This window comes from Pseudomonas sp. TE6283, assembly GCF_054060555.1.
In genome coordinates this window covers 1-54,964 of record NZ_JBSSDH010000027.1, presented here as the reverse complement: position 1 = coordinate 54,964, position 54,964 = coordinate 1, and the positions used below count along the sequence as shown (strand labels likewise).

At 67.7% G+C, this 54,964-nt stretch carries 37 protein-coding genes; 13 read left to right on the top strand and 24 right to left on the bottom strand.

What is annotated here, in order from left to right; genetic code table 11:
* Window positions 1-289: 289 nt before the first annotated feature.
* The 7 genes from ACVWZ5_RS23990 to ACVWZ5_RS23960 all read right to left on the bottom strand — a co-directional run bounded on the left by ACVWZ5_RS23990 (window position 290) and on the right by ACVWZ5_RS23960 (window position 8,889).
* A complete protein-coding gene (locus ACVWZ5_RS23990; RefSeq protein ID WP_457340909.1) occupies window positions 290-1,009 on the bottom strand; it encodes a thioesterase II family protein in 720 nt (239 codons plus the stop codon).
* 4 nt (window positions 1,010-1,013) lie between these two features.
* Window positions 1,014-1,235 carry an MbtH family protein gene (locus ACVWZ5_RS23985; protein ID WP_003256222.1) on the bottom strand — a complete coding sequence of 74 codons (222 nt, stop codon included), beginning with the start codon at window positions 1,233-1,235 and terminating at the stop codon, window positions 1,014-1,016.
* A gap of 145 nt (window positions 1,236-1,380) precedes the next feature.
* Window positions 1,381-2,775 carry an efflux transporter outer membrane subunit gene (locus ACVWZ5_RS23980; RefSeq protein ID WP_186600377.1) on the bottom strand — a complete coding sequence of 465 codons (1,395 nt, stop codon included), beginning with the start codon at window positions 2,773-2,775 and terminating at the stop codon, window positions 1,381-1,383.
* The gene (locus ACVWZ5_RS23975; RefSeq protein ID WP_028688759.1) at window positions 2,772-5,855 is read right to left on the bottom strand and encodes a MexW/MexI family multidrug efflux RND transporter permease subunit; all 3,084 of its coding nucleotides are present in this window, start codon (window positions 5,853-5,855) and stop codon (window positions 2,772-2,774) included. The genes ACVWZ5_RS23980 and ACVWZ5_RS23975 overlap by 4 nt, the downstream gene beginning before the upstream one ends.
* Before the next feature lie 18 nt (window positions 5,856-5,873).
* Complete coding sequence (locus ACVWZ5_RS23970; protein WP_062574350.1) at window positions 5,874-6,968, bottom strand: efflux RND transporter periplasmic adaptor subunit; 1,095 nt, start codon at window positions 6,966-6,968, stop codon at window positions 5,874-5,876.
* Window positions 6,969-6,982: 14 nt separating this feature from the next.
* The gene (locus tag ACVWZ5_RS23965; protein WP_028688757.1) at window positions 6,983-7,468 is read right to left on the bottom strand and encodes a DUF2165 family protein; all 486 of its coding nucleotides are present in this window, start codon (window positions 7,466-7,468) and stop codon (window positions 6,983-6,985) included.
* Between the two features lie 206 nt (window positions 7,469-7,674).
* Complete coding sequence (locus ACVWZ5_RS23960) at window positions 7,675-8,889, bottom strand: sugar transporter (RefSeq protein ID WP_301143920.1); 1,215 nt, start codon at window positions 8,887-8,889, stop codon at window positions 7,675-7,677.
* Between the two features lie 210 nt (window positions 8,890-9,099).
* Here ACVWZ5_RS23960 and ACVWZ5_RS23955 point away from each other — a divergent pair, with 210 nt between their 5' ends.
* Both ACVWZ5_RS23955 and ACVWZ5_RS23950 read left to right on the top strand, forming a co-directional pair.
* Window positions 9,100-10,416: a hypothetical protein gene (locus tag ACVWZ5_RS23955; protein ID WP_084943219.1), complete on the top strand. Its 1,317-nt coding sequence runs from the start codon at window positions 9,100-9,102 to the stop codon at window positions 10,414-10,416.
* Window positions 10,417-10,665: 249 nt separating this feature from the next.
* On the top strand, window positions 10,666-11,676 hold the full coding sequence (locus tag ACVWZ5_RS23950; RefSeq protein WP_062574353.1) for a TerC family protein: 1,011 nt from the start codon (window positions 10,666-10,668) through the stop codon (window positions 11,674-11,676).
* A gap of 62 nt (window positions 11,677-11,738) precedes the next feature.
* On the opposite strand, the gene ACVWZ5_RS23945 is transcribed toward ACVWZ5_RS23950, so the two are convergent.
* The 3 genes from ACVWZ5_RS23945 to mqo all read right to left on the bottom strand — a co-directional run bounded on the left by ACVWZ5_RS23945 (window position 11,739) and on the right by mqo (window position 27,510).
* A complete protein-coding gene (locus ACVWZ5_RS23945) occupies window positions 11,739-24,230 on the bottom strand; it encodes a filamentous haemagglutinin family protein (protein WP_457340908.1) in 12,492 nt (4,163 codons plus the stop codon).
* A 206-nt stretch (window positions 24,231-24,436) separates the two neighbouring features.
* The gene (locus ACVWZ5_RS23940) at window positions 24,437-25,585 is read right to left on the bottom strand and encodes a substrate-binding domain-containing protein (RefSeq protein ID WP_062574355.1); all 1,149 of its coding nucleotides are present in this window, start codon (window positions 25,583-25,585) and stop codon (window positions 24,437-24,439) included.
* A 350-nt stretch (window positions 25,586-25,935) separates the two neighbouring features.
* Complete coding sequence (gene mqo, locus ACVWZ5_RS23935) at window positions 25,936-27,510, bottom strand: malate dehydrogenase (quinone) (RefSeq protein WP_457340907.1); 1,575 nt, start codon at window positions 27,508-27,510, stop codon at window positions 25,936-25,938.
* 215 nt (window positions 27,511-27,725) lie between these two features.
* Between mqo and aroQ the strand changes: the two genes are divergently transcribed.
* A complete protein-coding gene (gene aroQ / locus ACVWZ5_RS23930) occupies window positions 27,726-28,175 on the top strand; it encodes a type II 3-dehydroquinate dehydratase (protein ID WP_084943214.1) in 450 nt (149 codons plus the stop codon).
* On the top strand, window positions 28,172-29,017 hold the full coding sequence (locus tag ACVWZ5_RS23925; RefSeq protein ID WP_062574357.1) for a shikimate dehydrogenase: 846 nt from the start codon (window positions 28,172-28,174) through the stop codon (window positions 29,015-29,017). Before aroQ ends, ACVWZ5_RS23925 begins: the two co-directional genes overlap by 4 nt.
* Window positions 29,018-29,069: 52 nt before the next feature.
* On the opposite strand, the gene ACVWZ5_RS23920 is transcribed toward ACVWZ5_RS23925, so the two are convergent.
* Genes ACVWZ5_RS23920 through ACVWZ5_RS23905 form a run of 4 tightly spaced genes read right to left on the bottom strand, consistent with a single transcriptional unit; the run spans window position 29,070 to window position 31,901 of the window.
* Entirely contained in the window at window positions 29,070-29,804 is a 735-nt protein-coding gene (locus tag ACVWZ5_RS23920; protein WP_457340906.1) for an amino acid ABC transporter ATP-binding protein, read from the bottom strand.
* Window positions 29,791-30,438 carry an amino acid ABC transporter permease gene (locus ACVWZ5_RS23915; RefSeq protein ID WP_457340905.1) on the bottom strand — a complete coding sequence of 216 codons (648 nt, stop codon included), beginning with the start codon at window positions 30,436-30,438 and terminating at the stop codon, window positions 29,791-29,793. Before ACVWZ5_RS23915 ends, ACVWZ5_RS23920 begins: the two co-directional genes overlap by 14 nt.
* Window positions 30,439-31,104, bottom strand: coding sequence for an amino acid ABC transporter permease (locus ACVWZ5_RS23910; protein WP_062574359.1), 666 nt, complete (start codon window positions 31,102-31,104; stop codon window positions 30,439-30,441).
* A gap of 11 nt (window positions 31,105-31,115) precedes the next feature.
* Window positions 31,116-31,901, bottom strand: coding sequence for a transporter substrate-binding domain-containing protein (locus ACVWZ5_RS23905; RefSeq protein ID WP_028688746.1), 786 nt, complete (start codon window positions 31,899-31,901; stop codon window positions 31,116-31,118).
* Window positions 31,902-32,162: 261 nt separating this feature from the next.
* Between ACVWZ5_RS23905 and ACVWZ5_RS23900 the strand changes: the two genes are divergently transcribed.
* Window positions 32,163-32,861, top strand: a complete 699-nt coding sequence (locus tag ACVWZ5_RS23900) for a FadR/GntR family transcriptional regulator (RefSeq protein ID WP_062574360.1) — start codon at window positions 32,163-32,165, stop codon at window positions 32,859-32,861.
* A gap of 6 nt (window positions 32,862-32,867) precedes the next feature.
* Here ACVWZ5_RS23900 and ACVWZ5_RS23895 read toward each other — a convergent pair whose 3' ends face one another.
* Window positions 32,868-33,530, bottom strand: coding sequence for a TetR/AcrR family transcriptional regulator (locus ACVWZ5_RS23895; protein ID WP_062574361.1), 663 nt, complete (start codon window positions 33,528-33,530; stop codon window positions 32,868-32,870).
* 107 nt (window positions 33,531-33,637) lie between these two features.
* Window positions 33,638-35,545, bottom strand: a complete 1,908-nt coding sequence (gene quiC, locus ACVWZ5_RS23890; RefSeq protein ID WP_084943206.1) for a 3-dehydroshikimate dehydratase QuiC — start codon at window positions 35,543-35,545, stop codon at window positions 33,638-33,640.
* Between the two features lie 409 nt (window positions 35,546-35,954).
* Between quiC and ACVWZ5_RS23885 the strand changes: the two genes are divergently transcribed.
* A complete protein-coding gene (locus ACVWZ5_RS23885; protein ID WP_062574363.1) occupies window positions 35,955-37,328 on the top strand; it encodes an MFS transporter in 1,374 nt (457 codons plus the stop codon).
* 119 nt (window positions 37,329-37,447) lie between these two features.
* Here ACVWZ5_RS23885 and ACVWZ5_RS23880 read toward each other — a convergent pair whose 3' ends face one another.
* On the bottom strand, window positions 37,448-38,791 hold the full coding sequence (locus tag ACVWZ5_RS23880) for an OprD family porin (RefSeq protein WP_457340904.1): 1,344 nt from the start codon (window positions 38,789-38,791) through the stop codon (window positions 37,448-37,450).
* A 278-nt stretch (window positions 38,792-39,069) separates the two neighbouring features.
* Between ACVWZ5_RS23880 and ACVWZ5_RS23875 the strand changes: the two genes are divergently transcribed.
* A complete protein-coding gene (locus ACVWZ5_RS23875) occupies window positions 39,070-39,393 on the top strand; it encodes a DUF2790 domain-containing protein (RefSeq protein WP_062574365.1) in 324 nt (107 codons plus the stop codon).
* A gap of 1 nt (window position 39,394) precedes the next feature.
* Here ACVWZ5_RS23875 and ACVWZ5_RS23870 read toward each other — a convergent pair whose 3' ends face one another.
* Complete coding sequence (locus tag ACVWZ5_RS23870) at window positions 39,395-40,549, bottom strand: GGDEF domain-containing protein (protein ID WP_213883788.1); 1,155 nt, start codon at window positions 40,547-40,549, stop codon at window positions 39,395-39,397.
* A 120-nt stretch (window positions 40,550-40,669) separates the two neighbouring features.
* A complete protein-coding gene (locus tag ACVWZ5_RS23865; protein WP_301143943.1) occupies window positions 40,670-41,554 on the bottom strand; it encodes a LysR substrate-binding domain-containing protein in 885 nt (294 codons plus the stop codon).
* Between the two features lie 104 nt (window positions 41,555-41,658).
* Here ACVWZ5_RS23865 and ACVWZ5_RS23860 point away from each other — a divergent pair, with 104 nt between their 5' ends.
* The 5 genes from ACVWZ5_RS23860 (at window position 41,659) to ACVWZ5_RS23840 (ending at window position 47,243) form a co-directional block, all read left to right on the top strand.
* Window positions 41,659-42,615 (top strand): DMT family transporter, encoded by a 957-nt coding sequence (locus ACVWZ5_RS23860; RefSeq protein WP_457340903.1) that lies wholly within the window; start codon window positions 41,659-41,661, stop codon window positions 42,613-42,615.
* Window positions 42,616-42,732: 117 nt separating this feature from the next.
* On the top strand, window positions 42,733-43,569 hold the full coding sequence (gene yghU, locus ACVWZ5_RS23855) for a glutathione-dependent disulfide-bond oxidoreductase (RefSeq protein ID WP_062574368.1): 837 nt from the start codon (window positions 42,733-42,735) through the stop codon (window positions 43,567-43,569).
* A gap of 203 nt (window positions 43,570-43,772) precedes the next feature.
* Window positions 43,773-45,476: an amidase gene (locus tag ACVWZ5_RS23850; RefSeq protein WP_062574369.1), complete on the top strand. Its 1,704-nt coding sequence runs from the start codon at window positions 43,773-43,775 to the stop codon at window positions 45,474-45,476.
* Window positions 45,477-45,617: 141 nt separating this feature from the next.
* Complete coding sequence (locus ACVWZ5_RS23845) at window positions 45,618-46,313, top strand: helix-turn-helix transcriptional regulator (RefSeq protein WP_062574370.1); 696 nt, start codon at window positions 45,618-45,620, stop codon at window positions 46,311-46,313.
* Between the two features lie 15 nt (window positions 46,314-46,328).
* Complete coding sequence (locus ACVWZ5_RS23840) at window positions 46,329-47,243, top strand: pyridoxal-phosphate dependent enzyme (protein ID WP_062574371.1); 915 nt, start codon at window positions 46,329-46,331, stop codon at window positions 47,241-47,243.
* A 223-nt stretch (window positions 47,244-47,466) separates the two neighbouring features.
* Here the strand turns inward: ACVWZ5_RS23840 and ACVWZ5_RS23835 are convergent, their stop codons facing one another.
* The 5 genes from ACVWZ5_RS23835 to ACVWZ5_RS23815 all read right to left on the bottom strand — a co-directional run bounded on the left by ACVWZ5_RS23835 (window position 47,467) and on the right by ACVWZ5_RS23815 (window position 53,531).
* Window positions 47,467-48,879: a DOPA decarboxylase gene (locus tag ACVWZ5_RS23835; protein ID WP_457340902.1), complete on the bottom strand. Its 1,413-nt coding sequence runs from the start codon at window positions 48,877-48,879 to the stop codon at window positions 47,467-47,469.
* A gap of 81 nt (window positions 48,880-48,960) precedes the next feature.
* A complete protein-coding gene (locus ACVWZ5_RS23830; protein ID WP_062574373.1) occupies window positions 48,961-49,905 on the bottom strand; it encodes a LysR family transcriptional regulator in 945 nt (314 codons plus the stop codon).
* Between the two features lie 87 nt (window positions 49,906-49,992).
* On the bottom strand, window positions 49,993-50,703 hold the full coding sequence (locus ACVWZ5_RS23825) for a YebC/PmpR family DNA-binding transcriptional regulator (RefSeq protein WP_084943191.1): 711 nt from the start codon (window positions 50,701-50,703) through the stop codon (window positions 49,993-49,995).
* Between the two features lie 105 nt (window positions 50,704-50,808).
* Window positions 50,809-52,200, bottom strand: coding sequence for an FAD-dependent oxidoreductase (locus tag ACVWZ5_RS23820; RefSeq protein ID WP_186600384.1), 1,392 nt, complete (start codon window positions 52,198-52,200; stop codon window positions 50,809-50,811).
* A 14-nt stretch (window positions 52,201-52,214) separates the two neighbouring features.
* Window positions 52,215-53,531: an MFS transporter gene (locus ACVWZ5_RS23815; protein WP_028688728.1), complete on the bottom strand. Its 1,317-nt coding sequence runs from the start codon at window positions 53,529-53,531 to the stop codon at window positions 52,215-52,217.
* A 245-nt stretch (window positions 53,532-53,776) separates the two neighbouring features.
* Here ACVWZ5_RS23815 and ACVWZ5_RS23810 point away from each other — a divergent pair, with 245 nt between their 5' ends.
* Complete coding sequence (locus tag ACVWZ5_RS23810; protein ID WP_028688727.1) at window positions 53,777-54,646, top strand: LysR substrate-binding domain-containing protein; 870 nt, start codon at window positions 53,777-53,779, stop codon at window positions 54,644-54,646.
* Window positions 54,647-54,964: the final 318 nt, after the last annotated feature.

Below are 54,964 nucleotides of genomic sequence, written 5' to 3'. Positions count from 1 at the left end.
TGGGGCCCAGGATGGGCCCTGCAGCGCGGTCCTCCCGGGAGCAAGGCCGGAGTGAGGGGACCCGGAGCGAAGCGGAGGGCCGGATGAATGGAGCGCCACGGCTTTGGTTACTTTGGCCACGACCAAAGTAACCCGCCGTAAGGGCGGAAAGGTGAATAAGCGTCGACATCACAAATGAATGCGCATACAACTTCCAAAACCACCCAACACCAACAACAACACCAACAACAACAACAACAACAACAACAACAACAACAAATCAAATATCAGCTAAAGCAAAACACCCCCATCAAGCACAAAGCCTCAAAGGCTCCAACGTCCGGCAAAGCAAATCAAGCACCCGCTCTTCATGCTCATGAATAAAGAAATGCCCACCCGGAAACTTCGTCAGCGAATACCCCCCGCCAGTCTCCCGCCCCCAGGCCTGCAACTGTTCATCACTGGCCCGATCCTCTTCACCGCCCAGCACATGCAACGGACATTGCAACAGCTGACGCGGCTCATACACATACCGCCCACAAAGCAAAAAGTCCGCCTGCACGATCGGCAAGGTCAGGCTCATCAGCTCCTGGTTGGCCAGCACCTCTTCAGGTGTCCCCCCAAGCTTGCGCAGTTCACCGATCAGTTCGGCCTCCCCACGAGGCTCGGTCCATTTACCACCGGCATAGTCCTCCCGCCGGGTCGGCGCCGCCGTCCCACTGGCGAACAACGCCACCGGCGCCGGACACCCCAGCGCCCGCAGCTCGTGGGCCAGCTCGAAGGCGACCAGCGCCCCCAGGCTGTGCCCGAGCAGCGCGTAGGGCGCCTGGGTGGCGCCCCGCTGCTCATGGGCCAGCTGCCGGGCCAGCCCCCGCAGGTCGGTGTGCAGCGGATCGCCCATGCGCGCGCCACGCCCGGGCAACTCCACCGGACGCACCTGCAGCCAGGCCGGCAGCTTGCGCCGCCAGCGGCTGTAGACCATGGCGCTGGCACCGGAGTAAGGCAGGCACAGCAGGTTCAAGCTCGACACCGCCTTACTGCGCCGCGGCTTCGGCCATCTTCTGGCGCAGGCTCAGTGGGCGCATGTCGGTCCAGACCTCATCGATGTAGGCCAGGCAGTCCTTCTTCAGGCCGCTCTTGCCCACCGCGCGCCAGCCGTTGGGGATCGCCTTGTAGTCGGGCCAGATGGAATACTGCTCTTCGTGGTTGACCACTACCTGGAACTGGATATCGTCGCGGTCGAAAACGGAAGTCATTGCCTGTCTCCTTGAATGATGAGTGCCGAACGCGCCGGGCGCAGGGCGGCTTCCATGAAAACGAAGACCGCACCGGGAAAATTAGGCCCATCCTGGAACTCTTGCTCGCCGCCCATGGCGCCCACAGGGTAACAACCAATGAGGGCTACTGTGCCGCACTCCCCCACCCCAACGCCTTGTACAGCGCAATCGCATCCAGGTACGACGCGGTCTCCGCCTCCGCCACCTCGCGCTTGATCGAGAACAGCGCACGCTGGTTCTCCAGCACCGCCAGGTAGGTCCCCGCTCCACGCCGATAGCGCTTGTTGGCAATGTCGATCGCTTCGCTGCCGTGGCCGGCAGAGGCCACCAGGCTCTGCAGCCGCGCCTGGTTGCGCACCAGTTGTGTCACTGCATTTTCCACTTCCTCGCGGGCCAGCAGCACGGCCTGCTGGTAGCGTGCCTGGCTGCCCTCGGCCAGCGCCTCGCGCACCCGCAAGCGGGCACGGGCGTTGCCCAGGCGCAGTGCAGGCCAAGTCACCACCGGCGCCAGCTCGTAGGCACGGGCGGCACTGCCCAGGTCGCCGCTGCGAAGGGCGAAGAAACCGATGAAGCCGCCCAGGTCCAGGCGCGGGTACAGCTCGGCGGTGGCCGCGCCAACGTCCTCGGTGCTGGCCGCCAGCTCACGCTCGGCGCTGACCACATCGGGGCGCTGGCCGATCAGCGCGTCGACATCGCCCAACGGCAACTGGCGCGCCAGCGGCGGCAGGAACGGCGCGGCGCCCTGTTCCTGGCTGCCCGGCACCTGCCCGGTCAGCACGTCGAGGCGGTAGCTGGCCTGCTGGATTGCCGCCTGCAACGGCGGCACCGCCGCCTCGCTGAGCAGCAAGTTGGCATGGGCGTTCTGCTGGTCCTCGTACTGGCCGCTGCCGGCACGCACCTGGGCGCTGGTCAGCTGCAGCGTCTCGCGCCAGGCCTCGACCTGATCCTCGGCCACGGCCAGGCTGCGTTTGAGCCCAAGCTGGAGGTAGTAGTTGCGGGCGACTTCCGCGGCGATACTCAAGCGCGCCTGGCGCAGGTCCGCCGCCGCCGCGTCGGCGCGGGCCTCGGCGGCGTCGGTCAGGCGCTGCAGGCGACCGAACAGGTCGATTTCCCACTGCACGTCGAAGCCGGCGCGGTACTGCTCGGTGCGCATGCGCCGCGGGTCGCTGCCATCGGCCGGTTGCTGCTGCTCCAGGCTCTGGTTGTAGCCGGCGCGGGCGGTGACCCAGGGATAGCGGTCGAGGCTGCGGTCGTCGAACAGCGCCCGCGCCGCCAGCAGGTTGGCATGGGCCTGGCGGATATCGTGGTTGTTGGCCAGGGCCTGGTCGACCAGGCGCACCAGCTGCGGGTCGTCGAAGAACCGCCACCACTGCGCCGGCAACTCGCCACGGGCGGCGAAGGCGGCGCGCTGCGGGCTGTGCACGCCACTGGCCGGTACCTCGGCCTTCTGGTAATCGGGGCCGACGCTGCACGCAGACAAGGCCAGGGCCATCAGGGAGACGACGAATACAGGCTTCATGGCTGGCCCTCCAGGGTTTCGGCCAACGACCGCGCCCGCGCCGAACGCGCGGTGCTGGCATGGTCACGGGCCAGCAGGCTGTAGATGGTCGGCAGCACGAACAGGGTGAACAAGGTCCCCACCAGCATCCCGGTGACGATCACCACGCCCAGCCCGAAACGGCTGGCAGCGCCGGCGCCCGAGGCGAACAGCAGCGGGATCAGCCCCACCACCATGGCTGCCGTGGTCATCAGGATCGGCCGCAGACGGATCTGCGCCGCCTTGCCGATCGCCGTGCGCCGGTCCAGGTGCTGCTCGGCCTGCAGGGTGTTGGCAAACTCCACCATGAGGATGCCGTGCTTGCTGATCAGCCCGATCAGCGTCACCAGCCCGATCTGCGTGTAGATGTTCACCGTGGCCACCCCCAGTGCCAGTGGCAGCAGCGCGCCGCTGATCGACAGTGGCACGGTGATCAGGATGATCAGCGGATCGACCAGGCTCTCGTACTGCGCGGCCAGCACCAGGTAGATCACCACCACGGCGGCGAGGAAGGCCAGCATCAGGGCGTTGCCCTCCTGCTGGTACTGACGGGCGTCGGACTGCCAGTCAATGCTGAAACCAACGGGCAATTCAGCCGCGACCTGCTCGAGGAACGCCACCGTGTCGCCCAGTGTGACCCCGGCCGCCGGGATGCCCTGGAAAGTCGCGGCGTTCTGCTGGTTGAACTGGGTCAGGCGGTTGGGCTCGACCTGCTCGCTGACCTGCACCACGGTCGACAACGGCACCAGCCGGCCCTCCTCGCTGCGCACGTACTGCCGGGTCAGGGCCTGCGGGGTCAGGCGCTGGTCGCGCGGGCTCTGGGCGATGACGTCGTAGGAGCGGCCGTCGAGGCCGAAGCGGTTGAGATAGTTCTCCCCCACCAGCACCGCCAGCGACTCGCCGATGTCCTGCATGCGGATGCCCATGCTGTTGGCCTTGGCGCGGTCGACCCGCACCTGCACCACCGGGTTGTTGTAGTCCAGGTCGCTGTCGACCACGGCGAACAGGCCGCTCTGCCGGGCCTTGGCCTTGACCTGCTCCATGGTGTCGAACAGCACTCGGTAATCCTGGGAGCTGCGCAGCACCATCTGCACCGGCAGGCCGCCCGTCGAACCCGGCAGCGCCGGCAGCTGGAAGGCAAAGATGCTGGTGCCTTCGACATCGTTCACCGCCGCCTGCAGGTCGAGCTGGATCTGCGAGGCGTTGCGCGCACGCTCGTCCCACGGTTGCAGGTTGATGCCGCCGATGCCCGAGGCGATGCCATCGCTGCCGTTGATGATCCAGGTGCTGACGGTCTCCGGCAGGGTGCGGTAGACCGCGTCGAGCTTGTCGGCGAATCGTTCGACATAGGCCAGGTTGGCATGCTGCGGCGCCTTGATCGCGGTAAGCAGCCCGGCCTGGTCCTCGGTCGGCGCCAGCTCGCGCTGCGGCAGGCTGTACAGCAGCGGCAGGCTGACCAGCACCAGCAAGGCGAAGCCGACACTGATCCAGCGATGTTTCAGCGAGAACCCCAGTACATGGGCGTAGCGCTCGGCCAGCCAGTCGAAGAAGCGGTTGGCGGCATGGGCCATGCGCCCCTCGGATTGGCGCGCATCGAGCAGGAACGAGCTCATCACCGGCGACAGGGTCAGCGCCACCACGCCGGAGACCACCACCGCGCCGGCCAGGGTCAGGGCGAACTCGCGGAACAACGCGCCGGTCAGCCCGCCCATCATGCCGATCGGCGCGTACACTGCGGCCAGGGTGATGGTCATCGCGATCACCGGCCCGGCCACCTCGCGGGCGCCGATCAATGCCGCCGCAACCGGTGTGCGCCCCTCCTCGATATGGCGGTGGACGTTCTCCACCACGACGATGGCATCGTCCACCACCAGCCCCACCGCCAGCACCATGGCCAGCAAGGTGAGCAGGTTGATGCTGAAACCGAACGCCAGCATCAGCGCCGCCGCCCCAAGCATCGACAGCGGGATGGTCACCACCGGGATCAGTACCGTGCGCAACGAACCCAGGCACAGGTAGATCACCACCACCACGATCGCCAGGGCTTCGAGCAGGGTCTTGGTGACCTCGTCGATGGAGGCCTGGATGAACCGCGCCGTCTCGAAGGCCAGCTCGGCCTTGACGTCCGGCGGCAGGGTCTGGCGAATCTGCGGCAGCAGCTGGCGGATGCCCTCGACGATCACCAGCGGGTTGCCGCCCGGGGTGGCGAACAGGCCCAGGTGCACCGCCGGCACGCCGTCCATGCTGGCGCTGGTTTCGGCCGAGGCGGCGCCGAGCTCGACGGTGCCGATGTCGCGGATGCGCACCAGGCCGTTGCCATCGTTGCGGATCACCAGCTCGCGGAAGTCGCCGACCGAGGTCAGGTCGGTGTCGACGCGAATATTGGCGATCACGTACTGCCCCTTCACCTTGCCGGGTGCCGCCTGGTAGTTGTTGCGCCGCACCGCCTCGGCCACATCGGCGGCGGTCAGGCCCCGGGCGGCCAGGCGCGCCGGGTCGATCCACAGGCGCATCGACAAGGTCTGGCCACCGAACACCTGGACCTTGGCCACGCCTTCGATGGTACTGAGCAGCGGCTCGACCACCCGCGTGAGGTAGTCGGTCATGGCCGGAATCGGCAGGCTCGGGCTGGCGAAACCGATATAGGCCACCGCCGTCGACTCCCCGGCCGAGCGCTCGATTACCGGGTCGTAGGCGCGCTCCGGCAGGCGGAAGCGCACCTGGTTGACCTTGGCCATCACCTCGGTCAGCGCCTGGGTCGAGTCGCGGTTGAGCTCCATGCGCACGGTCACCAGGCTGCGGCCCTGCACGGAGGAGGACGACAGGTAGTCGATGCCTTCCACCGACGACACCGCCTGGGCGATCGGCTGGGTGACGAAGCCCTGCATCAGCTCGGCCGGGGCGCCGGGGTATTCGGTGGTCACGGTGATGGTCGAGCTTTCCAGCAATGGGTACTGGCGGATCGGCAACTGCAGCAGCGACAGCAGCCCCAGCAGCAGGATCAGGGTGCTGACCACCAGCGCCAGCACAGGCCGGCGCACGAACAGGTCGGTGAATGTCATGGCGTGTTCTCGCTGGGGTCAGGCGCCGCTGGCCGGGGCCTGCAGGGTGTCTTCGGTGGCTTGCACGGCGGTGCCGTCGCTCAGGCGCAACTGCCCCGACACCACCACTTGGTCGTCCTCGTTCAAGCCCTGTTCGATCACCACCCGACCGGCCTGGCGCTCGCCGGTGCGCACCGCCACCCGCTGCACCACCAATGCACCGGCGGCGTCATCGTGGCGGGCGACGAACACCGTGTCGCCATAGGCGGTATAGGCCACCGCGGTTTCCGGCACGGTCAGCACCTGGCCGTCATCGGGGCTGGCCACCTGCACGCTGGCGTACATGCCGGCCGTCAGGCGCGCATCGGGCTTGGCCAGGGTGGCCTGGACCTGCACGGTGCGCGAGCGGCCGATCAACGGGTCGATGGCCGTGATATGGGCGGTGAACGGCGTGTCGGGGAAGGCATCCAGACGCACCTCGACCGGCTGGCCGGGGCGCAGCTGGGCACTCAACTGCTCTTCGAGGGAGAAGTTGACGTACAGGCTGCGGGTGTCGATCAGGCTGACCACCGGATCACCGACATTGAGGTACTGGCCCTGGTTCACCCGGCGGATGCCCAGGCGCCCGTCGAATGGCGCGCGCACCGCCTTCTGGGCGATCACCGCCTCGGTGCGGGCCAGTTCGCCCTGGGCCATGTCGCGGGCCGCCAGGGCGTTGTCCAGCTGTTCCTGGGTGGCGGCGTTCTCGCGCAGCAGGTCCTTGACCCGCCGGTGGTTGGTCCGCGCATTGTCCAGCTGGGCCTTCAGGCGCAGGCGCTCGGCCTGCTCGGGGGCATCGTTGAGGGTGACCAGCACATCGCCCTTGCGCACCTGCTGGCCGGATGTGAAGTTGATCGCCGTCACCCGCCCGCCGATCTCGGCCGACACCAGCACCTGGTGCACCGCCTCCAGCTCGCCGACGCCGGCGAAGGCACGTTTCTGCGGTGCTTTCTGCACCGTGGCCAGGGCCACCTTGACCAGGTGCCGCGCCGGTGTCGCCGTGGCCTGGGCCTGGCCGGCGTGGCGCCAGGCCAGACCGCCGGCAGTCACAAGCGCCAGTACCAGGGCGCTGCCGAGTATCGCCTTGCTCTTCATCGCGCGTCCTCGCCTCAGGCCCAATTCAGGTTGAACAGGAAGAACGCCAGGATCGCCCACAGCACCAGCACCAGATGGGTGAGCTGCAGGCCTTCCTGGCGAATCCAGTAGCCGAACCACAGGCCACCGAGCAGCATGGCGAAGGTGAAGGCGAGGAAGGCGGCAAGCGCCAGGTTCAGCCAGGCGCGGGCCATGAGCGGGTCCTGGGCAACGATCAGCCCGTAGCAACCGATCCAGGCCGCCACGCTGGCGACCACCTGCAGCAGCAGGATCACCAGCAGCGCGGCGCGGGCCAGGCCGGTCGACTGGCAGGCCCGGCGCAGCAGGGGGAAGTCGATGGCCGGTGGCTGGCGCAGCGGCGCCATGGCCAGGGTGGCGCCGATGGCGCCGACGGAGCTGGCGAAAGCCTGCAGGTTGTTCAACACCGCGATGCTCAGCCACAAGGCCAGGCCCACGGCCTGGATGGCCTGGAACAGCCACAGGGAGGTGTGCAAATCCATATCAACGTCCGTATTGATGGCCTGGCCAGGGGGAACAGGCAATTACACAAGAAAACGCTTGGATATTAGTGGCAGCCTTGCCGATACACAAGCGCCCCTATTACAGGGGCGCATATTGTCTGAGGGATTGATGCGGATCAGTCGATGGGCATTCGCGTGCCGGGGCTGCGCTTCGATGCTCGGGCAGCCCCTACAGAGGTCGCGGTTCAGACCTGGCCGGGAACGCGCGCCAAGGCCTCACGAAAGCGCTGGGTGCTGGCCAGCGCCAGCACCAGGCCGACAACCGCCACGCCGCCACCGACCAGGCCGATATGCGCCACGCCCAGCTGGCTGCTGACGATGCTGCCCAACAGCGCGCCGCCGCCGATGCCGATGTTGTAGATTCCCGAGAACAGCGCCATGGCCACGTCGGTGGCATCCGAGGCGAGCTTCAGCGTCTTGGACTGCAGGGCCAGGCTGAAGCTCAGGATCGCCACGCCCCAGACCATGCTCAGCCCGGCGAACACCGGGAAATTGCCCGACAGCGGCAGCAGCAGCAACAGGCACGCCGCCAGGGCGCCGATGGCGCCCACCAGGAAGCCATGGGGGAAACGCTCGCTGTAGCGGCTGAACAGCACCGAACCGAACACCCCGGCGCCGCCGAACAGCAACAGCAGCAGCGTGGTGCGCTCGCCGCCGATCTGTGCCACATGCAGGGCAAACGGCTCGATATAGCTGTAGGCGGTGAACTGCGCGGTGATCACCAGCGTCACCAACAGGTAGGTGATCACCAACGCCGGGCGCTTGAACAGGATCGGCAGGCTGCGCAACGAGCCGGAGTTCTGGCTCGGCAGCAGCGGCAGCGACTTCATCAGGCACAGCATGGTCGCCAGCGCCACCCCGGCAATGCACAGGAAGGTGATGCGCCAGCCCAGCGCCTCGCCCACCACCCGCCCCAGCGGGATGCCCATGACCATCGCCAGGGTGGTACCGGTGGCCAAAAGGCCCAGCGCCTTGGCCTGCTGGCCGGGCGGCGCCACGCGCACCGCCAGCGACGCGGTGATGGCCCAGAACACGGCGTGGGCCAGGGCAATGCCGATGCGGCTGACCAGCAGCATGGCGAAGCTCTGCGACAACCACGACAACAGGTGGCTGGCGATGAACACCAGGAACACGATCAGCAGCAGGCGCCGCCGCTCGATGTTGCGGGTCATCAGCATCATCGGCAGCGACGCCAGCGCCACCACCCAGGCATAGATGGTCAGCATCAGGCCGACCTGCGCGGTGGTCATCTCGAAGCTGCGACCGATATCGCTGAGCAGCGCCACCGGCACGAACTCGGTGGTGTTGAAGATGAACGCCGCCAGCGCCAGGGCGATGACGCTCAACCAGCTGCCGTTGCCGGCTGCAGGGGGCATGGAGGTGGGTACGGGTCCATTCATGTGAAGAGGTCTTTCTCCGCGGGCAAGGCAACAGGACGCGCATCGCCTGCCCAGGTGCCAGGCCGGTGATGCACGTTTTTGATTATTGGAAGGATGCCCAGCATGGTACGCATCAAGCCCGGACCTCACAACCACGGACGCCGACGGAGTACCATGCACCCTTTTGTGGCAGCGCCACTCACCCTGCGGAACAAGGAGTTCGATCCGCCCATGGACAAGCAGCACCCCCAGCAGCAATGGCGCGAGGCGGTCATCGCCTACGCCGAGGCCATCAACCGCTATGTCGCGCAGGGCCGTGCGCAAGGCTGGGACGATCTGGAGGAGCCGCAGGCAGCGGCGACCGAACACCTGCTCGACGCCTGGCTGGCAGCGCTGCGGGCCATCAACCGGCCCGGCGTCGAGCCGGCGCAGCGCCAGCTGTTCCGCGAGGCCTGGCCGCCAGCGCACCTGCCGCTGGTGCCCCTGTTCGAGGAACAGGCCCAGGGCATCGGCAACCTGCTGCTGCTCGACGACGGCAGCCTGCTGGCGCGCATCGGCATGCCGTTCGACCGGGGCCAGGTGCTGCGCATCGACGACCAGGGCATCACCCCGGTAATCGGCGTCGAGCACTTCGGCCGCTGCCCGCAGCGGCGCTACTACGCCCTGGCCAATGCCGAAGGGGTGCGCGTGACCGATGGCTGGGGCGGCCCGCAGGTGGCCAGGCTGGCCTGGCCCCATGGCCTGGAAGGGTTGCCCGCCGGCTACCCGTTCGACCCCTTCGACCTGCCGCCGACGCCCACCGCGCTGCTGCCCTTCCCTGACGGCCAGCGGGTCCTGCTGGTCAGCAGCGACGGCATCTTCGTCCTCGCCGCCAACGGTGCCACGCGCCTGCTGCCACGCCAGGAGACGATTCTCGAGGACCTGCGCCAAGGCACCGATCCGGACGACATAGCCCTGGGCCTGGCCATGGAGCACGCCGCGTTGTCACCGGATGGCCGGCTGATCGCCCTGGGTGAACAGTGCGGCCGGCACCTGGTGCTCGACGAACACTTCAGGCCCATCGCCGAAGTCGGCCCGGCCAGCGAGTACCCGCACTTCGCCCTGTTCAACCGGCGCGGCGACCAGCTGATCCTCAACGCCTGCCATTTCTACCAGGGCGGCACCGTCGGCGTGCGGGTGGCCGACCTGCCGGGGCTGGACACCGGCTTCTACAGCGAGGACCCGCGCACGCCGCTGTTGCAGGACGGCGCGCGGATCTACGCAGGCGTCACCCGCGAAGGCGAGTACATCGTCGGCGACGCCCATGGCTATCTGCGCGCCTTCGGCGAGGACGGCAGCGAGCACTGGCAGCACTACCTCGGCTCGACCATCAGCGCCATGGACATCAGCGCCGACGGCCGCACCCTGGCGGTGGCCAGCCATGCCGGCTTCATTTCACTGATCGCCCTGGACAGCGGCCGGCCGCAATGGCAGATCGGCACCGGGGCGCATGGCGAGGTGCGGCGCTGGGTGTGCTGGAAGGGATTCGAGCAGCCGCTGGCCTGGTAGGCCGGCGGCGCCCCGGGGATGTGCCCCTTACGGATACGCTGCAAGACCCGTCAGAACGCCTAGCGCGCAGTCAGTTCGCCGCACCGCTGGCCATTGGATCCAGGCAAAGAAATGTAACAGCCTGCCATTCGGCAAGCCCGAGGATCGCGACTAGGCTCAAAATCATGTGATGCCGGGCCCCTCTGACGGTTTGCGCCGCCATGTCGGAATCACTGTTGCCATGCAACGTCGACAATCAAGGAGGGGCTCATGACGGCTCTGCAGCAATTCCTCTTCACGCCTTTTCTCGGCACCAGCGCCTGGTTGTGGCTGGTCTTCATCACCATCGTCATCGCCTTGCTGGTCCTCGACCTGGGTGTGCTGCACCGCCAGGACCGCGAGATCGAGATGCGCGAAAGCCTGCTGCTGTACTCGGGCTACTTCAGCGTCGGCGTGCTGTTCGGCATGTGGGTCTGGTATGAGCTGGGCGCGCAACCGGCGCTGGAGTTCTACACGGGTTTCCTGGTCGAGCAATCGCTGTCGATGGACAACGTATTCGTCATGGCGATGATCTTCAGCTTCTTCGCCATCCCCCGCCGCTACCAGCACCGCGTGCTGTTCTGGGGCATCCTCGGGGTGGTGGTGCTGCGGGCGATCATGATCGGCGTCGGCGCCGCGCTGGTACAGCACTTCGCCTGGGTGCTGTACCTGTTCGGCGCCTTCCTGCTGTTCACCGGGGTGAAGATGGCGCTGTCGAAGGACGACGCCCACCCGGACCTGGCCAACAACCCGGTGCTGCGCTTCGTGCGCCGGCACATGCGCGTTACCGACGAGTTGCATGGCCGGCACTTCTTCGTTCAGCTCACCCCGCCCGGAGCAACGCGGGCCATCCGCTATGCCACGCCGCTGTTCCTGGCCCTGGTATTGATCGAACTGGCCGACCTGGTGTTCGCCGTCGACAGCGTGCCGGCGATCTTCGCCATCACCCAGGATCCGTTCATCGTCTACACCTCGAACATCTTCGCCATCCTCGGCCTGCGCTCGCTGTACTTCGCCCTGGCGGCGCTGATGCACCGCTTCGTCTACCTCAAGTACGCGCTGGCGCTGGTACTGATCTTCATCGGCTGCAAGATCTTCTGGCACGGGCTGGTGGGCAAGGTGCCGGCCGGGGTGTCGCTGGGGGTGACATTCGGCCTGCTGCTCGGCGGCGTGCTGCTGTCGCTGCTGCGCACCCGCGACAAAAAGGCGGACCCGACAGCGGTCGATGAAGCCCGACGATAACGAGCCGGGCAGCAGCGAAGGCCAGTGCCCCTGGCCCATCGCCGCTGCCCGGCAGCCCCGGATCATAGCAACAGGTTGCCCCGCTCCTCCTCGGTCAACTGTGCCTTCGCCCGCTCATCCAGCGCCCCGGCCCCGAGCACCTGCACCGGGCTCTGGCGATTGTACTGGGGGTTGAGGCTCGCCCCGTCCTGCCCCGGCACCAACCGCTCGCCACCGAAGCCCAGCACCTGCACGGTGATCACCGACGGCTGGCGCTGCCTGGACGCGGCCTGCTGCTGGCGCCCCGCCTCTTCGGCAGCCTGGCTGGCCGACGATGCCGCGGCGCTGGCCGAGGCGATCGCCCCGGTATTCACCGACGCCACCGCCGGCATGCCCTTGGCGTCGCCCTGGACCTGGATGTTGGCGGCGTTGACCACCTGAAGCGCAGCGATGTTGACGTTGCCCGATACGCGGATCCCGGCCTCGCCAGCGTCGATGGTGCCCTGCGGCGCGATCAGGTCGATATCCCCCGGCGGCACCTCGGCGATCGGGTTGAGCGTGGCGATGCCGGCGCCGGTGCTCGGCACGCTTGGCGCCAGGCCGACGTTGCCCCACAGGTCGTAGGTGCGTTTGGGCGGGGTATACACCACGGTGGTCTTCGAACCGCGACCGGCGTTGATGTCGCCCTGGGCCGACCAACCGAGGATCGAGCCGCCGAAGGTGGTCATGATCCGGCTCTGGCCGAGCAGGATGCTGCCGTGCGAGTACAGCTGGATATCGCCGCTGCCCTGGGTGATCACCCCGGCAGTGGACGGTGGCGCCTCACCCTCGATGCCGAACACCTGCTGGCCACCGGGTGTCAGCACCTGGATGCCGCCGCCGAAGTCGGTATGGATGCCCGCCCCGCCATAGAACGTGGCGCTGCCGCCATAGCTGATCGGATTGCCGGCCACATCCCGCTCAGGGAACAGCGTGGCGATCGCCTGGCGGCCGCGTACATAGCTGCCGGTGCGCGGGCCGTTGACGTCGTTGTACTCGCGTCCGCCTTCGCGCAGTTCGCTGAAGTAGACCTGCCGGGCGAAGATGCGCTGCTGCTCGGCGGGCAAGGCGGCGAAATAGTCACGGCTTGCGACGCTATCGCCGGTGAAGTCGAAGCGTTCACGCAGCCAGGCCTGCAGTTCCTGGTCGTAGACCTTGAACGGCTGGTCCGGCTGGCCCTGCTTCGTGCCCAGGTAACGCTCGAGCAGGCGGGTATAGTCCGGCCCGGTCTTGCCAGCGCCGACGACGATGGCGATGGCAGCGCCGTCGTTCCCGCCACCGCTGCCATCGACCCGGCCAATGCTGTTGATCGCCGCCTCCTGGTAAGCCGAGCCCACGCCCTGACCGGACTGGAACAGGTTGCCCCCGGCCACCACTTCCAGCTGGCCGGGCCCGGCGACATTGAAGGTGCTCAGGCGAATGTCGCGGCCGGCGCTGATCAACGAGACATCCAACGCGTCGCCATGAATGATCAGGTTGCCCGAGGAATGGATGTTGCCCTGGTCTCCCGCCACCATGCCCGTCGCCCCGAAGCGCTCGGTCCCCAGCGCCTTGCCGGCATTGACGATATCGCGCCCGGCCATCACCCGCACCGGCCCTGCGCCCTGGTACAGCTTGAGCCCGGTCTGCTGGTATTCAATGATTTCACCGGTGTTCAAGCCGAGGATGTCGCCCGCCAGGGCATAGAAACGCGCAGGCGCCTGCGGCCGCTGCCCGGCCCTGTAGGTGTTGAGCCCATAGGTGAACAACGGCGCCGTATCCAGGCTGGCGGCAACGTCCCCGCTCAGGTTGCCGGCCCGGTACACGAACGCGAAGTCCTGGCCCAGCATGGCGGGCCGCTGCGGCGTGGCGATGGCTGAGGTGTCGGTGCCGGCCTGGCTGATCACATAGCCACCGGCATAGATCGACTCGCCCGCGATCAGTTGCAGGGCGCTGCGCGCAGACGGCGCGGTCATCAGCGAGTACGCCGACGTCGCGACGCCCCGCTCGCTGGCCGAACTGCCGTAGTACAAGCTGCCGTTGGCCGCCAACACGCGCAGAGCCGTCGGGTAGAACAGCCGCCCACCGTAGAGCGGCAGGTTGCGCCCGGCTCGGGTGTCGTCGAGGTTGACCGGCGTGACATTGCCGCCCAGGGCCAGCAGGTCCACGGCGGTGGTCTCGCGCCACAACGAGAACCAGCTGCTGCCCTGCCCGGCATAGCGCACACCGTTGTCGCCGAGGAAGCCGGTCATGTTGAACTGCGGCACCCGACCTGGGTCACCCACGCCTTGCACGACCAGGTCGCCGCGGCTGTCCAGGCGCACGGCGGCATCGCCCGGCATCAGCGTCAGGCCACCCAGCGCCGCCGCCTTGGTCGAGGTGAAAGGGTCGTAGGCACGCGACTCGCTGCTGTCGTTGAAGGCGAAGCTGCTGCCATAGACCTGCCTGACCACGCCGATACTGCCCGCCTGCACATTCAGGGCGCCGCGCAGGTTGACCAGCGTGCCGCCCAGGTCGGGGGTGACGCGCGCCATTTCCAGGGCACTGGAACCCGGGTTGATGGCGCCGGCCACACGCAGGTTCAGGTCGCCGCCTCCGGTCTGCACCAGGCGACCGTCCTCGGTCATCCGGCCACTGCCGCCGACCACCAGGTTCAGGCCCTGGCTGCGCTCGGCCTCGACGCCCGCGGTGTTGCTGCTCTGCAGCAGGCCCGCCGAACCGTCCACGCCGACATCCAGGTTGCCGCCGCCCAGGGTGCCGATGCCGGTGAAGCCCACCAGCCAGGGCTCGGCCACCGTGGCCTGGGGCTGCTGGGCGAAGGTGCCGAAGTTGACCCACCAGGCCGCCGGGGTATCGGCGCTGGGCTGTCCCTGGCGCCACAACCAGTTGCCCACCGCGGCCGACGCCACTTGCGGCCTGGCGAGGGCACTGCCGGTCCTGGTCGCCACCAGGTTGCCCGTCAGGTCGCCGCCGGCGGCGATGCGCAGGTTGCCGCCCTGCTCCGGATACCAGGCGCGGTACAGGCTGTCGGTCAACGTTTCATAGGCCGTGCCGGCGCCGCCCAGCACGCTGCCGTCGGCCAGCCGGCCACGGGCGACCTGGTGCGGATCACTGCCGTCGCGCCATAGCGACGGCGCCTGGGTGCCGGCGGTGTAGACGCCGAACAGCGAGTCCATGCGCCAGTCGCCGGCGCTGAGCAGGTCCAGATCGCCGGTGCCAGTACGCAGCACGCTGAACATCAGGGTCTGCGGCGTGACCTCGATACGCTCGGGCTCGCTCGGCGCATCGACCTCCACGCACCAGCCGGGGATCGAGCACAGGTCCATGTCGGCTTCCGCCACCGGGGTGCCGGGCTCCATGCCGTAGGTGTTGTCCGGCCCCCAGACCCAGATCTTCTTGCCGCCCACTGTCTGGTCCACGCACCAGCCGGCGATGTCGCACAGCACCAAGTCCTCGGGCGCCACCGGGGTACCCGGCTCCATGCCGTAGGTGTTGTCGGGGCCCCAGACCTTGATGGTCTTCACTGCCGGCTCGCACCAGCCGGCGATCTCGCACAGCGCCAGGTCCTCGGGCGCCACCGGAGTACCTGGCTCCATACCGTAGGTGTTGTCCGGCCCCCAGACCATGCCGGTGCCGGTATCCCCGCCGCCGCTGCGTTTTTGCTGCGCCATGTAGTGCAGGTCGGCCAGGCGCAACACGCCGGCATCGGTGTCGTGGCGGGTGATGCGGCTGTCCGCGGCATCCAGGTCGGCGCCGGCCACCAGGCGCATCGACCAGGACTGCGAACCTTGCGCCAGCATCTGCGCCAGCGCCCAGTTGCGCCCCTGCTGGCCATTGACCGCGGGCCGCAGCTCGATCAGGTCGACGCCCTCGGCCAGCTTGACGTCGGTGCCGGCCGGCAACCGCGAGCCCACGGCCAGGCCCAGCACGCCGCGCTGGCTCAGGCCGCCGCTGGGCAGGGCAACACCCTTGCTCCAGGTGCCGCCCTGCACCGCCACGCTGACCGGCAGGCGGCTGCCCGCATCCAGGTGCGTGCCAACGGCCAGGGTGACCGGCTCGCGCAACAAGGTGCCGGCGGCATACAACAGGTTGCCGCCGGCATCGCGCACCGGGGCCTCGAGCACCGTGCCCGCAGGCAGGGTCAAGGGCGCCGACAGGCTCATGGCACTGGGCAGGCGCTGGTTGGCCGGCAAGGTGGTGGCGGCGAACGGCAGGTCGAAGTTGAGCAGGCTGCCTTCGGGGAACAGCGTGCCCTCGGCCAGTTCGACGCCGCTGCGCGGGATCACCAGGTCGCTGTCGAAGGGCTGCTTGCCGGGCACCAGCAACCAGCCCTTGCCGTCCGTGCGTGTGTCGTCGGTGGCCAGGTCCACCGGCATGAAGCCGTCGCTGATGCTGCCGTACACCTCCAGGTTGCCCCCGGCGCGCAGCACCAGGTTGCCCACCTCGCCTGAACCGTAGACCGAGGTCTGCGCGGTCAGCGGGTTGAGGCTGGCGTAGCGGTGGCCGGACAGGTCCAGGTCGCCCTGCACCACCAGGTCGGTGCGGGCATCGGCCGTGGCGATCTCCACGCCCGGCCGCAGGTGCAGGGCCTGGGCGTAGCGGGAGTTGTTGAGCCCGGCCAGGCGTACCTCGAGCAGGTCGCGATTGCCCAGCAGGTGGTTGATGAACTGCACGCTCAGGTCGTGCTTGCGGTTCAGGTAATCCTGGTCGATGACCTGGATCGGCCGGCCACTGGCCGAAGTGCCACCTGGCGCCGCGTCGGTGTAGCGCTGATTGCCGACCACCGCGATGGAACGGGCGCCGAGAATATCGACCGGGCCGCGCACGTCGATGGCGATATCGCCCGCAGTGTCGCTGCCCAGGCGCGGGGCGATCAGCTCCAGGGTGCCCCGTGGGCGGCCATCGCCCTGCCCGGCGGCGGTGCCGTGGCGCAGGTCGATGCGCGCGCCGCTGGCCAGGGTCAGCTGGCCCTGGCCGCTGTTGAGTTCGACCACGGCGCGGTTCGGCGCGTCGATGATCGCGCCGTAGCTGTCGACCCGCAGCCCACTGCCGTGGGCATCGAGCAGCGCCCCGGCGCCGAGGGCAAGGCCACGTCCGGCGGCCAGGCGGATGCTGCCGACCTGTTCGCCGCTGGCATCGACATGGCCCTCGACCCTGAGCTGGCCGTTGTCCAGCGACACGTTGATCTGCCGTGCCTTGAGCTCATCGCCGATCACCAGGTCGCCCTGCTTGATCTGGAAGCTGCGCGCACCGAACACTTCGTCGCGGTTCAGGCGCTGGTTGAGGCCGGCAAAATCGTCCAGGTGCCGGGCACGGATATCGACCGCGCCACCCGCGTAGGGGACCCGCGTGCCGGCGGCATCATACTGGCCGCTGGCAGCCCCGAGGATCCTGCCGAGCAGCTCGATGCCCCCACCCTGCTCACCCAGGGCGATGGCGCTCAGGCGGCCGGCGCGGTTGTTGCGGGCACTGAGGTCGATCAGCGCGCCGGCGGCCTGGTGAATGTTGCCGAACTGACTGCCGAGCACCAGCTCGCCACCCCAGCTGTACTGGGTCACATCATTGAAGGTCAGGGTGCGCCCGGCCAGGTCCACCCGCGCGGCGTCGCCCAGGCGCAGGTCGTCCACGGCCTGCAGGGTCAGGCGGCCACTGGGCAGGCTGAAGGTGCCGTCGACCAGCAGTTGCCGCGCCTTGAGGCTCAGCTCGGCCCCCAGTGCCTCGCGGCCGCTGGCCAGCGTGCCCGCAGCGCCTTGCACACGCAGGGTGCCGCCGGCCTCGATGCGGTTGAGCGAACCCGCGGTGCCGGTCCACAACGGCGTGTCCACCAGCAGGTCGCCCCCGCTGTAGGCGAAGCCGCCGTCGGCCTGGTAGTCGCCACGGCGGTGATGAACCAGCAGGCTGCCCTTGTGGTTGGCCGTCACCTGGTGGCTGGCGTGCAGTTCCACACGGCTGAAGCCCAAGGTCTGGCGCGCCATGTCGGCGCTGCCGTCGGGCTGGCTGTTGGCGCCATAGCCGAATTCCAGGTCCTTGACGCGGATGGCCAGCACGCCATCGCCACTGCCGGCCCCACCCGCGATCGGCGCACCCGCGACGTTACGGGCACCGCTCCAGATCAAGCGTTCGGTGCGGATGGTCGCCTGGTCGCCGGCCAAGCCACTGCCATGGATGGCCGGTACGCCGAGGACCAGGGCCTGCAGACGGTTCTTGCCGGTGATCGGGTCGTAGGTGTCGAGCGCGGTGGTACCGAAGAAATTCAGCGAGTCGGACGCCGCCAGCGTCAGGGTCTGCAGAGCAGGCACGCCATCGGCCGGGCTGCCCTGCAGCAGGCGGTCGAGCACCTGCTGGTTGAGGGTCAGGCCCTGACCCAGGACACCATTGGCCAGGGCCTGGGCCAGCGCCTCGGCGCTGCCGACGTTGATCCGCCCGACCGACAGGCCCAGGTGACGGGTGCCGAAGGCCACGCCATCATCGAGGCTGAAGGTCTTGTCGGTGGCGGCGAACAACGAGCCTTCCGAGTACAGCCGGGTGCTGCCCTGGCAATCGCCGGCGCTGCAGCCGCCAATGAGAATGGAACCCGGCGCCCCGCTGGTGGTGAGCGGCGAAGACAGCACCTCCAGCCGGCCATTGGACACCGCCAGCAAGGCGCGGCCATTGCTGTTGATGAAGTAGCCGTCATCGGCGCCGAAGGGCACCGCGCCACGGCCAAGGGTGACGAGACCGGCCCCCTGCTCGACGACGATACCGCCGTGCGGATCGTTGCTGGTCAGGAACACTTCGCCAGCCCGCAGCTCGGCCCCCGAACGCACCCAGATATCGCGGGTGCCTTCGAGGAAGGTCATCTGGTTGCCGCCCTGGCCGTAGAGCACATTGGCCCGCCCGCCCAGGGTCAGCCGGGGTGCCTGCAGGGCATTGAGCTCGCGTGCCGACAGCACCGCGATGTTGTCGCCGATGGCCTGGCCGCTGCCGCCGTCGCCGACGATCTCCAGGCCCCGGGCGCCGAACACCGCAGCGCTGCCGGCATGGCCACCCTGGGCGGCGGCGAAGTTCACCCGGCCGGCAAAACGCAGGGTGCTGGCGGCGTCGTTGTTGGTCTGCACCCGCAGGTTCAGCCACTTGCCATCGGCCTCGATCGCCGCGCGCGGCACGCCCTTGGCCACGGCATCGGCGCGCACGAAGTCGGCGTAGGCCATTTCGTTGTACTGCGAATAGCGTCGCAGCACGTCAGCTGCGGTCAGGATCACCTGGCTCGGCAGTGCCTGGCGGATACCGGTGTTGGCCACCGACAGGCTGCCCGTGGTGGTCCATGAACCGTTGCGCATCGCCTGGCTGCCAGAGCGTCCCACGGCCGTGGCCAGGCCATTGAGCTCGACCCTGAACGCGCCCGGCAGCAGGGCATAGCTGGCCGGCAGCAAGGTGTAGGTGCCGGCCGCCAGGCCTGGAATGCTGCCATCCAGGGTGATCTGCTGGCCGATCCCCGGCGCTGCCACGCCGGCTTCGCCGGTGACCGGTGCGTAGGGGCCGGTGAAGCTTGGCACGATGGCATAGACCGGGTTGCTGTCCAGGGTGGGCAGGACCAGGCGCCCCTCGCCATCGAACTGCATCAGCGGGTGGTAGCGGGCATCGGTGGAGCCGCCGCGTCCGGAGACGAATCCGGCCCCGGTCAACGTGCCGCCCCCGGACAGGTCGATCAAGGCGTCCTGGCGGACATCGATCGATTTGCCGTTGAGCGACACCCCGTAAAGGCTGTCGCCTGCCGCCCCCACCAGCTTCACCGCCTCGCCACCGAACAGGTAGCTCAAGCCGTCCACCGTTGCGCCATAGGGCATGACCAGCCCGGCCGCGCTGACCGAGGTGATGCTGCCCGGCAGCAGGGTCACGGACTGGGTGCCCCCCGTTTCCTGCCCCAGCGACAACCCGCCCAGCGGCGCCCGCAGCACGCCGCCCTGCTCCACCTTGCCGGCGATCAGCGCCAGTCGGCCGAACACCGAGAACGGTTGCTCGGGCGTGCCCTGGCCGGCCCTGCCAATACGCAGGGTGGCGTTGGCGCCCGTCTCGATCTGGCCGAAGGCACCGGTGGTCGGGTAGACCTGCGCGGCGAGCAGCTCCAGGTCGGCATTGCCGCGCAGCAGGGTGCGGTCGGTGCCCTCGCCGACCTTGCCCAGCACGCGCAGGTCGCCCTGGCTGCGCAGGCTGCCCAGGGCAAAGCCACGCCGATCGAAGTCCAGCGTGCCGCCCGTGGCCAAGGCCAGGCTGCCATGGGCGCCCAGGGTCAGCGCATCGCGCAGGTCCAGCAGCTGCGCGTCGACCTGCAACAGCGCCGCGCTGTCCTGGGTCGACAGGCCGCCCTTGAGGGTCGGTCGGGTCGCCTGCTCAGCGCTGCGGTGGTTGCTGCCCGCGAGCCGCACATAGGGCGCCTGCAGGTGAACACGGGCGTTGCCTGCGCTCCCCTGGGCCAGCACCAGCGAACCGGTGTACAGCTGCAGGCTGCGGGCCATCTGCAGATCGATGTCACCATCGAACGCCACCACGCCGTCGCTGAGCAGCGACAGGCTGTCGAAGCCCCCAGCAGCGACCCTGGCGACGTCGAGGCGCCCCTGGCCATAGCGCAACGGACCGCTCTCAAGACCGGCAGCGCCCTGGGCAAGGGTCAGCTCGCGGGGGGCCTTGACCCCGTCGACCAAACTGGCATTGAGGTACAGACCCGTGTCCAACGCCACCTCCAGGCTGCCGCCCGCAGCGCCAAGACCACCGGAAGCGGCACTGAAGCTGCCGTTCAGGCGCAACCCATGGCTCGACGCCAGGCTGATGCGCCCGCCGTTGCTGGCCACGGCCACCGGCCCCTGGCCACGGATATCCAGCGTGGCCTGGGCGCCATCGGCGCGCAGGCGGGCGCCTTCGGCCATGTCCAGGAACAGGTAGGCGCCATTGCTGGTCCCCAGGTTGTGGTCGATCTGCCCACCGATGACGATGCTGCCGCCGTCATCGACCCGGCCATAGCGGCGCCCCTGCAGGTCAACAGCCGTGGCCGCCCGACCGGACACATCGATCAGGGCCTGGTTGCCGAGGCGGATGGAGCGCTGGTGCGCGCCTTCCGATACACCGGAATCCATGGCCGGCAGCCACGGCTGCAGCAGACTGACACTGCCGCCCCAGGCATTGAGGGTGCCGTCCAGGGTCAATTGCGCGGTGCTGCCCAGGCTGATGGACTGCAACGGGTCGACACTGATCGTCGCGCCGCGCCCGACCTCGAGCAACGCTGCTTCGCGCACGGTCTGGGCGAAACGGGTATCCCCCGCCGCCAGGGCCAGGCTGGCGCCGGCACGCGACTCCAGGGTGCCGGCCACGGCGTTCTGCACGAGCGGCGGCGCCAGCCAGACCTGCGCCTGACCACTGACCGGCTGGCTGGCGTCAAGCCGCTCCACAGGCCGGGTGACCTCGATACGGCTGCCGGCGGCCACGCTCAGGCTGTGATTGCCGGTGATGGCGTAGTGGGCGAAGCCGCGGCTGAAGAAATCCTCGGCCAGATGCACGCTGGCCTTGCCATCGGCGGCGGCGCCAATGCTCACCCGGTCGGCGGCCACGGTCAGGGTGCCCGCACCACTGCTGCCGTAACCGCGCAGCTCACCATCGAGGCGCATCCGGCCGGTCCCGGCGCTGTTCAGCACGCTGCTCTGCAAGGTCAGGTTGCCGCCGCTGCCGCCGAGCAGGCGGTTGGCTTCGCGGCGCACCACCCCACCGGATACGTCCAGCACGCTGCCGCTGTCCAACAGCACATCACCGCTGCTACGCAGGCTCAGACTGCCGCCGTTGCGCCAGGCCCGCTCGCCGGGACTCACACCTTCACTGCGCAAGCCGCTGACATCCAAGCGTACGCCGGCGGCCACGCCGACCTGCGCGCGCAGCCCTGTCGGGGTAACAAGCGGCAGGTCATGCAGGCTGGCGAGGACCCGCTGCCTGAGCACATCGCCCAGGACCATCTGCCCGCCTCTGGCGGTCAAGTCGGCATTGACCTGCACCTGCGGGGCATAGAGCGTCAGGCTGCCACCGTCGGCCAGACGCAGGGCATCATCGACCTGGATACGCTGCTGGGCGGCGACCGTAAGGCCGCCCAGGGCCGAGCCGTTGAGCCAGTCGCTGTCGAGCAGCAGTTGCCCGCGACGCTTGTCGTCCAGCGGTGCCTGCAGGCCGATATCGGCGCTCTGCCCGTCCGCCCCTTGCCGCACCAGCACCTGCTGCATGACCGGGGTCAGGCTCATGCCCAGCGCCTTGGCATCGGAGAGATAGCCGGGCACCTGCTGGCCGATCACCAGCTGCGCGCCCTGGGCCCGGGCGCTGTGGACCTGGCTATAGCCGTCGCCTCCGCGCACCGGCGCCTGGACCTGGCGCTCGTCCTGCCAGGTCTGGCCGACCAGCTGGCCATCGAGCACCGCGCTGTGGGTCGCCACCACCAGGCTGCCGGCATCGCGCCCCACGGTGTAGCCCTGCTCGAAGCGCTGCCCAGGGGCGATCAGCGGATTGTAGAAGGTGCGGGTCTGGTCCCAGCGTGCGCTGTGCGCCTGGTAGCCTTTGTACAGGCCGGTGTAGAGCAGGTCGCCCGGGGCCCGCGACAGTTCGTACAGGCGTCCGTCCTCACCACGCAACCAGCTCTGGCGGACGTAGCCGTCCTGCACCGCCAGGGTGCCACCGGACAGGTTGATCTCGGCGCCGGCACGGGTCACCAGGTCCTGGCCGGTGAAGGTCACCGTGCCGCCCTGGGCCATCCACTCGCCGACACTGTGGTTGCGGGTGCCGAGGTAGCCGCCGACCTCAAGCAGGCCACCGGCGGTGTACCAACGATCGCTGGCGTAGCCGTTGACGCCCTTCTCGACATGCACCAGTTCCCGTACATCCACCCACACATCGCTGTTGATCAGGCCGCCCTTGTCACGGTTGCCGGCCGCGTCGCGCTGCTCGTTACCTTGCACGTTGATCTTGATGACATTGCTTTCCATCGCCACCTTGACCCCGAGGGCCCCGGCCACATCGATGCGCGCGCCCTCGTCCACCAGGCTGCGCAGGCCGGCACTGACCGCCACCTGGCCGCCGGTGGCCAGGGTCAGGGCGCCTTCCTGGAAATGCACGGTGCCGCCACTGACCACCTCCACCCGCGACTGTTCGGGGCGGTCGATGACCTTGCTCAGGTTGTCGAAGCGGCCCGTGGCGTTGTTGCCACTGACGCCATCGATCACCTGCCGCGAAGCCTCCCGCTGGCTGTCGAGGGCCTGGCTGTCGTCGAGCAGCACGGCGGTGACGCTGCCCTTGCCGAAACTGACCGTGCCGCCGGTATCGCTGGCCGAATTGAGCAGGTGGATGCTGCCACGCCGGTCCACCGCGGTGCTGGCCAGGGCCACGCCGTCCTGGCGCACGGCATGGCCGGTCAAGGTGATGTCGCCGCCTGCGGCCTGGATCAAGCCACCGTTGGCCACGCTGCCGGCACTGCTGCCGGCCTTCAGGCTGCTGGCGACCTCGTTGCCACGGGTGGTGGAGAAGGCGTTGGCCTGGGTGCCCTTGCCCCGGCGGATATAGAAGGCGTCACCGGCGGCCAGGGTGGCCTGGCCCTGGGGCGTGATGATCTGGCCTTCGTTGCTCACCTCGCTGCCCAGCAACAGCACGTAGCCGCCCCCTTCGGTGGAGCTGGCCGGCGCGCGGGTCTGCAGCTGCGCGCCGCGCTCGACCTGGAGCTTGCCGGCGGCCTCGGTGAAGGTGGCCTGGCTGGCGTTGTTGTCGACATAAAGCCCACGCTCGCGGAACTGCTCGTCGCTGACCTGCGCTGCCGCCGCCACCAGGTTGCGCACGTTGACCTGGCTGCTGCCGTTGAACACCACGCCATTGCGGTTGACCAGCATCACCGTGCCCTGGGCCTCGATCTGGCCCTGGATCTGGCTCGGCCGGGCATTGGGGTCGTTGACCCGGTTGAGCACCGCCCACTGCGCCTGCTGATCGAACTTGACCGTGGTGTCGCGGCCGACGTTGAAGGTCTCCCAGTTGAGGATCGCCTTGTCGGCGGTCTGCTCGATCAGCACCTGCGTCCTGCCGCCCACCTGGCTCTGCTGCGGCGCCTTGGCATTCTGCCAGCCCTCGGTCAACGGGTTCTCGTCGACCTTCAGGCCGCCCTCGCCCAGGCCGTTGGGCACGGTCTGCGGCTGCACCTGCGCCAGGGTACGCCCGGCGGCCTGGGCGGCCTGCTGCGCGGCGATGGCGGCCACGGTGTTGTTGAGGTTGCCCACCGACCGCTGGAACTGCTGGTTCAGGCGCTGCTGCTGTGCCAGCGGCGGTGGCGCGCCGGGCAGTTGCACGGTGCCACCGCCGCCGACGCTGCCCCCACTGGCGGGCGCAGCGCCCTTGGCCGCGAACCAGGCCGAGCTGAACGGCTGCGCGGCGTGGGCCGTGCCCGCCAGCATCAGCAGCGCGATGGCCTGGGCCAGGGGCTTGAGCAGCATGGGCTCATGGCCGACAGGCTGGCCACGGCGCTGGACGACGGTGGCTGGAAAGTCTGGCTGGTGCTGGCCGCTCGACATCGCAGGGTTCCTTGTGCTGGGTCATGGAAGGCAGTTCGGTGCGGCCGTGATGCCGCTTTGCCATAAGGCAGTCGGCCCGGGCCCGGACCGAAGTTTTGTCATGCAAAGTTCATCTGCCTGGGTTACGCGCACACGCGAAAACCGACGGTGCCGTACCGGCCACCGTCGGTTGTCCGCCCGTTGCGGGCTTGGGCTTTCGCGTGCGCTTACAGTCGGCCGATGCCGTTGCAGACCGAAGCGTTGGCGATGTCGGTGCCTTCGTTGTAGCCGTTGTCCAGGAACACCTTCTTGATCTCGGCGGCGTAGGCGGCCGGCAGGCTGACGAAGGAGTGCTGGGCGATGGTGGCGGCCTTGGTGCCGGAGTACAGGTCGTTCAGGAAGCTGCGCACGGCGGTGGCGTCAGCCGCGGTCTGGTAGCACTGGCCGACCAGCAGGTTGGTGTAGCCGACGATCGGATAGCCCGAGGTCGGAACGATGCCACCGGCGTTGAAGATCGGCACCCACTTGCTTGGGTCGGCGCGATCGGCCGCGGTGCTCGGGGCGACGGCGGTGCCCAGGGCGGTACGGGCGTTGGCGGCGGTCGGCAGCGGCGCGGTGCCGGCGGCCATGGCGTTCTTGCTGACACGGGCGACCACGGCGTTGTTGCCGGTGGCGACATAGTCAGGGCTGACGTAGCCGATGGTGCCATCGGTGGCGTTGACCGCGTTGACCACATCGGCGCTGCCGGCAACGGCTTGCCAGGTGGCCGGCTCGCTGCCGACGTTGGCGGTGGTGAAGGTGCTGCTGACCACGAAGGACGATGGGCAGGAGTCAGCCAGGAAGCGCGACAGCAACTCGGTGGTGCCGCTGCTGCCGGAACGGTAGATCACCTTGATCGGGGTGGTGTCGGCGCTGCCCAGCAGCTGGCCCCAGGTGGTGGTGGTGCCGGAGAACACGGCGCACAGCTGGGCGCCGGTCAGTTGCAGGTTGGTCACGCCCGACTTCTTGTAAGGGATGGCGACAGAAGTGCCCACCGACGGGATCTGTACCAGTTTGCCCCAGGTGGCGGCCTTGTTGCTGTTGTAGGTCGACAGCTCCGAGGCGCTCAGCACCGAGTCGCTGCCGGCGAAGTCGACGTTGGTGCCGGCCGGCTGGTTGATCGAGGCCGGTGCGTTGGTCAGGAACGCCGTCTTGCCACCGCCGCTGCCCACGCCGGTGTAGCTGAAGTCGGCCGGCAGCAGGCGTGGCAGGGTCGAGGTGCCGTTGTAGAGGTTTTCCGGCAGGGTGGCGCCACCACCGACAACAGCAGCCATGGATTGGGCCGAAGCCAGGGTAGCAGCCACCAGGGAGGCGGCGATCACAGTACGCTTAAACATGAAGCAATCTCCTATCGTCGTGTTCATACGTTGAGTGGGTCGCGCATTGCTGTGGCCACAGGCCGCATACCCTGATCCAGAGGGGCTGGCGGCCTGTCCACGGAGGCAACATTCGCAGCTTGTGGTGACAGGCAAAGGAAAAAACATCGGGAGTTCGGCGGGGAAAAGCTCGGGTGTCGGCGTGCGGTTTCCGGGCTTGCGGCGGGCTGGCCAGGAGCCGGGGCAGGCAGTACGGGAGGGATCGAACCGGAGGATGGCAGCTCAGGTACTCGGGAGCTTGGCCTGGGGAGAAAAAAACATTGCGCCAGTGCCGGCCACTTCACAGTGGCCGGCTGGTCATGGGCGGGTCTTCAGGGCGCGGCGACCTCGCTGGGCGTCGCCAGTTGCAGAACCTCGCTGGTGTAGGCCCACTCTTCCTGGACCTTGTCCGGGTGCTCGTTCAGGCGGATGCCATAGGACGGAATGATCTGCTTGATCTTCGCCTGCCACTCGGGCGTGGCCACCTTGTCCTTGAACACCTTGTTCAGCAGGTCGAGCATGATCGGCGGCGCGGTCGAGGCGCCCGGCGAGGCGCCGAGCAGCCCGGCGATGCTGCCATCCTTGGACGTCACCACTTCGGTGCCCAGCTTCAGCACCCCGCCCTGGTTTTCGTCCTTCTTGATGATCTGCACCCGCTGGCCGGCCTGCCACAGGCGCCAGTCTGCCTTCTTGGCCTCGGGGAAGTAGGTCTGCAGCGCAGCGAAACGATCATCGTCGGACTGCATCAGCTGGCCGATCAGGTACTGCACCAGGTCGAACTCCCGCACCCCGACCCGCACCATCGGCCAGGTGTTGTGCAGTGACATGCTGGCGAACAGGTCGAGCAGCGAACCTTCCTTGAGGAACTTGGTGGAGAAGGTGGCGAACGGCCCGAACAGGATCATGCGCTTGCCGTCGAGCACCCGGGTGTCCAGGTGCGGCACCGACATCGGCGGCGCGCCGGTGGCGGCGATGCCGTAGGCCTTGGCCATGTGGCGCTGGGCGATGGCCGGGTTGTCGGTGACCAGGAACGAGCCGCCCACCGGGAAGCCGGCATAGTCCTTGGCTTCGTCGATGCCGGACTTCTGCAAGAGCGGCAGCGCCGCGCCGCCGGCGCCGATGAACAGGAACTTGGCATCGGTGGCCGAGGTGCTGCCGTCCTTGAGGTTCTTGTACTCGACGTGCCAACTGCCGTCGTCGTTGCGGGTGATGGTCTGCACCTCGCTGGACAGCTTGAGGTCGAAGTTGGGCCGGGTCTGCAGATAGCCCACGTACTGGCGGGTGATCTCGCCGAAGTTGACGTCGGTGCCGATGGGCGTCCAGGTGACGGCGAGCTTCTGGTTGGGGTCGCGCCCCTCCATCATCAGCGGCACCCACTTGGCGATCTGCGCGTGATCCTCGGAGTACTGCATGGGCTTGAACAGCGGGCTGGCCTGCAGCGCTTCGTAGCGTTTCTTGAGGAAGCGGATGTTGTCGTCCCCCCAGACGAAGCTCATGTGCGGCGTGGTGTTGATGAACGAGCGTGGGTTCTTCAGCACGCCCTGCTTGACCTGCCAGGCGAGGAACTGACGGGTGACCTGGAACGACTCATTGATCTCCACCGCCTTGCTGATGTCGATCTTGCCGTCCTTCTCCGGCGTGTAGTTGAGCTCGGCCAGCGCCGAGTGGCCGGTGCCGGCGTTGTTCCAGCCGTTGGAGCTTTCCTCGGCGACCTTGTCCAGGCGCTCGACCATCTCCATCGACCAGCCCGGCTCCAGCTCGTTGAGCCAGACCGCCAGCGTGGAACTCATGATGCCGCCGCCCACCAGCAGCACATCGACCCGCTTGCTGTCGGCGGCGTGGGCGTTAAGGCCCAGGGCCAGGACCAGTGCCGCGACTGCCCACCTGGGCGTTTTGCTGATGTTCATGTGCGCTCCCTTGTTGGTCATTGCGTGCACCTGCGCGATCAAGCTTAGCCGACTGGATTGCTCGGGCATGGTCGCGGTGTTTTTTAATGCCTTTGGCGGGACCTGTCGCGGGCCAGGTCCGATAATCGCCCGCTTTCCATCGGTGACGGTTTGACGAAACTAACCAGGTAGTACAAATATCCAGACATCCAAAAACAACAAAGTGATACCCCGTCATGACACCCCGAATCCTCGTGCTCAACGGCCCCAACCTCAACCTGCTGGGCCCCCGCGAACCCGCCCAGTACGGGCATGAAACCCTTGCCGACCTGGCCCGGCTGTGCGCCGCCAGCGCCGCTGAACTGGGCCTGGAACTGGAGTTCCGCCAGACCAACCACGAAGGCGAGCTGCTCGACTGGATCCATGCCGCCCGTGGCCGTTGCCACGGCATCCTGATCAACCCTGCCGCCTGGACCCACACCTCGGTGGCCATCCGCGACGCCCTGGTGGCCAGCGAGCTTCCGGTGATCGAGGTTCACCTGTCCAACGTGCACAAGCGCGAGCCGTTCCGCCACCTGTCGTTCGTCTCCAGCATCGCCGTGGGGGTGATCTGCGGCCTCGGCAGCCAGGGCTACCGCATGGCCCTGAGCTACTTCAGCGAACACCTGCGCGAGCACGCGGCATGAGCGGCCCAGGCATCCTCGCCGGCCTCATTGGCCGTGGCATCCAGGCCTCGCGCACACCGGCGCTGCACGAGCGTGAAGGCGACGCCCAGGCGCTGCGCTACCTGTACCGGCTGATCGACGCCGACCAGTTGGGCCTGGACGACAGCGCCCTGCCCGCCCTGCTCGATGCCGCCGAGCGCACCGGGTTCACCGGCCTCAACATCACCTTCCCGTTCAAGCAGGCGATCCTGCCGCTGCTCGACGAGCTGTCGGACGAAGCCCGCGGCATTGGCGCGGTGAACACCGTGGTGCTGCGCGAGGGCCGCCGGGTGGGCCACAACACCGACTGCCTGGGCTTCGCCGAAGGCTTGCGGCGCGGCCTGCCCGGCGTCGCGCGACGCCAGGTCGTGCAGCTGGGCGCGGGCGGCGCGGGCGCGGCGGTGGCCCATGCGCTGTTGGCCGAAGGCGTCGAGCGCTTGCAGCTGTTCGAGGTCGACCAGGCCCGCGCCCGGGCGCTGGTGGACAATCTCACCCAGTGTTTCGGCGCCGGGCGCGCCGTGCTCGGCGAGGACCTGGCCGGCGCGGTGGCCGACGCCGATGGCCTGGTCAACACCACGCCCGTGGGCATGGCCAAGCTGCCCGGCACCCCCTTGCCGCCCGCGCTGCTGCACCCACGGCTGTGGGTGGCGGAGATCATCTACTTCCCCCTGGAGACCGAGCTGCTGCGCCATGCCCGGGCCCTGGGCTGCCGCACCCTGGACGGTGGCACCATGGCAGTGTTCCAGGCGGTCAAGGCATTCGAGCTGTTCAGCGGGCGACCGGCCGATGCCGAGCGCATGCAGGCGCACTTCGCCAGCTTCTAGCAAACCCGCGCTTGCGCAATCCGGGCTGCTGCGCGACGAAGCGATGCAGCCCTCAGGCCCCCGCCACCGCACCGATGAAGTTGGCCAATTCCGCCGTGCGCGGCGCGGCGAACACGTCGCGCGGGTGGCCGGTCTCGTGCACCCTGCCCTGGTGCATGAACACCAGCTTGTCGCCCACCTCGCGGGCGAAGCGCATCTCGTGGGTGACCATGACCAGGGTCATGCCCTCCTTCGCCAGCTGGCGCACCACGCCCAGCACCTCGTTGACCAGTTCCGGGTCCAGCGCCGAGGTGATCTCGTCGCACAGCAGCACCTTGGGTGACATGGCCAGCGCCCGGGCGATGGCCACCCGCTGCTGCTGCCCACCGGAAAGGCGGTCGGGGTAGGCGTTGATCTTGTCGCCCAGCCCTACCCGCTCGAGCATCCGCTCGGCCAACCGGCGTGCCTCGGCCCTGCCGGTCTTCTTCACCACCTGGGGCGCGAGCATCACGTTCTCGCCCACGGTCAGGTGCGGGAACAGGTTGAACTGCTGGAACACCATGCCGACCTTCTGGCGCAGCGCGCGCAGGTCGGCACGGCCGGCATCGAGGTATTCGCCATCCACCTCGATCACCCCGTCGCTGATCGACTCCAGGCCATTGAGGGTACGCAGGAAGGTGCTCTTGCCCGAGCCGCTGCGGCCGATGATGGCCACCACCTCGCCCTCCTCGATGCTCAGGTCGACCCCCTTGAGCACGTGGTTGTCGCCGTAGTACTTGTGCAGCGCGGACACTCTAAGCAGGGGCATGCAGCCTCCTTTCCAGGTAACGGGCGCTCAGCGAGAGCGGGTAGCAGAGGATGAAGTAGCCCACGGCCACCAGGCCGTAGATCAGGAATGGCTCGAAAGTGGCGTTGGCCAGCATGCCGCCGGTCTTGGTCAGCTCGGTGAAACCGATGATCGAGGTGACCGCGGTGCCCTTGACCACCTGCACCGAGAAGCCCACGGTCGGGGCGACGGCGATGCGCAACGCCTGGGGCAGGACCACATGGCGCAACTGCTCCAGGCGGCCCATGGCCAGGCTGGCGGAGGCCTCCCACTGGCCCCGCGGGATCGCCTCCACGCAGCCGCGCCAGATCTCGGCGAGAAAGGCGCTGGTGAACAAGGTCAGGGCGATGGCCGCGGCCATCCACGCCGACACGTCGATGCCGAACAAGGCGATGCCGAAGAACACCATGAACAGCTGCATCAACAGCGGCGTGCCCTGGAACAGCTCGATGAACGCGCGGGCGGCGCCACGCAGCAGTGGCCGGTCACTGATCCGCGCCACCAGCAGCAACAGCCCGCCGACGCTGCCGCAGGCGAACGCCACCAACGACAGCAGCAAGGTCCACTGCAACCCGGTCATGAGGTTGCGCACGATATCCCACAAGGTGAAGTCCATTCAGCGTCTCCCCATCAGCAGGCGCTGGCCGATCCAGGCCAGCAGCTGGCGCACGCCGATGGCCATCAGCAGGTACAGCAGCGTGGTCAACAGGTAGGTCTCGAAGGCGCGGAAATTGCGCGACTGGATGAAATTGGCGGCGAACGACAGCTCTTCGGTGGCGATCTGCGAACACACCGCCGAGCCGAGCATGACGATCACGATCTGGCTCGTCAGTGCCGGCCACACCTTGGCCAGGGCCGGTTGCAACACCACGTGGCGAAACGCCTCGAAACGGCTCAGGGCCAGCGCGGCCGCAGCTTCGAGCTGGCCCTTGGGGATCGCCTGGATACCGGCGCGGATGATCTCGGTCGAGTAGGCGCCCAGGTTGATCACCATCGCCAGCACCGCTGCCTGCCATTCGCTCAGGCGCACGCCCAGCGCCGGCAGGCCGAAGAAGATGAAGAACAGCTGGACGATGAACGGCGTGTTGCGGATCAGCTCCACGTACAGCCCGAACAGCGCGTCGAACGGCCGCAGGCGCCAGGCCCGGGTCACCGCGCCGAGCACGCCGATGGCGACCCCGAGCACGGTACCGACCAGGGTCAGCTCCAGGGTGAACAGCATGCCCCGCAGCAACAGGTCGCCCTGCGCCAGCACCGGGGCGAAGTCGAATTGATAGGCCATCGCTCAAGCGCTCAGAGATCGGCCGGCAGCGGCTGCTTGAGCCACTTCTCGGCGTTGCGGTTCAGGCTGCCGTCGGTCCTGGCGGCGTCGAGGGTGGCGTTGACCTTCTGCAACAGCGCCGGCTCGTTCTTGGCCAGGCCCACGTAGACCGGCGAGTCCTTGAGCTTGACCTTGAGCACCGGCACCTTGGCCGGGTTCTTTGCGGCGATGGCGGCCATCACCACGCTGCCGCTGGCGATCAGCTCGACCTGGCCGGACAGGTAGGCGGCGATGGTCGAGTTGTTGTCCTCGAAACGCTTGATGATCGCGCCCTTGGGCGCCACGGCGCTCAGTTCCATGTCCTCGATGGCGCCGCGGGTGACGCTGATGGTCTTGCCGGCCAGGGCTTCGATCGCGTCGACCGGTGCCTCGGCCGGGCCGAACACCGCCAGGTAGAACGGCGCATAGGGGCGCGAGAAATCGATCACCGCGGCGCGCTCAGGGTTCTTGCCCAGGCTCGAGATCACCAGGTCGACCTTGCCGGTGGTGAGGAACGGGATGCGGTTGGTGCTGTTGACCGGGGTCAGGGCCAGCTTGACGCCAAGCTTGTCGGCCAGCAGTTGCGCGGTGTCGATGTCCAGGCCGCGAGGCTTGAGGTCCGGGCCGACCGAACCGAACGGCGGGAAGTCCTGGGGCACGGCCACCTTGAGCACGCCGCGTGCGGTGATGTCAGCCAGCGCGTCGGCCTGGGCCAGGGGCATTGCCAGAGGGGTGGCGCAGAACAGGGTGGCCAGGAACAGGGAGCGGAACGTCTTCATCGAAAGGCCTCGCAGGAGTCCGGAAAGGGGCTGCGGTGCCAGTGCACGGGCCATGCCAGTCTTGGGCAAAACACCTGCGAGCGGCGTGGTGCAAGGCGCCGATCAGGTCTTACTGGTCTGAACAGTTGTGACCTCGAAGCATCCCGTGCCCCGCTTTCGCGCAACGGCCGCAGGGCCTGCGCCAGGACGAGGCAAGGCTTGCCACGCCGTGCCGATTGCCCGTAAAAGGGAGGCCATCGCCCTCAGACCGGTCTGAACAGCATGCTCGCCACCGCCACGCGCCCCGTCCCGGAAATCGCCCTGCAGGCCATCCGCCAACTGATCGAGCAGGACGGCTACCAGCCTGGCGACGCCCTGCCTTCGCAGCGCGACCTGGCCGAACGCCTGGGCGTGAGCCGGGCGTCGCTGCGCGAGGCCTTGTCGTCGCTCAGCGCCCTGGGACTGGTCAGCGTGCAACCGGGCAAGGGCGTGTTCGTCCAGGCTCCGGCCACCGGCCAGCCATCGCCAGGCGGCTTCGCGTGGCCCTATGCCGAACAGGTCTCGGCCGCCGACACCTTCCAGCTGCGCTACGCCCTGGAAGGCTTCGCCGCCGGCCAGGCGGCCCTGGCGTTGACCGCCGATGACCTGGACGCGTTGCAGGCCAACGTCGAGGCAATGGCCGTGGAGTTGCGCGCCGGGCGCTTCGAGGCCGCCGCACGCCTGGACTTCGCCTTCCACCGGCAACTGCTGCAGGCCAGCGGCAACCGCGCGATGCTGCAGGTGATCACCGCCAGCCAGGACATTTTCCTGGAAAGCCAGAAACTGCCGTTCATCCGCCCCGAGCGGGCCATGGAAACCTGGCAGGAGCACCGCAAGATCCTCCGCGCCCTCGCCCGCCGCTCCCAGGCCGGCGCACAACGGGCAATGCAGGAGCACATCCGCAACGCCGCGGCGCGCACCGGGGTGGTGTTCGCCGGTTGAGCGGGCTCAGGCCTTGATGTAGCGCATCACCGCCTCGCAGATCACCTGCTTTTGACGCTGCTTGACCGGCTCGTCGGCCAGGTCGATCTGGAAGATGTCGCCGAAGGTGTGGCGGTTCGATACCCGATAGAAGCAGAACGAGCTCATCAGCATGTGCAGGTCGATCACCTCGATCCCCGGGCGGAACACGCCCTGCTCCACGCCACGGGCGAGAATCTTGCCCAGTGCGTCGAGCACCATGCTGCTCATCTCGCGGATCACCGGCGACTGCTTGACGTACTCGCCATAGTGGATGTTCTCGGTGCAGACGATGCGCACGAAGTCGACGTTGTCGGCATGGTGGTCGAAGGTGAACTCCACCAGGCGCTGGATCGCCTGTTCAGGCGACAGCGAGTCGAGGTCCAGGCTGTGCTCGGTCTTGCGGATGTCGCCGTAGAGCTTGACCAGGCATTCGACGTAGAGCTGCTCCTTGCTGCCGAAGTAGTAGTAGATCATGCGCTTGGAGGTGGCGGTACGCTCGGCGATGGCGTCGACCCGGGCACCGGCCAGGCCCTGCTGGACAAACTCGGTGATGGCGGCCTGGAGAATGTTCTCGCGGGTCTTTTCCGGGTTGTTCTTGCGCGATCTGCGCAGCCCTTCGACTTCAGGCTTTGCTACCGAATCACTCATACCGACTCACAGGCTCGTTATAGGAATCCGGACGATTATCCGTGAGCCGGGCGGTGCAGGGAAGCGTGGTGTTGTGAGCGGCTGCCGCCCCGCGATGGGACCCTGATTTACAACACCGCCGTGCGTGCCGCCCCGCTGCGCGCCTTGGCCATCGCCGCCAGGCGCACCGCGACGTTGGCCGCGCCATAGCCGGCGTAACCGCCCTTGCGCTGCAGGACCTCGAAGAAGAAGCGCCCTTCGAACGGCTCGGTGTACACATGGAACAGCTCGCCGCCCTGGGCATCGCGGTCGTACAGCACGTTGTAGTACGCCAGCTCGCTGAGGAACTCGTCATCGAACTCGAAGCGCGCCGCCAGGTCGTCGTAGTAGTTCAGCGGGATCTCCAGCAACGGCACACCGGCCTCCTTGGCCCGGGCCACCTCAGCGAAGATGTCGTCGCAGTCGAAGGCGACATGGTGCACGCCCGAGCCGCGATAGCTGTCCAGGGCATGGGCGATGGCGGTGTTGCGGTTCTCCGAGATGTTCAACGGCAGCCGCAGGCTGGCGCAGTGACTGCGCAGGGCACGGCTCTTGACCAGGCCATAGGGGTCAGGCAGCACCACCTCGTCGTCGGCGGTGAAATCGAACAGGCTCTTGTAGAACAGCACCCAGCTGTCCAGCGCCTCGGCCGGCAGCGCCAGGGCCATGTGGTCGATGCGCTTGAGTCCGCCGCTGGCCCGGGCGTTCTGATCCAGGTGGAAATCGATGTCGTAAAGGCTCGGGCCGTCGGCGTCCGGCTCCACCAGGTACAGCAGGCTGCCGTCGGGCGCGCGCACCGCCGGGATCTCTCGCTCGTTGGGACCGACCAGGCCACGGAACGGCTGGCCACGGTAGGCGGTGGCGCGCCGCAGCGCGGCCTGGCCGTCATTCACCCGCAGCGCCGTGGCGCACAACGACGGGCCATGGGCCTCGAAAAAGTTGTGGGCGAACGAGTAAGGTTCGGCGTTGAGCACGATGTTGATATCGCCCTGGCACAGCAGGCGCACCGCCTTGCTGCGATGTTCGCCGGCCTCGGCGAAGCCCAGGCGCTTGAGCCACCCACCCAGGCGCGCGCCGACCGCCTCGTCGACGGCGAACTCGATGAACTCCACGCCGTCGTAACGGCTTGCGCCAGGCGGCGCGAACAGCACGCCGGGCTCGACGGCGCGGGCCTCACGCTCCAGCTCAACGCGGGTCTTTTCTTCGAGGTACAGCAGCGAGCGCAAGCCGTCGGCGGCGTTCTGCCGGGGCGGTGCCGCGCGGAAACCGTCGTTGAAGACCTCCAGCGATAGCGGACCGCGGTAGCCGGTGGCCAGGATCGGCGCGAGAAAACCCGCCAGGTCCATCTCGCCCTGCCCCGGGAAGCAACGGAAATGCCGGCTCCACTCCAGCACGTCCATTGCCAGGATCGGCGCGTCGGCCATTTGCACGAAGAAGATCTTCTCGCCGGGGATATCGCGAATGCCGCTGGGGTCGCCCTTGATCGACAGGGTGTGGAAGCTGTCGAGGATCACCCCCAGCGCCGGGTGGTCCGCCTGGCGCACCAGGCTCCATACCTGCTGCCAGGTGTTGACGTGGCGGCCCCAGGCCAGGGCCTCGTAGCCGATGCGCAGGCCGCGGGCGCCGGCATGCTCGGCGAGCAGGCGCAGGTCGTCCACCAGCAGTTGTTCGTCGCCCAGCGCGTCAGGCTGGACGTTGCTGCACACCAGCACCAGGTCGGTGCCCAGCTCCTGCATCAGGTCGAACTTGCGCTCGGCGCGGTCGAGGTTCTTGTGCAGACGGTCACGAGGACAGCCCTCGAAGTCGCGAAACGGCTGGAACAAGGTGATCGCCAACCCCAGGTCCGTGCACAGCTGGCGGATCTCGCGGGGGCTGCCGGCGTAGTACAGCAGGTCGTTCTCGAAGATCTCGACGCCGTCAAACCCTGCGGCGGCGATGGCTTCGAGTTTTTCCGGCAAAGTGCCGCTCAAGGAAACGGTGGCGATCGAACGGTGCATGGCGGATGTTCCTTGTTATTGAAAGAGGCGGCTGGTCAGGCCCTGGCACGATCGATTATTCGCAGGTAAAGTCGCCCCGGCAACGAGCTTTGTACGAAACAGTTAGTTTTTGTTCGATTATCGAACAAAACCCGTTCCGGCGAATTGATTCACCCACCCCCGTGAACAACCATGAACACCAGTCGCAGGCCCGTCGGCCCTTCTCGCTGCCACGCCGCTCGTTCGGCGGGCCCTGCGCTGCAACGCCCAACGTCACCACATAATAAGTTCAAGAAAACGGGTACCGACCTATGCACACCTTGCTCGCCCTGCGATCCGCACCGCCGCGTTCGTCTTCTCCCTACAGCCCCGTTGCCGTGCCCTGCGCGCGCTGACCATCCGGCCCCCTGACAAGAACAACGGAGACAACATGGCCCGCTCAAGCTCCCAAGCCAAGAAAGCCACCGCCAGCGGATGGATCGGCTCTGCCCTCGAGTACTACGACTTCTTCATCTACGCCCAGGCCGCGGCGCTGATCTTCCCGCAGATCTTCTTCCCCTCCACCGACCCGAAGATGGCCATCATTGCCTCGCTGGCCACCTACGGCGTGGGTTACCTGGCACGCCCGCTCGGCGCCTGCGTGCTCGGCCACTGGGGCGACACTCGCGGGCGCAAGAACGTGCTGCTGCTGTGCATGTTCCTGATGGGCCTGTCGACCATGGCCGTCGGCCTGCTGCCCACCTACCACGACATCGGCCTGCTGGCCCCGGCGCTGCTGGTGGTGCTGCGCCTGATCCAGGGCTTCGCCGTGGCCGGCGAGATCTCCGGGGCCAGCTCGATGATCATGGAGCACGCGCCGTTCGGCCGCCGCGGCTACTACGCCAGCTACACCCTGCAAGGCGTGCAGGCCGGCCAGGTGATGGCGGCGGCGGTGTTCCTGCCGCTGGCCTACTTCATGCCCAGCGAGGCCTTCAACGAGTGGGGCTGGCGCATCCCGTTCCTGATGAGCGCGGTGGTGCTGATCGCCGGCTTCATCATCCGCAAGGAGGTGCACGAGACCCCGGCCTTCGTCCAGGAGGAGAAACTGGACAAGGTCGCCAAGTCGCCGATCGGCGAAGCCTTCCGCCACAGCTGGAAGCACATGGTGCTGGTGATGTTCATGGCGCTGATGAACGTGATTCCGGTGGTTGCCACCATCTTCGGCGCGGCCTACGCGGTGCAGCCGGCCTACGGCATCGGTTTCGACAAGAGCGTGTACCTGTGGATCCCGGTGGTGGGCAATATCGTCGCGGTGCTGGTGATCCCCTTCGTCGGCAACCTGTCCGACCGCATCGGCCGCCGCCCGACCATGATCGCCGGCTGCCTGGGCTCGGGCCTGCTGGCCTTCGTCTACCTGTACGCGATCAGCATCCAGAATGTGCCGCTGGCCTTCGCCGCCTCGATCCTCATGTGGGGCATGGTCTACCAGGGCTACAACGCAGTGTTCCCAAGCTTCTACCCGGAGCTGTTCCACACCCGCTACCGCGTCTCGGCCATGGCCATCGCGCAGAACATCGGCACCATGATCACCGCCATGCTGCCGGCGCTGTTCGCCGCCGTGGCGCCTCCGGGCTCGGAGCATATCTGGCTGGTGGTCGGCGGCCTGGCGTTCCTGGTCACCTGCGTATGCGCATTCGCCGCCTACCTGGCGCCGGAGACCCATCGCCTGGCCATGGAAGACCTGGGCAACCCGCAGGCAAGGCCAATGGAGCGGGAGGCTTATGAAGCCAGTCGCAAAGGCAGCCTGAAAGCGTTCGGCCATTGAGGCCAACGCCCCACGGCTTTGAGTTCAGGCCCGCTGAAAAAAAGACGCCTCGTTCGAGGCGTCAATACATTCACCTGTAACCAAAGGAGCACAGGGGCTTCAAGGTGAATAGGGGTTGATCAGAGAATCGACAGCGGGTACTCGACGATCACCCGCACCTCGTCCAGGTCCGACTCAAAGGCCGTGGCCCGGGTGGTGGCCTGACGCACGCGCAGCGACAGGTCCTTGGCCGCGCCGGTCTGCACCACGTACTTGACCTCGATGTCGCGCTCCCAGCGCTTCTGGTCGGTAAGCGGATCGCCGTTGTCGTCGCGGCGCATGTAGTAGGCGTTGGCGTGGCTGTAGTCGGCGTCGCTGCCCCGGCCATAGCGGGTCATGAACGACAGCCCCGGCACGCCGTAGGCGGCCATGTTCAGGTCGTAGCGCAGCATCCACGAGCGCTCCTTGGGCGAGTTGAAGTCGCTGTACTGGATGGAGTTGTCGAGGAAGATCGAGTCGGACTGGCGCAGGTAGTCGAAATCGTCGTCGCCGTTGTTGCGCTGGTGGGTCAGCGCCACGGTGTGGGCGCCGTAGCGTACGCCGAACCTGGCGCTCCAGATGTCGTTGTCGAACTGCCCCAGGCGCTGACGCCCCTCGTCCTTGGCGTTGTAGAAATTGAATCCGCCGATCAACGCCAGCTCGTCCGACAGCGGCCAGGTCACGCTGGTGCCGGCGTAGTACTGGTTCCATACATCCTTGAGACGGCTGCCGAACAGGCTCACGCTGACGTTTTCGTTGATCGCGTAGTCGCCACCGCCATAGGCGATCCATGGCGAGTCCACCGGGCCGCCGTAGAAGGTCACGAAGTTCTCGCGCAGGTCGCTGGACACCGGCTGGCTCATGGCGTGCAGGCGCCCGGCCTGCAGCGTCAGGCCTTGCAGGCTGGTGTTCTCCAGGGTCACCCCGCGAAAGCTTTCCGGCAGCAGCCGCGAGTCGCCAGCGGCGACCACCGGGTTGACCGGGAACACATCGCCCACCCGCAGCACGGTGTCGAACAGGCGCACCTTGGCCGCGCCGCCGACCTTGCTGCATTCGTCGCGGGCCTGGCCATCACGGTCCACCGGCAGCACGTCGAACGAGCTGCGCCCGCCGTTGCGCCCGCCACCGGTGTCGAGCTTGAGACCGAGCATGGCGAAGGCATCCACGCCGACGCCCAGCGTGCCCTGGGTGAAGCCGGATTCGAAGCGGGTGATGATGGCGTGGGCCCAGGCTTCGGAGTAGCCGTTGTCACTGGCCTTGCCGGGGTTGTAGGTGGGGGCGTAACCGTCGCGATGGTCACGATTGAAGTAGTAATTGCGGTTGAGCACGCTCAGGCGGCTGCCCTCGATGAACCCTTCCTGCTGTGCTTGCGCGGCCGAGGCCACCGGGCCAAAGCCGGCCAGGGCCAGCAGGGCGGCCAGGGAAAGTGTTGGATTGCTTGTCATCCGTTGCTCCTTCGATTGCGGCTGTTCTTGTTCTCGGGCCTTGGCGCTGGAGCGTCCCTGGTCTGGCCAGGTGCATGCGCGCCCAGCCCCGTTGGCCGAGCCTGATGCTCGCCGCCGGCGGATAACGGGAAGGTGATGGGAGGATTACAATCGTGTCATTCACGGCCGCGGGATCGGCATCCACGGCCACCTTTCATATCTGTAACCCGGGCGTCATGCCGCTGTCGGCTGCCCGTCGCTAGCGTGGACTGCGAAACGAACCTTTCGGAGACACGCACATGCTACGACCGCCCCTGATCGCCGCCCTGCTGGCGCTTTCCCTTTCGGCCCAGGCCACGGGCTTTTCCAGGCAAGACAACGAGCAGCTGCTCGAGGACCATCAGCAGGCCGTGGCGGCCTACGCGGCGCAACGCGCCAAGCCGATGCCGGAGATCGTCGACTATCGCTATGGCATGAAGCTCGACGTTGCCCGCCTGGTGCGCCAGTCGGGCGACCCGCGCACCTGCGAGGTGGTGCCCCGGCTGATGACCTTCGAGGACAGCCAGGGCACCCTGCGCACCGTGCGCTACTCGGTGCAGTCGCAATGCATCAACAACAAGTAGCTCAGCCGCGCAGCCCGTCCACCAGTTGCAGGCTGTTGCGCCCGCCACGCTTGGAGGCGTACAGCAGCACGTCACCCTGCTCGATCAGGGCCGCCAGGCTGGCCGGTGGCCGGTCGAACAGGTTGGCGCCGATGCTCAGGGTCACCGCCTCCGGGGTGCGGAACGACTGTTCGGCCGTGGCCTGGAACTGCCGGCGCAAGGCATCGGCCAGCTGCTCGATGGCCTGGCGCGAAGCATCACCCAGCAGGATGACGAACTCGTCACCGCCGAGGCGCGCGGCGATCGCCCGCTCCGGCAGCAACGCCCGGATCATCTCGCTCAAGGCCACCAGCAGGCGGTCGCCGGCGGCATGGCCGTGCAGGTCGTTGACCAACTTGAAGTGGTCGATGTCGATCAGCAGCAAGGCGCCCGGACGTTGCGCCGAGACCTCCTTGAGCAGGTTCGCCGCCCGTACCTCCAGGGCGCGACGGTTGTACAGCGCGGTCAACGGATCACGCGCGGCCAGGCGCTCGATGCGCTCTTCGCGGCGGTAACGCACGGTGCCGGTCATCGACAGGGCGATCAGCATGATCGCCATGGCGCCCTCCAGCAGCGACGCCTGGATGATCTGCCCACGGAACGCCGTGAGGTCGATCAGTGTCCCTGGCAGCAGCGCCGGCAAGGTCTTGGCCAGGTAGAACAGGCCGTGCAGCAGCAGGATATAGCGCAACTGGACCGCCCCCACGCTGAGGGACTTGCCGTGCGGGCGCAGCAACGCGCTGGCGTACAGGGTAAAGCCGGCGACCAGCAGCGAGTTGAGCACCAGGAAAGTCTTCGACCACAGCGGCCATTGCGGCAGCAGCAGCAGGCTCGCCCAGAGCAGCGGCGCCAGGTAGCAGGCCCGTGACAGGCGCGTCTCGGTGAAGCGCGAAACCCCCAGCAAAAACAACCAGTGGGCGGCGACCAGCATGCCATTGGCGAACCAGATGCCGATGAACAGATAGCCGCTGCCGCGCAGCAATGCAAGCGAGGAGCCGACGCTGATGGTGGCGAAGCTGGCGCTCCAGCACAGCAAGGAAGACTCACGTACGCTGATCCACTCCACCGCCAGGTACAAGGCGGCGACTGCGGCCAGGGCGATGGAGAGGGTCAGCAGGGTGCAAGCGTCGAACGCCATGGGTGGGTGTGGCCTGTGAATTACCGTTCAGAGCGCTGATTGTATGCGCTGGCCGGCATTTGCACAGGCACATTTGATATCCAAATGATGGCATTCTGACGGACGATCCATCCGCCCGCGCTATTGCCCGGAAAGGAAGCTCACCAATTGCCGCCCATGGGAGCTCAGCGTCTCCCAACCACGGATGCAGATGCGCAGCTCCAGGGTCGCCCAGCGCTCCTCCAAAGCCACCCGGCGTACCGCCAGTTCCTGTTCGGCGCGCACTGCGGCGGTCTCGGGCAGCATGGCGATGCCGGCGTGCTGGGCCACCAGTTGGGCGATGGCTTCAAAGCTGGGGGCACGCACCCGCACCTTCAGCGGCATGGCCAGGTTCATCGCCAGTTCCTCGACAAAACGCTGCATGGCGCGCTCGGCCGGCAGGCAGACGAAGGGAAAACCCAAGGCATCCGCGAGACGCAGCTGGCCGCGGCCGGACAACGGGTGATCGACCGGCACCAGCAACACCAGGCGTTCGGTGCGAAACGGCAGCGACACCAGGCCGTCATTGACCAGGTTGCCGTCGTACACGCCGATCTCGCACTCCCCGGCCAGCACCACGCGCAGCACATCGATGCTCTTGTGCTCGACCAGTTGCAGGTCCACCTCCGGGTAGTCGGCCAGGAACGGCCCGAGCACCGCCGGCAGCAAGGTGCTGTTGGTCACCGTGGAGGCCGCCAGGTGCAGGGTGATGCGCCGCTGGCCGGCAAGTTCGTTGAGGGTGTCGTGCAGCTTCTGCGCCTCGCCCAACACGCCGCGCGCCGACTCCAGCACCAGGCGCCCGGCAGGCGTCAGCTGCATGCCGTCGGCCTTGCGCAGGAACAGGGTCAAGCCACAGCGCGCCTCGAACAGGCGCAGCCGGGTGCTGGCGGCCGATACCGCCACCGGGAAGGTCGCCGCCGCCTTGCTCAGGCTGCCGGTCGCGGCAATGGCCGCGAGCAGGCGCAGGTCCGCGAGGTCGAAGTGCATCAAGGCTTCTCCAAATCAGAACGCCATGTTCGAAAAAAAGCGATTCTAGCCTGCCTGTGTTCTGCGCAGAATAAGCCACGCCCCCTAGCCGTCACGGACCTGTCATGACCCGCCTGCCCGCCCCGCTCCACCGCGCCCTCGCCAACGGCAGCCTGTATGCCGTGCTCGCGGCCCTGGGTTTCAGCTTCAAGGCCATCTTCGTCAAGCTCGCCTATGCCGCAGGCCCGGTGGACGCCATCAGCCTGCTGGCGCTGCGCATGGCCTTGTCGCTGCCGCTGTTCGCCTGGCTGGTGTGGGCCAGTCGTGGCCAGGGCGGTGCGCCGCTGAGCGCCGGCGATGGCCTGCGGGTTGCCCTGCTTGGCCTGTTCGGCTACTACCTGGCCAGCCTGTTCGACTTCTATGGGTTGCAGTTCATCAGCGCCGGCCTGGAGCGCCTGATCCTGTTCACCTACCCGACCCTGGTGCTGGTGATCCAGGCCGTCGTCCAACGCGAACGCCCCACCCTGCGCACGCTGGCGGCCATGGGCCTGTGCTACCTGGGGCTGGGCATCGCCTTCGTGCATGACATCGCCAGCGCGGGCACCGGCAACCAGGTGCTGGTCGGCTCGCTGTGGGTGTTCGCCAGCGCGGTGACCTATGCCCTGTACTATTCCGGCACCGGGATGATGCTCAAGCGCATGAACTCGATGCGCCTGGCCGGCCTGTGCGGCAGCGCCTCGTCGTTGATGGTGCTGGCCCATTACCTGCTGGTGGCGGATGTCGCGCCGTTGCTGCAACAGCCCAGCGCGGTGTGGCTCAACGCGGCGCTGATGGCGTTGTTCTCCACGGTGCTGCCGATCTACTGGGTGGCCCTGGCGATCCAGCGCATGGGGCCCACGCACACGGCCGCGGTGGGCAACCTGGGGCCGGTGCTGACCATGCTGGCCTCGTGGCTGATCCTCAGCGAGGCGGTTTCGCTGTACCAGGTGGCCGGGCTGGTGCTGGTGCTGTTCGGCGTGTCGCGGCTCAAGCCTGCGAAGAAACCCGAGGCCCAGGCCGCAGCCCCTGCACGGTCCGTGTAGGAGCGCCCTTTCGCGACACAAGGCCGCTCCCACGAAGCGCATGTCGCGCTTGTGGCTATTGGCGAATCCATGGCATAGAAGCAGTCAACCCGCATTGCGCCCCCCTGGAGATTCCCCATGAGCAAGCCCTACGTTCCGCCCAAGGTCTGGACCTTCGAGGCGCCCTCCGGCGGCCAGTTCGCCAGCATCAACCGTCCGGTGGCCGGCCCCACCCACGACAAGCCGCTGCCCACCGGCGCGCACCCGCTGCAGCTGTACTCACTGGCCACGCCCAACGGCGTCAAGGTCACCATTCTCCTGGAAGAACTGCTGGCCCTCGGCCACAGCGATGCCGAATACGACGCCTGGCTGATCCGCATCGGCGAGGGCGACCAGTTCGGCAGCGGCTTCGTGCAGGTCAATCCCAACTCGAAGATCCCCGCCCTGCTCGACCGCAGCGTCGAACCGCCGGTGCGGGTGTTCGAGTCCGGTTCGATCCTGCTGTACCTGGCGGAAAAGTTCGGCGCCTTCCTGCCCAAGGACCTGGCCGCGCGCACCGAAAGCCTCAACTGGCTGTTTTGGCAGATGGGCTCGGCGCCTTACCTGGGCGGCGGTTTCGGCCACTTCTACGTCTACGCGCCGGAAAAGTTCGAGTACGCCATCAACCGCTTCACCATGGAAGCCAAGCGCCAGCTCGATGTGCTCGACCGTCGCCTGGGCGAAAGCGCCTACCTGGGCGGCGACGCCTACAGCATCGCCGACATCGCCGTGTGGCCCTGGTACGGCCAGCTGGTGCGCGGCAACCTGTACGGCGCGGCCGAGTTCCTCGCGGTGCACGAGTACCCGAACGTGCAGCGCTGGGCCGAAGCCATCGCCCAACGCCCGGCGGTGCAGCGCGGCACCCGCGTCAACCGCACCTGGGGCGAGGAAGCCAGCCAGGTGGCGGAGCGCCACGCGGCCAGCGACCTGGAGTGATCCTGCCACCCCACACACCGCGACGCGAGCACCTCATCCGTGTTGTCTATGCCTCGAGGGGCATAGGCAACCGCGCACACCGCCCCGCCGTTCGATTGCCTGGCTGCAACCAACCATTTCCCCGCTGCATGCCTGCGCCCAGCAGGACCTTCTTGCTACACTCGCCGCCATGATTTTTCCACCTGCACAACTGTGGTGACAGCATGATCGAGGTAACCGAGGTTTCCATTGCCGAGCTGCGCGACGCGCTCGAGTCCGGGCGCACGACCGCCGTCGAGTTGGTCAAGGCCTACCTGGCGCGCATCGACGCCTACGATGGCAAGGACACCGCCACCGCACTCAATGCCGTGGTCGTGCGCAACCCTGACGCGCTCAAGGAGGCCGAAGCCTCCGACGCCCGCCGTGCCCGCGGCGAGACCCTCGGCCCGCTGGACGGCATTCCCTACACTGCCAAGGACAGCTACCTGGTCAAGGGCCTGACCGCCGCCTCCGGCAGCCCGGCGTTCAAGGACCTGGTCGCCCAGCGCGATGCCTTCACCGTCGAGCGCCTGCGCGCCGGCGGCGCCATCTGCCTGGGCAAGACCAACATGCCGCCGATGGCCAACGGCGGCATGCAGCGCGGCGTCTATGGCCGCGCCGAAAGCCCGTACAACGCCGCCTACCTGACCGCGCCCTTCGCCTCCGGCTCGTCCAACGGCGCCGGCACCGCCACCGCCGCCAGCTACAGCGCCTTCGGCCTGGCCGAGGAAACCTGGTCCAGTGGCCGTGGCCCGGCCTCGAACAACGGCCTGTGCGCCTACACCCCGTCGCGCGGGGTGATCTCGGTGCGCGGCAACTGGCCGCTGACACCGACCATGGACGTGGTCGTGCCCTATGCCAGGACCATGGCCGACCTGCTGGAAATCCTCGACGTGGTGGTGGCCGACGACAGCGACACCCGCGGCGACCTGTGGCGCCTGCAGCCATGGGTGCCGATTCCGGCCGCCTCGAGCGTGCGCCCCCGCTCGTACCTGGACCTGGCCGTAGGCGCCGAGTCGCTCAAAGGCAAGCGCTTCGCCGTGCCACGCATGTACATCAACGCCGACCCCGACGCAGGCACCTCGGAAAAACCCGGCATCGGCGGCCCGACCGGCCAGCGCATCAACACCCGCGCCAGCGTGATCGAACTGTGGCAGCAGGCGCGCCAGGCCCTGGAAGCGGCCGGCGCCGAAGTGGTCGAGACCGACTTCCCGCTGGTGTCCAACTGCGAGGGCGATCGCCCGGGCGCGCCGACCGTGTTCACCCGCGGCATCGTCAGCAAGGAGTTCCTCCATGACGAACTGTGGGAACTGTCCGGCTGGGCCTTCGACGATTTCCTGCGCGCCAACGACGATCCCAAGCTCAACCGCCTGGCCGATGTCGACGGCCCGCAGATCTTCCCCCACGACCCGGGCACCCTGCCCAACCGTGAGGACGACCTGGCCGCCGGCATGGACGAATACGTCAACATGGCCAAGCGCGGCCTGAAGACCTGGGACCAGATCGCCACCGTGCCCGATGGCCTGCGCGGCCTGGAAGCCACCCGCAAGCTCGACCTGGAAGACTGGATGGACGCCCAGGGCCTGGACGCGGTGCTGTTCCCCACCGTGGCCGATGTCGGCCCGGCGGACGCCGATGTGAACCCGGAGTCGGCGGACATCGCCTGGAGCAACGGCATCTGGGTGGCCAACGGCAACCTGGCGATCCGTCACCTGGGCGTACCGACCGTGACCGTGCCGATGGGCGTGATGGCCGATATCGGCATGCCGGTGGGGCTGACCTTCGCCGGCAAGGCCTACAGTGACAACGATCTGTTGAAATTCGCTGCTGCCTTCGAGTCGACCGGCTCGCGCCGCATGATCCCGCCGCGTACGCCAAAGCTGGGCTGATTCGCCTGACAACGGGGCCAACTTGCTCCTGCAGCCCGCAGGAGCGGGTTGGCCCCGTTTTCATGTGGGCCAAACAACTGCACTCGCCAGATTCAACTTTTTGTGTAAAATTCAACACATTGTTGAGTCAGGCCCCTTCCCATGCCCTCTCCTACCACCCAGCTAGAACGTCAGCTTACCCTGACTGTTCTCCAGGCCACCCTGCAGGCCTTGGGCAGTGTCGTCCCACGCAACGTCGAGATCCTCCTGCACGACCTCGAACACCCGGAGCACTCGGTGGTGGCGATCGTCAACGGCCATCTTTCCGGTCGCCGGGTCGGCAGCCCGATTCTCGCCGCCCCCGAGCAGGACCAGGGCTTCAAGGCGTTGATGCAGGCTTCGGCCGACCAGCAAGGCTGCGCGCCGGTGGTGCTGCCCGACTACCCCACCACCCTCAAGGGCCGCAGCCTGCGCAGCGCCACGGCAATCTTCCGCGACCGCGACGGCCTGCCCTTCGCCAGCCTGTGCGTGAACACCGACGTCACCGGCCTGGAGGCCGCCATGGCCTTTCTCCAGCACTTCCAGCCACTGGGCGCAGCACCGGCGCCGGCCGACGAGGCGGCCGACATGACCGCGCTGATGGCCGGGATCATCCAGGATGCGCTGCAACGCAGCGGCCAGGGGCGGATGAACAAACAGGCCAAGGTCGAGGCCGTGCGCCTCATGCAAGAGCGCGGCCTGTTCATCGTCAAGGGTGGCGTGGAGAAAGCCGCCGAAGCACTCGGCGTGACCCGCTACACCGTCTACAACTACCTGGAGCAGCTGCGCGGCGAGCCCGCCACGGCTGCCCGCGACTGAACCCCGGAGCCCATCATGCCGCTGCACATTCCTACCCCGCTGATCGAATCCCGCCCGCTGTCCCTGAGCGCCGGCCGCCCGGTGTGGCTCAAGCTCGAAGCCCTGCAACCGTGCGGCTCGTTCAAGCTGCGCGGCGTCGGCCATGCCTGCGAGGTCCACCATGCCCGGGGTGCCCGGCATTTCGTCTCGTCGTCCGGCGGCAATGCCGGCCTGGCGGTGGCCTATGCCGGCCGCAAGCTCGGGGTGCCGGTGACCGTGGTGGTGCCCGAGACCACTACCGAACGGGCCAGGGAACTGCTGCGCCTGGAGGACGCCGGTGTGGTCGTGCGCGGCAGTTCCTGGCAGGAAGCCAATGAGCACGCCCAGACCCTGGTCGGCGCGGACGACGCCTTCATCCATCCGTTCGACGATCCGCTGCTGTGGACCGGCCACGCCAGCATGATCGACGAGGTCGCCGCCGCTGGCTTCAAGCCTGACGCGGTGGTGCTTTCGGTCGGCGGCGGCGGCCTGCTCCGCGGCGTGGTCGAGGGCTTGCAGCGCAACGGCTGGCAGGATGTGCCGGTGCTGGCGGTGGAGACCGATGGCGCAGCGTCGCTGCACGCCGCCATCGCCGCCGGGCACACCGTGGAACTGCCGCGCATCGCCTCGGTGGCCACTTCGCTGGGCGCCAAACGGGTCGCCGAGCAGGCGCTGGCCTGCACCCGCCAGCACCCGGTGCGCAGCCACCTGGTCAGTGACCGTGAAGCCCTCGACGCCTGCGAGCGGCTGCTGCGTGATCATCGCCTGCTGGTGGAACCGGCCTGCGGCGCCGCGCTGGCCCTGCTCGAACAACCCGAGGCCGTGGCCGCCTACGGCAATGTGCTGGTGATCGTCTGCGGCGGCGCCACCGCCACGCTGGAACAGATCCGCGCCTGGCGAGCGGCCTGCTGATTCAGCTGGCATAGCTGAAACCGCGCAGCTGTCGGCAAACACGCTATCGCTATCTTCCGCTTCGGCATGGAGCCCGGCAGCTCGGGGCAGGTCAGGCCCACCCGCGCCTCCACCCAGGCCCAGGCCGACCTGCTGCTGCGCAGCCTGCGCCCGGCGCCATGGCCACCGGGCAGGATCGCCTGATCGCTATATTCATACAGATACAGCGAAACCTGAATGGTGTTTACTCCGCCACCACCGCCTGCAAACGCGCCCACAACTGCTGCACATGTTCACGCTCGGTCGGCAACGCCCCCACCGACACCCGCACCATCCAGCGCCCGTCCAGTGTCGCCGGGGTCACGTAGGCGTCACCCGAGGCGTTGAGGCGCTCGGCCCAGCCGCGGGTGTGGGCATCCAGCGCCTCGCCCTCGAGGCCCGCCGGGCGATGGCGGATGCACAGGGTCTGCAATTGCACCGGCGCCAGCACTTCCCATTGCGGTGCCGACTCGATCTGGGCGGCCAGCCAGCGGGCGTTTTCCAGGTCGCGGCGCAGGCGTTGCTGCAGGGCCTCGATCCCTTCGCTGCGCAGCATGAACCACAGTTTCAGCGCGCGGAACCGACGCCCCAGGGGGATGCCCCAGTCGCGCAGGTTCTTCACCTCGCCATCGACCGCCGACTGCAGGTAGCTGGGGTTGGTGCTCATCACCCGGATCAGGTGCTGCGGATCGCGCACGTAGTAGATCGAGCAGTCGAAGGCCACGCCCAGCCACTTGTGGGCGTTGACCACCACCGAATCGGCTAGCTCGATGCCGTCCCACATCCAGCGGCACTCCGGGAGGATCATCGCCGAACCGGCCATGGCCGAGTCCACGTGCAGCCACAGCTGGTTGGCCTGGGCGATCTCGCCGATCGGGCGCAGCGGGTCCAGCGCGGTGGTGGTGGTGGTGCCGGTGGTGGCGACCACGGCACAGGGCTGGTTGCCGGCGGCCAGGTCCTGCTCGATGGCCTCGCGCAGCGCTTCAGGACGCATGGCGTAGCGGGCGTCGGTGGGGATCAGGCGGATGTTGTCGCGGCCAAAGCCGGCCAACAGCGCGGCCTTGTCCACCGAGCTGTGGGCATGGGCGCTGACATAGACGATCAACGGCCGGGCCTGGGCCTGCAGGCCGCCATGCACCTGGGCGTGGTCGGTGGCGCGCTCGCGGGCGCTGATCAGCGCCACCAGGGTGCTGGTCGAGGCGGTGTCCTGGATCACCCCGCTCCACTGCCCGCTCAGACCCAGCAACTGGCGCAGCCAGTCGAGGGTGGTTTCCTCCAGCTCGCTCAGGGCCGGACTGGACTGCCACGACAGGCCGAGCACGCCCAGGCCGGTGCTGAGGAAGTCGCCGAGCACCGACGACAGGGTGCCGTTGGAGGGGAAGTAACCGTAGAAGTCCGGGTGCTGCCAGTGGGACAGGCCGGGCATCACCAGCTTGTCGACGTCGGCGAGGATGGCTTCGAACGGCTCGCCCTTCTGCGGCGCGCCCTCGGGCAAGGCGGCCTTGAGGTAGCCCGGCTGGACCTGGGCCATGACCGGGCGCTCGCCGACGGTCTGGCGGTAGTCGGCGATCAGGTCGATCAGTTGGTGGCCGTACTGGCGGAATTGTTCGGGTGTCATGCGCGCGCTCCTGGGCGGTGTCCATTGCCCGCAGTCTAGGCGCCTGCCGGTTCGCGAATAACCCCGCTTCGCGCATAGCTGCTATGGCGAAGGCGCATGCCCGCCCTGCACGCCGAACTGCGACTGACGCCACACCTCGAACACCCGGTTGCGCAACCAGCGGTGCTCGGCCGAGGCCTGCAGGCGCTGGTGCCAGACCACCCAATAGCGCTGGGTGTGGTCGATGAAGCCCATCGGCCGCCAGCTCAGGCCATGCAGCCGCGCCAGTTGCCGGGCGATGTGCTCGGGCACCGTGGCCAGGGCCTGGCCATTGCCGAGCACCTGGACCATCGCGCTGAAGAACGGCACCTCCAGGCTGATGCGCCGCTGCAGCCCCTGGGCGCGCAGATGACGGTCGATGAAGCTGTCCTTGTCGCCGCCCCCGGACACCCGCACGTGCTTGAAGGCCAGGTAGTCGTCCTGGCTCAGCTCGGCGCGGGCGTTCAGCGGATGGTCATGACGCATCAGGCACACCGCCCGGTCCTCGCCCAGCAGCCGACCGTGCAGGTTGGGCGGCGACTCGTCGAACAGCGTGGTGGCCAGGTCGATCTCGCCACTGGCAAGCAAGGCATACTGCCCGGCCTGCCAGGTGCGGTACTCCAGCGACACCCCCGGCGCCTCCTGCTCCAGCACCTTGACCAACTGCGGCAGCATGTGTTCGGCCACGTAGTCGGAGGCCGCCAGGCAGAAGCGCCGCTCGCAGCGCGCCGGGTCGAACGCTGCGGGCTGGCGCAAGGCGTTGAGCTCCTCCAGAACCTGGCGCAGCGGTTCGACCAGCGCCTCGGCGTGTTCGCTGAGCACGTAGCCACGACCCTGGCGCACCAGCAGCGGGTCGTCGAAGGCCTCGCGCAGGCTGGCCAGCTGGCGGCTCAGCGCCGATTGGCTGCAGCCCAGGCGCTCGGCGGCGTGGCTGAGGTTCTTCAGCTGCAGGAGGCAGTCGAGGGTGCGCAGGTGGGCGAGGCTGAGGGAGGCGAAGGTGGGGTGCATGGCACAGGTCCGGAAATGATCGCGGGGCAAGCCCGCTCCCACAGAACGTGCTGGGAGTGGGCTTGCCCCGCGAGGATGACGCGCGGATCAGTCGGTCAGGCCGACATAGACGTTCTGCACGTCTTCGTTCTCGTCGATCGCCTCGAGGAAGGCCTCGACCTCGGCCAGCGCTTCGGCGCTCAGGCCGGCGGCGCTCACCGGGTTCTTCGGGGTGTAGCCGATCTTCGCCGAGGTGACGGTGAAGCCATGCTCCGGCAGGGCCTTCTGCACGGCGTCCAGGTCGGTGGTGTCGGTGATGAACAGGGTCGAGCCCTCTTCCGCGCCGTCCTCGAAGTCCTGGGCACCGGCTTCGATGGCCGCCATTTCCGGATCGGCGTCACCTTCCGGGGTGGCCTCGATCAGGCCGACATGGTTGAAGTCCCAGGCCACCGAGCCGCTGGCGCCGAGCTGGCCCTTGCGGAACAGCACGCGGATCTGGGCCACGGTGCGGTTGATGTTGTCGGTCAGGCACTCGACGATCAGCGGCACCTGGTGCGGGGCGAAACCTTCATAGCTGACGGCATGGTACTGCACGGCCTCGCCGTCCAGGCCCGCGCCTTTCTTGATCGCGCGCTCCAGGGTCTCACGGGTCATCGAGGCTTTCTTGGCCTGGACGATGGCCAGGCGCAGGCGCGGGTTCATGTCCGGGTCGGCACCGGACTTGGCAGCGATCTGGATCTCCTTGGCCAGCTTGCCCATGATCTTGCCTTTGGCATTGGCCGCTGTTTCTCTATGTTTGGCTTTCCACTGTGCGCCCATATCGACTCTCTTTGTTTCCGCGGCCGGTTCAGGAAGCGACCGGCCTTAAAGTGGGGAGAGTTTATACGCCCTGCGCGCCGGGTTCGACAAGAAATCGCGTCGGCTTCAGCCCTTGTCCGCCTTCCCCGCCGCCGCCGCGAACTTCGCCAGGCGCACGTCCAGCCGGCGCGGGCGCACGCCACGGTCCTCGGCGCGTTCCTTGCGGCGGATGGCATTGCGCACCAGCAACGACCCCAGGTAGCGCACCGGCTCTGGCGGAAACCGCCCCAGCGGCCCCTTGACCAGCGGCGAGCGGGTCCAGGCGTTGTCCAGCCCCAGTGCCAGCGACGAGAGGATCTGCCCGCCCATGTGGCACGGCCCAACCCCGCTGCCGGAGTAGCCGAAGCCGTAGAACACGTTGCCCTGCCCATCGAGCCGACCGAAGAACGGCAGCCCGGTCACCGAACGGTCCGACGGCCCGTTCCAGCTCGCCGCCAGCGGCACCTCGGCCAGCGCCGGGAAGAACTCGGCCAGGCTTTCGCGCAGCAGCGGCTGGTACGGCGACGGCTGGTCGAACACCGGCAGCATGCGCCCGCCATAAGCAAAGGTGTTGCCGCCCTTGCCGAGCATCAGCCGGCCATCGGAAGTGTTGTGGTAGTAGTGCACGAAGATCCGCGAGTCGAGCACGCTGACGCCGCTGTCCAGGCCGATCCGGCGCAGCAGTTCGGGGCACGGCTCGGTGATCACCATGTCGCTGGAGACGATGGCCACGCTGCGCTCGAACTGCGGGAAGGCGCGCGCCATCCAGGCATTGAGGCCCAGCACCACGCGGTCGGCGCGGACGGTGCCGGCGCGGGTGCGCACCTGCACCGGCGCGCCGTGTTCCAGGCCGGTCATCGCCGTGCCCTCGTGGATGCGCACGCCGCGCTGCAAGGCCACCCGGCGCAGGCCGCGCACCAGCCGCCCCGGCTGCACCGTGGCCGCGGCCGGCGAATACCAGCCCTCCAGGTGTCGTTCGGAACCGGCCAGGCGCTGCACCTGTTCCAGCGCCAGGCGCTGGAACGAGTTGATGCCCTGCTGTTCCAGCGCGGCGATCACCGCATCGGTGCCGCCGAGCTGGGCCTGGTTGGTGGCGGTGTAGAGGGTGCCGTCCATGCGGTAGTCACAGCGGATGCCGTTGGCCGCGCAGAACTCGCCGATGGCGCCGATGCTGCGCTCGGACTCGCGCACCAGGCGCACCGCCTCGGCCACCCCGAACAACCGCTCGAGGGTGAAGTACTTGGCCGACCAGGACAGCGCGCAGCCACCGTTGCGCCCACTGGCCCCGGCGCCGCAGATGTCCGCCTCGAGCAGCAGCACCTCCAGCTGCGGCGCCTGTTCCTTGATCATCAGTGCGGTCCACAAGCCGGTGTAGCCACCGCCGACGATACACACGTCGCAGCGCACGTCACCGGCGAGCGGCGGGCACAGCGCTTCGTCTTCCTGGTCCAGGGCCTGTTGCAGCCAGAAGGGTCTCATCTACTCGCTTTCCTTTAGGTACGCAGTGGCTTGATCGCCATGCTGGTATTGGGTGCCACGTCATTGGCCTGCAGTGCGGTCGCCGGGCGGCTGTTCCAGTGCGGCAGCAGCACCAGGGCGGAGAACAGCGCGGTGCCGGCGAAGACGATGAACACCGTGACGCTGTCGAAATAGCCCGGCAGCAGGCCGCCGAGCACCGCGCCCACCGAGCCGCAGCCGTTGACGAAGCCGGCCGCGGTGGCGCCGGCCTTGGCCGTGCCGAAGTCGATGGCCGCGGCGCCGCTGATCATCGAATCCGGGCCGTACAGGGTCAGGCCCATGACGAACAGCAGGGCCACCACCAGCAGCACGCTGCCGCTGTGCATCGCCGCCATGAAGCCGGCCAGGGTCAGGGTCAGCAGTACCAGGCTGATCACGCAGGCCGGCATGCGTCGGGCACCGAACAGCTTGTCCGAGGCCAGGCCGATGAGGATCGGGCCGAGCAGCCCGGCCAGCTCGAAGGCGGTGGGGATGATCGCCGCGCCGACCTTGCCCACCGACGGCATCTGCTCGAAGACGATCACCGGGCCCCACAGCAGGATGGCGTAGCGGGCCGGTTTGAGCATGAAGTAGGCCAGGCCCAGGGTCAGCACCGTGCGGTTGCGCAGGATCTCGCGCAGCGGCGACCACACGCTGCACAGGTTCGCCCCCGGGGCCATGCTCTGCGGCTCGGGCTCCACCGCCGGCAGGCCGACATCCTCGGGCTTGTTGCGCTGGAAAATGAAGAACAATACCGCCACCGCAGCCACCACCACGGCGCTGGAGAAGAACGCCGCGTGCCAGGTGCCGACCAGGGTGTAGGCCCACCAGCCGGCGAACGGCGAGGCCACCAGGCCGCCAAAGGCGTAGCACGAACTCCACAGCCCCAGCACCCGTCCGCGCTGGGAGGCCGGGAAGAAACTGCCGATGTTCTTGCATAGCCCCGCCCAGCCGGTGGACTGCGCCAGCCCCTGGATCAGCATGCAGGTGGCGAAGATCGGGAAGGTCGCGTAGCTGCCCATCACTACCGCGGCCGCCGCGGAGATCAGCAGCCCGCCGAGCACCACCACGCGGGGGCCGAATCGGTCGGCGAGCATCCCCCAGGTAAACTGGCCCACGGCGTAGGCGGCCAGGTAGATCGCGTCGAGGTTGGCCATGGCGGCCTTGTCGAGCATGAAATTCGGATCCTCGCCGATGCCGAGCTTGGCCACCGAGAAGGCCTTGCGGGTGAAGTAGAAGGCGGCGTAGGCCAGCCAGGTGATCGCGAAGATCTGCACGCGCCAACGCTTGATGGCGCCCAGGGATTGATTCATTGACTCTGACCTCGTGTTTGAGTGTGCCGGCAGAATGTGAAGAAACGCCTGTCTTGTTGTTGTGTTGCGCACTGCGTAACGGAGGGACGTCACCTGGTCAGATGGCGGTGGTGCCGCCATGGCCGACATGCCGCCGCTCGTGGCAGCGTGGTCGGGTTGAAACACATGGAAACAGCTGCTGACTGATAAATAAAATCGATTTATCGTATTTCACACATAAGCCCAGCTTTTAAGTGGAGTGTTCGATGTCGGTCTCCCATGCTCAACTCAAGGCCTTTCATGCGGTCGCCGAACAGGGCAGCTTTACCCGTGCGGCGCAGAAGCTGTTTCTGACCCAGCCGGCGGTGTCCGACCAGGTGCGCAAGCTCGAGGAGCGCTTCGGCGTGCTGCTGTTCCAGCGCAACAAGCGTTCTGTACAACTGACCGACCTGGGCGAGCGCCTGCTGGGCGTGACCCAACGCCTGTTCGCCTGCGAGGCCGAGGCCGTGGAGCTGCTGCAGGACTCCCGCGCCCTGCACACCGGCAGCCTGACCCTGGCGGTGGACGCGCCGGTGCACGTGCTGCCGCAGATCGCCCGGTTCTGTCAGCGCTATCCGGGGATCCAGGTGAAGATCGAGACCGGCAATACCGACGAGTCGCTGGCCCGGCTGTTCAGTTACCAGGCGGACCTGGCCCTGCTCGGGCGCGATGTCGATGATGAGCGGTTGTTCTGCGTGCCGATGCGGCGTGACCCGATGGTGGCGTTTGTCTCGCACAACCACCCGTGGGCCAGCCGGGGGCAGATCAGCCTGGCGGACCTGGACGACACGCCGTTGGTGCTGCGTGAGCCGGGGTCGGTGACGCGGCAGACGCTGGAGGAGGAGATGCAGCGGGCCGGCTTGCGGATTCGACCGGCGATCCAGGTCGAGGGGCGCGAGGCGGCGCGGGAGGCGGTGGTGGTGGGGATTGGCGTTGGGGTTGTTTCGGCGGCGGAGTTTGGGGCTGATGCGAGGGTTTGTGCTTTGCCGATTGTGGATTGTCGGCGGCATTTGACTGAGACGCTGGTTTGTTTGAGTGAGCAGAGGATGCGGCGGGTGGTGGGTACGTTTTTGGAGATGGTTTTGGAGGGGGTTTAGGGCTGGGGCTGGGGCTGGGGCTGGGGCTGGGGCTGGGGCTGGGGCTGGGGCTGGGGCTGGGGCTTTAGTGATTGTTTTGGTTTTTGTGTGCGCATTCGTAGACGATAGCGACATTTAGTCACCTTTCCGCCCTTACGGCGGGTTACTTTGGTCTTGGCCAAAGTAACCAAAGCCGCCCCGCTCCGTTCATCCGGCCCCTACGCTGCGCTCCGGGGTTCCCTCCCTCCGTTCTTGCTCCCGGGAGGACCGCGCTGAACGCCCCATCCTGGGGCGCAGCGCTTGACGGGCATCCATGCCCGTCACCTCCCTCCGCAAGAA

Excerpts from the sequence above, each read along its gene's own strand:
- ACVWZ5_RS23920 (WP_457340906.1), bottom strand. The coding sequence starts at position 29,804 with ATGCCCCTGCTTAGAGTGTCCGCGCTGCACAAGTACTACGGCGACAAC.
- ACVWZ5_RS23925 (WP_062574357.1), top strand. The coding sequence starts at position 28,172 with ATGAGCGGCCCAGGCATCCTCGCCGGCCTCATTGGCCGTGGCATCCAG.
- ACVWZ5_RS23865 (WP_301143943.1), bottom strand. The coding sequence starts at position 41,554 with ATGCACTTCGACCTCGCGGACCTGCGCCTGCTCGCGGCCATTGCCGCG.
- ACVWZ5_RS23870 (WP_213883788.1), bottom strand. The coding sequence starts at position 40,549 with ATGGCGTTCGACGCTTGCACCCTGCTGACCCTCTCCATCGCCCTGGCC.
- ACVWZ5_RS23915 (WP_457340905.1), bottom strand. The coding sequence starts at position 30,438 with ATGGACTTCACCTTGTGGGATATCGTGCGCAACCTCATGACCGGGTTG.
- ACVWZ5_RS23970 (WP_062574350.1), bottom strand. The coding sequence starts at position 6,968 with ATGAAGAGCAAGGCGATACTCGGCAGCGCCCTGGTACTGGCGCTTGTG.
- ACVWZ5_RS23815 (WP_028688728.1), bottom strand. The coding sequence starts at position 53,531 with ATGAATCAATCCCTGGGCGCCATCAAGCGTTGGCGCGTGCAGATCTTC.
- ACVWZ5_RS23975 (WP_028688759.1), bottom strand. The coding sequence starts at position 5,855 with ATGACATTCACCGACCTGTTCGTGCGCCGGCCTGTGCTGGCGCTGGTG.
- ACVWZ5_RS23985 (WP_003256222.1), bottom strand. The coding sequence starts at position 1,235 with ATGACTTCCGTTTTCGACCGCGACGATATCCAGTTCCAGGTAGTGGTC.
- aroQ (WP_084943214.1), top strand. The coding sequence starts at position 27,726 with ATGACACCCCGAATCCTCGTGCTCAACGGCCCCAACCTCAACCTGCTG.
- mqo (WP_457340907.1), bottom strand. The coding sequence starts at position 27,510 with ATGAACATCAGCAAAACGCCCAGGTGGGCAGTCGCGGCACTGGTCCTG.
- ACVWZ5_RS23835 (WP_457340902.1), bottom strand. The coding sequence starts at position 48,879 with ATGACACCCGAACAATTCCGCCAGTACGGCCACCAACTGATCGACCTG.
- ACVWZ5_RS23895 (WP_062574361.1), bottom strand. The coding sequence starts at position 33,530 with ATGAGTGATTCGGTAGCAAAGCCTGAAGTCGAAGGGCTGCGCAGATCG.
- ACVWZ5_RS23875 (WP_062574365.1), top strand. The coding sequence starts at position 39,070 with ATGCTACGACCGCCCCTGATCGCCGCCCTGCTGGCGCTTTCCCTTTCG.
- ACVWZ5_RS23840 (WP_062574371.1), top strand. The coding sequence starts at position 46,329 with ATGCCGCTGCACATTCCTACCCCGCTGATCGAATCCCGCCCGCTGTCC.
- ACVWZ5_RS23905 (WP_028688746.1), bottom strand. The coding sequence starts at position 31,901 with ATGAAGACGTTCCGCTCCCTGTTCCTGGCCACCCTGTTCTGCGCCACC.
- ACVWZ5_RS23910 (WP_062574359.1), bottom strand. The coding sequence starts at position 31,104 with ATGGCCTATCAATTCGACTTCGCCCCGGTGCTGGCGCAGGGCGACCTG.
- ACVWZ5_RS23860 (WP_457340903.1), top strand. The coding sequence starts at position 41,659 with ATGACCCGCCTGCCCGCCCCGCTCCACCGCGCCCTCGCCAACGGCAGC.
- ACVWZ5_RS23945 (WP_457340908.1), bottom strand. The coding sequence starts at position 24,230 with ATGTCGAGCGGCCAGCACCAGCCAGACTTTCCAGCCACCGTCGTCCAG.
- ACVWZ5_RS23900 (WP_062574360.1), top strand. The coding sequence starts at position 32,163 with ATGCTCGCCACCGCCACGCGCCCCGTCCCGGAAATCGCCCTGCAGGCC.
- ACVWZ5_RS23810 (WP_028688727.1), top strand. The coding sequence starts at position 53,777 with ATGTCGGTCTCCCATGCTCAACTCAAGGCCTTTCATGCGGTCGCCGAA.
- ACVWZ5_RS23820 (WP_186600384.1), bottom strand. The coding sequence starts at position 52,200 with ATGAGACCCTTCTGGCTGCAACAGGCCCTGGACCAGGAAGACGAAGCG.
- ACVWZ5_RS23845 (WP_062574370.1), top strand. The coding sequence starts at position 45,618 with ATGCCCTCTCCTACCACCCAGCTAGAACGTCAGCTTACCCTGACTGTT.
- ACVWZ5_RS23965 (WP_028688757.1), bottom strand. The coding sequence starts at position 7,468 with ATGGATTTGCACACCTCCCTGTGGCTGTTCCAGGCCATCCAGGCCGTG.
- yghU (WP_062574368.1), top strand. The coding sequence starts at position 42,733 with ATGAGCAAGCCCTACGTTCCGCCCAAGGTCTGGACCTTCGAGGCGCCC.
- ACVWZ5_RS23940 (WP_062574355.1), bottom strand. The coding sequence starts at position 25,585 with ATGTTTAAGCGTACTGTGATCGCCGCCTCCCTGGTGGCTGCTACCCTG.
- ACVWZ5_RS23880 (WP_457340904.1), bottom strand. The coding sequence starts at position 38,791 with ATGACAAGCAATCCAACACTTTCCCTGGCCGCCCTGCTGGCCCTGGCC.
- ACVWZ5_RS23980 (WP_186600377.1), bottom strand. The coding sequence starts at position 2,775 with ATGAAGCCTGTATTCGTCGTCTCCCTGATGGCCCTGGCCTTGTCTGCG.
- ACVWZ5_RS23885 (WP_062574363.1), top strand. The coding sequence starts at position 35,955 with ATGGCCCGCTCAAGCTCCCAAGCCAAGAAAGCCACCGCCAGCGGATGG.
- ACVWZ5_RS23850 (WP_062574369.1), top strand. The coding sequence starts at position 43,773 with ATGATCGAGGTAACCGAGGTTTCCATTGCCGAGCTGCGCGACGCGCTC.
- ACVWZ5_RS23955 (WP_084943219.1), top strand. The coding sequence starts at position 9,100 with ATGGACAAGCAGCACCCCCAGCAGCAATGGCGCGAGGCGGTCATCGCC.
- quiC (WP_084943206.1), bottom strand. The coding sequence starts at position 35,545 with ATGCACCGTTCGATCGCCACCGTTTCCTTGAGCGGCACTTTGCCGGAA.
- ACVWZ5_RS23960 (WP_301143920.1), bottom strand. The coding sequence starts at position 8,889 with ATGAATGGACCCGTACCCACCTCCATGCCCCCTGCAGCCGGCAACGGC.
- ACVWZ5_RS23825 (WP_084943191.1), bottom strand. The coding sequence starts at position 50,703 with ATGGGCGCACAGTGGAAAGCCAAACATAGAGAAACAGCGGCCAATGCC.
- ACVWZ5_RS23830 (WP_062574373.1), bottom strand. The coding sequence starts at position 49,905 with ATGCACCCCACCTTCGCCTCCCTCAGCCTCGCCCACCTGCGCACCCTC.
- ACVWZ5_RS23950 (WP_062574353.1), top strand. The coding sequence starts at position 10,666 with ATGACGGCTCTGCAGCAATTCCTCTTCACGCCTTTTCTCGGCACCAGC.